The sequence below is a fragment of the Celeribacter sp. genome (assembly GCF_048261515.1).
In the GTDB taxonomy this organism is placed as follows: domain Bacteria; phylum Pseudomonadota; class Alphaproteobacteria; order Rhodobacterales; family Rhodobacteraceae; genus Celeribacter.
Genome location: NZ_JBLXFZ010000008.1, coordinates 55,149 through 112,819, shown reverse-complemented (window position 1 = coordinate 112,819; position 57,671 = coordinate 55,149). Strand labels below are relative to the sequence as shown.

At 60.0% G+C, this 57,671-nt stretch carries 50 protein-coding genes (1 of these 50 only partly in view); 30 read left to right on the top strand and 20 right to left on the bottom strand.

The features are described 5' to 3' along the window. The first annotated feature begins 9 nt into the window (after positions 1-9). The 3 genes from ACN0SC_RS14490 to ACN0SC_RS14480 are packed head-to-tail and all read left to right on the top strand — an operon-like array spanning position 10 to position 3,229. Positions 10-864 (top strand): ExeA family protein, encoded by an 855-nt coding sequence (locus ACN0SC_RS14490; RefSeq protein WP_417250401.1) that lies wholly within the window; start codon positions 10-12, stop codon positions 862-864. Next, positions 861-2,408 carry a GumC family protein gene (locus tag ACN0SC_RS14485; protein ID WP_417250400.1) on the top strand — a complete coding sequence of 516 codons (1,548 nt, stop codon included), beginning with the start codon at positions 861-863 and terminating at the stop codon, positions 2,406-2,408. Before ACN0SC_RS14490 ends, ACN0SC_RS14485 begins: the two co-directional genes overlap by 4 nt. A gap of 11 nt (positions 2,409-2,419) precedes the next feature. After that, positions 2,420-3,229 (top strand): tyrosine-protein kinase family protein, encoded by an 810-nt coding sequence (locus ACN0SC_RS14480; RefSeq protein ID WP_417250399.1) that lies wholly within the window; start codon positions 2,420-2,422, stop codon positions 3,227-3,229. Between the two features lie 9 nt (positions 3,230-3,238). Here the strand turns inward: ACN0SC_RS14480 and ACN0SC_RS14475 are convergent, their stop codons facing one another. Together ACN0SC_RS14475 and ACN0SC_RS14470 are read right to left on the bottom strand one after the other, a co-directional pair. Beyond that, complete coding sequence (locus ACN0SC_RS14475) at positions 3,239-4,207, bottom strand: glycosyltransferase family 2 protein (RefSeq protein ID WP_417250398.1); 969 nt, start codon at positions 4,205-4,207, stop codon at positions 3,239-3,241. Further along, positions 4,204-5,181: a glycosyltransferase family 2 protein gene (locus ACN0SC_RS14470; protein WP_417250397.1), complete on the bottom strand. Its 978-nt coding sequence runs from the start codon at positions 5,179-5,181 to the stop codon at positions 4,204-4,206. Before ACN0SC_RS14470 ends, ACN0SC_RS14475 begins: the two co-directional genes overlap by 4 nt. Before the next feature lie 264 nt (positions 5,182-5,445). Between ACN0SC_RS14470 and ACN0SC_RS14465 the strand changes: the two genes are divergently transcribed. Beyond that, positions 5,446-6,966 carry a hypothetical protein gene (locus ACN0SC_RS14465; RefSeq protein WP_417250396.1) on the top strand — a complete coding sequence of 507 codons (1,521 nt, stop codon included), beginning with the start codon at positions 5,446-5,448 and terminating at the stop codon, positions 6,964-6,966. 9 nt (positions 6,967-6,975) lie between these two features. Here ACN0SC_RS14465 and ACN0SC_RS14460 read toward each other — a convergent pair whose 3' ends face one another. Further along, positions 6,976-8,982, bottom strand: coding sequence for a hypothetical protein (locus tag ACN0SC_RS14460; protein ID WP_417250395.1), 2,007 nt, complete (start codon positions 8,980-8,982; stop codon positions 6,976-6,978). A gap of 226 nt (positions 8,983-9,208) precedes the next feature. On the opposite strand from ACN0SC_RS14460, the gene ACN0SC_RS14455 reads away from it, so the two are divergent. Further along, the gene (locus ACN0SC_RS14455) at positions 9,209-10,594 is read left to right on the top strand and encodes an oligosaccharide flippase family protein (protein WP_417250394.1); all 1,386 of its coding nucleotides are present in this window, start codon (positions 9,209-9,211) and stop codon (positions 10,592-10,594) included. Here the strand turns inward: ACN0SC_RS14455 and ACN0SC_RS14450 are convergent. Both ACN0SC_RS14450 and ACN0SC_RS14445 read right to left on the bottom strand, forming a co-directional pair. After that, positions 10,591-11,868 (bottom strand): glycosyltransferase, encoded by a 1,278-nt coding sequence (locus tag ACN0SC_RS14450; RefSeq protein ID WP_417250393.1) that lies wholly within the window; start codon positions 11,866-11,868, stop codon positions 10,591-10,593. The two genes, ACN0SC_RS14455 and ACN0SC_RS14450, sit on opposite strands and share 4 nt — an antisense overlap. Next, positions 11,865-12,722, bottom strand: a complete 858-nt coding sequence (locus ACN0SC_RS14445; RefSeq protein WP_417250392.1) for a glycosyltransferase — start codon at positions 12,720-12,722, stop codon at positions 11,865-11,867. Before ACN0SC_RS14445 ends, ACN0SC_RS14450 begins: the two co-directional genes overlap by 4 nt. A 344-nt stretch (positions 12,723-13,066) precedes the next feature. On the opposite strand from ACN0SC_RS14445, the gene ACN0SC_RS14440 reads away from it, so the two are divergent. Continuing rightward, positions 13,067-16,372, top strand: coding sequence for a hypothetical protein (locus tag ACN0SC_RS14440; protein WP_417250391.1), 3,306 nt, complete (start codon positions 13,067-13,069; stop codon positions 16,370-16,372). Positions 16,373-16,396: 24 nt separating this feature from the next. Here ACN0SC_RS14440 and ACN0SC_RS14435 read toward each other — a convergent pair whose 3' ends face one another. Beyond that, positions 16,397-17,305 carry a rhodanese-related sulfurtransferase gene (locus ACN0SC_RS14435; RefSeq protein WP_417250390.1) on the bottom strand — a complete coding sequence of 303 codons (909 nt, stop codon included), beginning with the start codon at positions 17,303-17,305 and terminating at the stop codon, positions 16,397-16,399. Positions 17,306-17,428: 123 nt separating this feature from the next. Here ACN0SC_RS14435 and pncA point away from each other — a divergent pair, with 123 nt between their 5' ends. The 3 genes from pncA to ACN0SC_RS14420 all read left to right on the top strand — a co-directional run bounded on the left by pncA (position 17,429) and on the right by ACN0SC_RS14420 (position 20,855). Beyond that, entirely contained in the window at positions 17,429-18,028 is a 600-nt protein-coding gene (pncA, locus tag ACN0SC_RS14430; RefSeq protein WP_417250389.1) for a bifunctional nicotinamidase/pyrazinamidase, read from the top strand. Between the two features lie 103 nt (positions 18,029-18,131). Next, complete coding sequence (gene pncB, locus ACN0SC_RS14425; protein ID WP_417250388.1) at positions 18,132-19,424, top strand: nicotinate phosphoribosyltransferase; 1,293 nt, start codon at positions 18,132-18,134, stop codon at positions 19,422-19,424. 36 nt (positions 19,425-19,460) lie between these two features. Then, positions 19,461-20,855, top strand: coding sequence for an ATP-binding protein (locus tag ACN0SC_RS14420; protein ID WP_417250387.1), 1,395 nt, complete (start codon positions 19,461-19,463; stop codon positions 20,853-20,855). Here the strand turns inward: ACN0SC_RS14420 and arfB are convergent. The 6 genes from arfB to ACN0SC_RS14390 all read right to left on the bottom strand — a co-directional run bounded on the left by arfB (position 20,852) and on the right by ACN0SC_RS14390 (position 26,080). Then, a complete protein-coding gene (arfB, locus tag ACN0SC_RS14415; protein ID WP_417250386.1) occupies positions 20,852-21,268 on the bottom strand; it encodes an alternative ribosome rescue aminoacyl-tRNA hydrolase ArfB in 417 nt (138 codons plus the stop codon). The two genes, ACN0SC_RS14420 and arfB, sit on opposite strands and share 4 nt — an antisense overlap. A 321-nt stretch (positions 21,269-21,589) precedes the next feature. Continuing rightward, on the bottom strand, positions 21,590-22,231 hold the full coding sequence (locus tag ACN0SC_RS14410; protein ID WP_417250385.1) for a queuosine precursor transporter: 642 nt from the start codon (positions 22,229-22,231) through the stop codon (positions 21,590-21,592). A 101-nt stretch (positions 22,232-22,332) separates the two neighbouring features. Then, positions 22,333-23,199, bottom strand: a complete 867-nt coding sequence (locus tag ACN0SC_RS14405) for an esterase-like activity of phytase family protein (protein WP_417250384.1) — start codon at positions 23,197-23,199, stop codon at positions 22,333-22,335. Next, positions 23,172-24,086: a penicillin-insensitive murein endopeptidase gene (gene mepA / locus ACN0SC_RS14400; RefSeq protein WP_417250383.1), complete on the bottom strand. Its 915-nt coding sequence runs from the start codon at positions 24,084-24,086 to the stop codon at positions 23,172-23,174. Before mepA ends, ACN0SC_RS14405 begins: the two co-directional genes overlap by 28 nt. Positions 24,087-24,088: 2 nt before the next feature. Then, on the bottom strand, positions 24,089-25,459 hold the full coding sequence (locus ACN0SC_RS14395) for an MFS transporter (protein WP_417250382.1): 1,371 nt from the start codon (positions 25,457-25,459) through the stop codon (positions 24,089-24,091). Between the two features lie 84 nt (positions 25,460-25,543). Next, a complete protein-coding gene (locus ACN0SC_RS14390) occupies positions 25,544-26,080 on the bottom strand; it encodes an acyl-CoA thioesterase (protein WP_417250381.1) in 537 nt (178 codons plus the stop codon). 157 nt (positions 26,081-26,237) lie between these two features. Between ACN0SC_RS14390 and ACN0SC_RS14385 the strand changes: the two genes are divergently transcribed. Both ACN0SC_RS14385 and recQ read left to right on the top strand, forming a co-directional pair. Then, positions 26,238-26,525, top strand: coding sequence for a YggT family protein (locus tag ACN0SC_RS14385; RefSeq protein WP_417250380.1), 288 nt, complete (start codon positions 26,238-26,240; stop codon positions 26,523-26,525). Between the two features lie 85 nt (positions 26,526-26,610). Then, positions 26,611-28,665, top strand: a complete 2,055-nt coding sequence (recQ, locus tag ACN0SC_RS14380) for a DNA helicase RecQ (RefSeq protein WP_417250379.1) — start codon at positions 26,611-26,613, stop codon at positions 28,663-28,665. Between the two features lies 1 nt (position 28,666). Here the strand turns inward: recQ and ACN0SC_RS14375 are convergent, their stop codons facing one another. The 4 genes from ACN0SC_RS14375 to ACN0SC_RS14360 all read right to left on the bottom strand — a co-directional run bounded on the left by ACN0SC_RS14375 (position 28,667) and on the right by ACN0SC_RS14360 (position 33,989). Continuing rightward, positions 28,667-30,934 carry an ATP-binding protein gene (locus ACN0SC_RS14375; protein ID WP_417250378.1) on the bottom strand — a complete coding sequence of 756 codons (2,268 nt, stop codon included), beginning with the start codon at positions 30,932-30,934 and terminating at the stop codon, positions 28,667-28,669. Between the two features lie 113 nt (positions 30,935-31,047). Continuing rightward, complete coding sequence (locus tag ACN0SC_RS14370; RefSeq protein ID WP_417250377.1) at positions 31,048-31,791, bottom strand: metallophosphoesterase family protein; 744 nt, start codon at positions 31,789-31,791, stop codon at positions 31,048-31,050. A 96-nt stretch (positions 31,792-31,887) separates the two neighbouring features. Continuing rightward, positions 31,888-32,664: a 3-keto-5-aminohexanoate cleavage protein gene (locus ACN0SC_RS14365; RefSeq protein ID WP_417250376.1), complete on the bottom strand. Its 777-nt coding sequence runs from the start codon at positions 32,662-32,664 to the stop codon at positions 31,888-31,890. Next, positions 32,661-33,989: an aspartate aminotransferase family protein gene (locus ACN0SC_RS14360; protein ID WP_417250375.1), complete on the bottom strand. Its 1,329-nt coding sequence runs from the start codon at positions 33,987-33,989 to the stop codon at positions 32,661-32,663. Before ACN0SC_RS14360 ends, ACN0SC_RS14365 begins: the two co-directional genes overlap by 4 nt. Positions 33,990-34,098: 109 nt before the next feature. On the opposite strand from ACN0SC_RS14360, the gene ACN0SC_RS14355 reads away from it, so the two are divergent. The 6 genes from ACN0SC_RS14355 (at position 34,099) to ACN0SC_RS14330 (ending at position 40,189) form a co-directional block, all read left to right on the top strand. After that, on the top strand, positions 34,099-34,971 hold the full coding sequence (locus ACN0SC_RS14355) for a MurR/RpiR family transcriptional regulator (protein ID WP_417250374.1): 873 nt from the start codon (positions 34,099-34,101) through the stop codon (positions 34,969-34,971). A 50-nt stretch (positions 34,972-35,021) separates the two neighbouring features. Further along, complete coding sequence (locus tag ACN0SC_RS14350; RefSeq protein ID WP_417250373.1) at positions 35,022-35,987, top strand: TAXI family TRAP transporter solute-binding subunit; 966 nt, start codon at positions 35,022-35,024, stop codon at positions 35,985-35,987. 112 nt (positions 35,988-36,099) lie between these two features. After that, complete coding sequence (locus ACN0SC_RS14345) at positions 36,100-38,709, top strand: TRAP transporter permease (RefSeq protein WP_417250372.1); 2,610 nt, start codon at positions 36,100-36,102, stop codon at positions 38,707-38,709. Next, a complete protein-coding gene (locus tag ACN0SC_RS14340; RefSeq protein WP_417250371.1) occupies positions 38,706-39,137 on the top strand; it encodes a universal stress protein in 432 nt (143 codons plus the stop codon). The genes ACN0SC_RS14345 and ACN0SC_RS14340 overlap by 4 nt, the downstream gene beginning before the upstream one ends. A 108-nt stretch (positions 39,138-39,245) precedes the next feature. Then, the gene (locus tag ACN0SC_RS14335) at positions 39,246-39,770 is read left to right on the top strand and encodes a hypothetical protein (protein WP_417250370.1); all 525 of its coding nucleotides are present in this window, start codon (positions 39,246-39,248) and stop codon (positions 39,768-39,770) included. Further along, positions 39,767-40,189 carry a gamma-glutamylcyclotransferase family protein gene (locus ACN0SC_RS14330; protein ID WP_417250369.1) on the top strand — a complete coding sequence of 141 codons (423 nt, stop codon included), beginning with the start codon at positions 39,767-39,769 and terminating at the stop codon, positions 40,187-40,189. The genes ACN0SC_RS14335 and ACN0SC_RS14330 overlap by 4 nt, the downstream gene beginning before the upstream one ends. An 82-nt stretch (positions 40,190-40,271) precedes the next feature. Here the strand turns inward: ACN0SC_RS14330 and serA are convergent, their stop codons facing one another. Continuing rightward, positions 40,272-41,864, bottom strand: coding sequence for a phosphoglycerate dehydrogenase (serA, locus tag ACN0SC_RS14325; protein WP_417250368.1), 1,593 nt, complete (start codon positions 41,862-41,864; stop codon positions 40,272-40,274). A 136-nt stretch (positions 41,865-42,000) separates the two neighbouring features. Continuing rightward, positions 42,001-43,143: a phosphoserine transaminase gene (locus tag ACN0SC_RS14320; RefSeq protein WP_417250367.1), complete on the bottom strand. Its 1,143-nt coding sequence runs from the start codon at positions 43,141-43,143 to the stop codon at positions 42,001-42,003. 214 nt (positions 43,144-43,357) lie between these two features. On the opposite strand from ACN0SC_RS14320, the gene serB reads away from it, so the two are divergent. From serB to ACN0SC_RS14290, 6 genes are all read left to right on the top strand, one after another. Beyond that, positions 43,358-44,233, top strand: a complete 876-nt coding sequence (gene serB / locus ACN0SC_RS14315) for a phosphoserine phosphatase SerB (RefSeq protein ID WP_417250366.1) — start codon at positions 43,358-43,360, stop codon at positions 44,231-44,233. Between the two features lie 17 nt (positions 44,234-44,250). Beyond that, the gene (locus ACN0SC_RS14310) at positions 44,251-45,030 is read left to right on the top strand and encodes a TSUP family transporter (RefSeq protein ID WP_417250365.1); all 780 of its coding nucleotides are present in this window, start codon (positions 44,251-44,253) and stop codon (positions 45,028-45,030) included. A 192-nt stretch (positions 45,031-45,222) separates the two neighbouring features. Beyond that, positions 45,223-45,747 (top strand): invasion associated locus B family protein, encoded by a 525-nt coding sequence (locus ACN0SC_RS14305; protein WP_417250364.1) that lies wholly within the window; start codon positions 45,223-45,225, stop codon positions 45,745-45,747. Between the two features lie 124 nt (positions 45,748-45,871). Next, positions 45,872-47,053, top strand: a complete 1,182-nt coding sequence (rlmN, locus tag ACN0SC_RS14300) for a 23S rRNA (adenine(2503)-C(2))-methyltransferase RlmN (RefSeq protein WP_417250363.1) — start codon at positions 45,872-45,874, stop codon at positions 47,051-47,053. A gap of 93 nt (positions 47,054-47,146) precedes the next feature. Then, the gene (locus tag ACN0SC_RS14295) at positions 47,147-47,497 is read left to right on the top strand and encodes a hypothetical protein (protein ID WP_417250362.1); all 351 of its coding nucleotides are present in this window, start codon (positions 47,147-47,149) and stop codon (positions 47,495-47,497) included. Positions 47,498-47,518: 21 nt separating this feature from the next. Then, on the top strand, positions 47,519-47,710 hold the full coding sequence (locus ACN0SC_RS14290; protein WP_417250361.1) for a hypothetical protein: 192 nt from the start codon (positions 47,519-47,521) through the stop codon (positions 47,708-47,710). A 48-nt stretch (positions 47,711-47,758) separates the two neighbouring features. Here ACN0SC_RS14290 and ACN0SC_RS14285 read toward each other — a convergent pair whose 3' ends face one another. Further along, on the bottom strand, positions 47,759-48,622 hold the full coding sequence (locus ACN0SC_RS14285) for a TIGR00730 family Rossman fold protein (RefSeq protein ID WP_417250360.1): 864 nt from the start codon (positions 48,620-48,622) through the stop codon (positions 47,759-47,761). Positions 48,623-48,731: 109 nt separating this feature from the next. On the opposite strand from ACN0SC_RS14285, the gene dapD reads away from it, so the two are divergent. The 7 genes from dapD to ACN0SC_RS14250 all read left to right on the top strand — a co-directional run bounded on the left by dapD (position 48,732) and on the right by ACN0SC_RS14250 (position 55,787). Then, on the top strand, positions 48,732-49,559 hold the full coding sequence (gene dapD / locus ACN0SC_RS14280) for a 2,3,4,5-tetrahydropyridine-2,6-dicarboxylate N-succinyltransferase (protein ID WP_417250359.1): 828 nt from the start codon (positions 48,732-48,734) through the stop codon (positions 49,557-49,559). Then, positions 49,552-49,911, top strand: coding sequence for a hypothetical protein (locus tag ACN0SC_RS14275; RefSeq protein WP_417250358.1), 360 nt, complete (start codon positions 49,552-49,554; stop codon positions 49,909-49,911). The genes dapD and ACN0SC_RS14275 overlap by 8 nt, the downstream gene beginning before the upstream one ends. A gap of 72 nt (positions 49,912-49,983) precedes the next feature. Next, the gene (dapE, locus tag ACN0SC_RS14270) at positions 49,984-51,126 is read left to right on the top strand and encodes a succinyl-diaminopimelate desuccinylase (protein ID WP_417250357.1); all 1,143 of its coding nucleotides are present in this window, start codon (positions 49,984-49,986) and stop codon (positions 51,124-51,126) included. After that, complete coding sequence (locus ACN0SC_RS14265) at positions 51,123-51,548, top strand: GNAT family N-acetyltransferase (RefSeq protein ID WP_417250356.1); 426 nt, start codon at positions 51,123-51,125, stop codon at positions 51,546-51,548. The genes dapE and ACN0SC_RS14265 overlap by 4 nt, the downstream gene beginning before the upstream one ends. 17 nt (positions 51,549-51,565) lie before the next feature. Beyond that, positions 51,566-52,135 carry a TIGR04282 family arsenosugar biosynthesis glycosyltransferase gene (locus ACN0SC_RS14260; RefSeq protein WP_417250355.1) on the top strand — a complete coding sequence of 190 codons (570 nt, stop codon included), beginning with the start codon at positions 51,566-51,568 and terminating at the stop codon, positions 52,133-52,135. A gap of 46 nt (positions 52,136-52,181) precedes the next feature. After that, positions 52,182-54,437 (top strand): ribonuclease R, encoded by a 2,256-nt coding sequence (gene rnr / locus ACN0SC_RS14255; RefSeq protein WP_417250354.1) that lies wholly within the window; start codon positions 52,182-52,184, stop codon positions 54,435-54,437. 93 nt (positions 54,438-54,530) lie between these two features. Next, positions 54,531-55,787: a lytic murein transglycosylase gene (locus ACN0SC_RS14250; protein ID WP_417250353.1), complete on the top strand. Its 1,257-nt coding sequence runs from the start codon at positions 54,531-54,533 to the stop codon at positions 55,785-55,787. Here ACN0SC_RS14250 and ACN0SC_RS14245 read toward each other — a convergent pair. Beyond that, positions 55,784-57,671: the 3' portion of an error-prone DNA polymerase gene (locus ACN0SC_RS14245; protein ID WP_417250352.1), read on the bottom strand. Its footprint extends 1,043 nt past the window's final position; only the last 1,888 of its 2,931 coding nucleotides appear in the window; its start codon lies beyond the right edge, outside the window; the stop codon is at positions 55,784-55,786. The two genes, ACN0SC_RS14250 and ACN0SC_RS14245, sit on opposite strands and share 4 nt — an antisense overlap.

Sequence of the window (57,671 nt, the reverse complement as noted above, 5' to 3'; positions counted from 1 at the left end):
GAAAACGAGATGTCGACAGAAGGACTATACGCAGGCTTTTTCGAGCTATCGGAACGCCCATTCACATTGTTGCCTGACCCGAGCTTGCTCTATTGGTCGGTGCAGCACAAACGTGCCTTTTCCGTGCTGGAATACGGCCTGTTGTCACGCGCGCCCATCACTTTGGTCAGCGGCGAGATCGGGTCGGGCAAGACCACTTTGATCCAAGCGCTCCTGAATAAAGGCAGCGATGATCTTGTGATCGGGCTGATCTCCAACGCGCAGGGCGGGCGCGGCGAGTTGTTGCAATGGGTGCTGAACGCTTTCGGCATCTCGCCCGAAGGCTATGGCGACAACTATGTCTCCCTTTTCCAGAGGTTTCAGGACTTTCTGATCGAGCAATATGCCGAGAACCGCCGTGTGGTGTTGATCATCGACGAGGCGCAAAACCTCTCGACCGAAGGTCTCGAAGAAATCCGTATGCTCACCAACATAAATTCCAACAAAGACGAGTTGCTTCAGCTTATCCTCGTCGGCCAGCCGGAATTGCGAAACATCGTGTCATCGACACCTCTGCGTCAACTGGCGCAGCGGATCGCAGCCAGCTATCACATCGGCCCGCTGAATTCGCACGACACCGCCGCCTATATCGCGCATCGCTTGACCGCCGTGGGTGGGACGGGTGAGGAAATCGCCCCCGAGGCTGCCGCGCTCATCCACGCCCGAACGGGCGGCGTGCCGCGCCTGGTTAACCAGCTTTGCGATCTCTCGATGGTTTACGCATGGAGCGCAGATGCACGCCTTGTTACCGAAGCCACCGTGGGCCACGTGATCGACGACGGGCTATTCCACTACGGCGCGCTCGTCGCGGAGGCCGCCGAATGAACGCCGACATCCGTTTCTATGCTGCGCTGATCTGGCGTCAGTTGCCGTGGTTCCTTCTCGTGTTCATGGCCTTCGCCATCACGGGCATTCTCGCCGCCCTCACCCTGCCCGCGATCTATCAATCCCGTGTGCGCCTGATCGTCGAAAGCTCGCAGATTCCTGGCCAGTTGGCACAATCAACCGTCGAACTCCCCAAGCAGGAACAGCTTCAGATTTTCGAGGCGCGCCTTTTGACCCGTGAAAACCTTCTGGCCACCGCGCAAAAGGTCGGCGTTTTCACCAATCAGGCGCGCATGAACCCCGATCAGATCGTGCAGGCCATGCGCCTCAACACGATGGTCGAAAGCTCGACGGGACGTGACGAAGCCACGATCATGACGCTGACTTTCGACAGCGAGAATCCCGAGATCGCGGCAACGGTCCTGAGCGAATATCTCACCTTCATTCTCGAAGAAGACGCCGAATACCGCGCCCAGCGCGCCGAGCAAACCGAAGACTTCTTTGCCGAGGATGTGGATCGCCTGAGCGAAGAACTCGAAATCATGAGCGCGCGCATTCTCGATTACAAACAAGAGAATTCCGACGCGCTGCCCGAGAGTTTGAAATACCGTCGCGACCTGATGTTCTCGCTGACCGACCGCATCGAACGCGACGAAGGCGAGATCAAAGCCCTGCTGGACCAAAAAGAGCGCCTCACACAAGTGTTCGAGGCCTCAGGTCAGTTTGATGATCCGAACCACCTGTCCAACCAGACACCAGAGGAACGCCGCCTATGGGAACTGAAAAGCCAGTTGGCCGATGCCAGCGGCGTCTATGCTCCCGACAGCCCGCGTATTACCTCCCTGCGTTCACGGATCGAATCCCTCGAAGCCAGTCTCTTGCAAGCCGCTGGCGAGCTTGAGGAGGGCGAGGAAGTCAGCACCGCAAAGCGGCTGCTTGATCTGCAAGTCGGAGAAATCGACGATAAGGTGGTGCTTTTGGAAGAACAGATCGCCAAGGCACAAGAGCGGGTCGCTGAATTGGAAGACAGTATCGCGCGCACCCCTGCAGTCGGTGTCGGACTCGACGCGCTTCAACGCGACTACGCCAATCTTCAGGATCAATACATCAAAGCCACTGACCGTCTTGCACAGGCCTCGACAGGTGAGCGGATCGAAACCCTGTCGCGCGGTCAGCGCGTCACGGTGATCGAACAACCATCCGTGCCGACCGAACCCGCACGCCCTAACCGCAAGCTCATTGCGGCCGCAGGTATCGGTGGAGGGATCGTAATGGGCGGGGCGCTTATCGCGCTGATCGAACTGCTCAGCACCGCGCCCAAACGGTCGAAGGATCTGGTCAATGCCATCGGACTGACCCCCATTGCAACGATCCCCTACATGCGCACGCAACGCGAACGGAACTGGCGCAGGATCAAGTTTGCCGCCCTCTCGTTCTCGGTTGGCATGGCAATCCCGACACTGGTTTGGATCATTCACACCTACTACATCCCCATCGACTACCTGATCCGCAAGGTGATCGAAAAAACCGGCATGGTCTTGTGAGGTAAACACCCATGGAAAATCTCCAAAAAGCCATTGAAAAGGCCCGCACATCACGCGCGCAAAAGTCCGGATCGACACGTATGGCCGTGCACACGTCCGTCGCAGGCGACAGCGCATGGGACACGCTCATCGCGGCCAATCCCGACCGCGCGCACCTGAAATCGAAGCGCGTTGCGACGCTCGACGGGAACAAGGCGGGCAGCCATTATGACATGCTGCGCACCCGCATTCGCGACATGGCCCAGAAAGACGGGCTACGCCGAATTGCGATCGTCTCGGCAGGCCCGCAGGTTGGCAAGACCACCACGCTGGTCAATCTCGCCTTCTCCTTCGGGCGACTGCCTTACGAGAAGACGATGGTCTTCGACTTCGACCTTCGTCGCCCTAGCCTTCAATCCATCATCGGCATGACACCCGCCGCCACGATGGGCGATGTTCTTAGGGGGCAAGTGCCGTTCGAGGAACATGCCCGCCGCGTCGGGAACAATCTTGCTTTCGCCGTCAACAGCGGCCCCGTGGAGCATCCATCAGAGCTTCTTCAATCGGGCAACATGACGGACTTTCTCAAAGACATCGAAGGGCGCTATCAACCCGACCTGATGTTCTTCGACACGCCGCCGCTTCTGGCCGCCGACGACACGCGCGGCTTCCTGTCAAATGTGGATGCAGCCCTTCTGGTGGTCGAGGCCGAACGCACGCCCGCAGATCAGATCGACGTAGTCGAACAGCAACTTTCCGAGCTGACCAATGTGCTCGGTGTTGTGCTCAACAAATGCAACTATCCTGACCCCGCCACGACCGCGAGTTACGGCTACTACTAGGGCGCAGGACTACTTGTATTCGATGATTTTGCGCCGCTTTCGGGTCGATTTCGTGATGTAGAACTCGATCACACCGAGGCACTCAGCGAATTTGGCGACAGTGAGCAGGGCCGCGTTCTCGAAAGCAGGCCGCGTGCCGCCGTCCCGCAATGCAATGCGCAGGATTTGCGCGGGATAGAGTGCGAACAACAGCGTGAAAACAGGCCCTAAAGAAGCCCAAAGTACCAATATGGCAAGGGGCAACACACCACCCCAGAAGAGCGCGCGGCGCATCTCGGAGACAAAGTGTCGTTCTGGTGGTCGCCCGTGCATATGCGCCCCTTCGGCATAGGCAAATCCCGCCCGCCGCGCACGCCGCCAGAACTGCGCAAACCGCGTCATTGCCGCGTCGTGCAGTGCCATATCGGCGTCGATCCGATGCACCGTCCAACCAGCCGCGCGCAACCGCACACAAAGCTCTGGCTCCTCCCCAGCGATCAACGTGGGATCAAAGCCGCCCTCCGCCTCGAAGGCCGCAAGACGCATCATGGCAATCCCGCCGCAGGCCTTGACCTCGCCCACGGGCGTGTCCCATTCGCGGTCGCAATGGGCGTTGTAGATCGAGGCCTCGGGAAACCGCTCACGCAGCCGCCCGCTGGCCACGGCCACCCCGTCATGCGTGTCGAGAAAGGCACGACCCGCGTCGATCCATCCCGCCTCCATGACGCAATCGCCATCAACGAATTGCACGAAGTCCACCTCCGCGCCCATCTCCCGCAGCGCCGAGACACCCGCATTGCGCGCCCGCGCTGCTGTGAAAGGCTGCGTCATGTCCAGATCGACCACATGCACACCGAGATCACGCGCCGACTCCGCGGAACCATCCGTCGAGCCGCTATCGACATAGATGACCGTGTCGAGTGCTGCGAGGCTGTCGAGACAGGCCAGAAGCCGCGCCCCCTCGTTGCGCCCGATCACGATGGCCGCGACCTTGCTCATCGGCCACTTGGCGCCTTCGGGTCGCCCAACGGATCAAGGAAATTCGTCCAGATATCGCGCGCTTCATTCTCATTCGCGCGCGGATAGGAGCCGCCAACCAGCACACGCGCCGCCGCAATCACGCGCCCCGCATGCCACGCCAGATTGGCCGCGAGCAGCCCCATGCGCCCGTGTGTCTTGTAAAACAGCCGCGTGCGGGAGGCGTAGTAATAGGCAGGCAAGCGTTTGCGGGCCGCATTCAGGCTCTCGACGGGCGAGGAGCCGCCGCAATAATGCACCACCCGCGCATCGGGCGCATAGGCGATGTCAAATCCCGCGCGTTTCGTCCGCACGCCGTAATCCGTATCCTCGAAGTAGAGGAAATAGCCGTCATCCATCGGCCCGATTGCCTCGATCACCTGTCGCGTCACAACAATCGCCGCAAAGCTCGCCCAGCCGATCTCCGCGCTCTGTGGCGGATTTGGCAACGGCAGATCAAAGCGCCGCAACGCGCGGGTCACAAACCCCGTGCGCGCAGCGCGGATCATTTCCGACATGGCACCTGGCATGCGGAAGAAGGTCGGTTGCGCGGTGCCATCCTCAGCCTCCAACCGCGTCCCGATAAGCCCCGCCCGCGGGTGCGCCTCCAGCGCCACCATCAGCGCGTCAATACACCCCTCGCGCAGGTAGGCATCCGAATTCAGGATGAAATAGGCGCGCGCGTTAAAGGCCTCAATGGTCTGGTTATGCCCGCCAGAAAAGCCGCTGTTGCGCTGCGATCTGATCAGGGTCACGCAATCGCCCGCACCCTCCCGCGCGATCCAGTCCGCGATCTCATCGTCGGAGCCGTCGCCCGAAGCGTTGTCCACCACGACCACACGCGCCGCGCGGCCCCTGACCTGAGGAACCACAGTGGCCAGACAGGCGCAGGTCAGCGCCGCCGTGCGGTAATTGATTATGGACACCACCATGTCCAACGGTTCGAGATGTTCCACCCCGTGCCCCACTCGCTTCGCGCCCCCGCGTTTTGTTGGCCCGCACCTTAGCTTGACCCATCAGGGCCGCCTGTCCCATGCGCGCGCTTTGGCGCAGCATAGCCCTGTGTCGCGCAGGACGCAAAACCTCTTCGACGCGGGCGCGGGCCGCGAAAACCGTTGGCCTTACCGCTCCGCTCGCGTAGCATTTGCGCAATCGAGACATGCGGAAGGCGAGACGGGAAAACCCGCCGCATCCGACGAGCAGGACAAGTCGACAGGCCGATGCCCAACGCTATTGCCTATCTGATGCTATTCATCTGGCCCGCCATCGCGTGGGGCCTGTTTCGTGCGACGACCATTCCCAAAGCGATTATCCTGACCATCGTTCTGGGCTACCTGTTTCTCCCCGTGCAGCCACAGATCGACCTGCCGCTTCTGCCCGCCTATGACAAGGATCTCGTGCCCGCGCTCTCGGCTGCGCTCTTTGCTTGGCTCTACTCGCGTAAGGCGGACAAACTCGCCGATATTGCCGCGCGTCGCGCCTCTTCGCCCTCTTCCACGGCCCTGCGCAAGCAAGCCCCCGATGCCGAGGAAGCCGAGCCATGGCGCAAAGCACGCCGCAAGTCGCGTCTGAACCTCGCCATTTCGCTTCTTATCCTGATGCTGTTCATCGGATTGTGGCTCACCTACAGGGGCAACCGCGAACCACTCGTCTATGCAAAAAACGTGCTTGTCGCGCTCACCCCTTACGATTTCGCCGCCATGTCGCTCTCGCTCATCGTGCAGCTCCTGCCGTTCTGGATCGCGCGACGTCACCTCGGCACCCGGGACGTGCAGATCAGCCTGCTGCGCATCCTTGTGTTCTGCAGCCTCGGATACTCGCTCCTTGCCCTGATCGAAGTGCGCCTCTCGCCACAGCTCAACACGTGGATCTACGGCTTCTTCCCGCATGAATTTGTCCAGCACATCCGTGGCGGCAGTTTCCGTCCGATTGTCTTTCTCAGTCACGGGTTGCGCGTGGGGATGTTCCTGTCACTGGGTGTCCTTTCGGCCGCGATCCTTGCGCGACTGGCCGAGGGAAAGGTGCGGTTGGCGTGGCTTGGCGCGATGCTCTATCTCTTCGCCGTGCTCTACCTGTCGCGCAATCTGGGCGCGGTGCTGATCACGACCGTCCTTCTTCCCGTGGTCCTCGTCTTCTCCATACGGATGCAGATCCTCGCCACCGCCATGGTGTCAACGCTGGTCCTGTTCTACCCGATTGCACGCGGGGCGAATATCGTTCCTGTCGACCGGATGGTTGAGGTCATGCAAAATCTGTCGCCGCAACGCGCCCAATCCTTCGAGACGCGGCTCAACAACGAGGCGATGCTGATCGAACGCGCAAACCTGAAGCCCTTGGCGGGTTGGGGGGGCTGGGGACGGGCCCGCATCTACAACGAAGAAGGGCGCGACATATCCATCGTGGACGGCACATGGATCAACGTGATCGGTCAATTTGGCTGGATGGGCTATCTGGGCCAGTTCGGCCTGCTCTGCCTGCCCGCCTATTTCGTCTTTGCCATGCGACGACGGTTGAAAACCGACTTGCTTCTGACGGGGCCGCTCATCCTCGTGGCCGCCAACCTCGTGGACCTGATCCCCAACTCCTCGGGCGTGCCGCCGCTTTGGATGATGGCAGGGGCGCTGTGGACGCAGATTGACGCGCGCCGCACGGCGTTCAATCCCGACGACCTGCCGCGTCGTCTTCGTGCGCGCGGGCAGGTTGTGGCAAAGCGCCGACCCCGCGTTCAGATGCGCCGCTAGGTCATCGATTCACGGGGTCGGCGCGGCTTCCCTGCGGCCGTCCGCAAAGACCAGCCATTCGACGCCCACCATACGAATGCGACTGTCTGGCCCGTCAAGGCGCAGCGCCTCCTCGCGCGTATCACTCAGCTTCGTCACACGCATCTCTTGAACCGTATAAGGCAGATAGATCGCATCCTCGCCCGCACCACCATAGACACCATCTTGGCCGGTTTCGGGTCTAAAATTGTCATTCCCAGCCCCGCCAATCAGGACATCGGCGCGCGCCGTCCCCGTAAGCTCGCCTCCCGCGTCTCCCGCATGGCGCGTCACACCATGGAGGTAGCAATCGCAGGCGGGCAGCACCCGCGCCGCAGAAGCCTCCGCATTAAAACGGTCTAGGGTCTGCACGCGCGGCGACGCATCGCCCGTATAGGCACGCAGCCCCCAATGACCGTGCCGCGAGGGGCGGCTCATCTCGCTGTAGTGCATGAAGGGGCCAGCCCCCAAATCCATCCACCGCTCCCACATCTCCGCGTAGACATTCGCCATCTCCGCACTGCGCAGATAGTCCCCGATTGCGGCGGTCAGGCGATCCACATCCTCACGCTCCAACCCCGTGCCAGCAGGCATCAGATGCTGACCACCCTCATAGGCCACCAGCTTCACTCCGCGCGCACGGGCAAGATCGGCGTGGGCTTGCCAGTTGGCATGCGCCCGCACCAGCCCGCCCTCCTGATCGGCATCGAACAGCCGTTCGGTCATCCATTCCGACAGCCCCCCACGATCCAGCGCCGCAAGCGCCGCGCGTCCGTTTTCGGGTCCGTGCATGATCTGACCGCCAACATAGCTGGCAATGGCGATTTCCTCGAAAACGGATGCGGGCGGGGCAAAGCGTGACGGCTCCGCACTTTGCCACGCTTCCCCGTCAATCAACTGGCGCAGCACATCAGGATTGGCGGTCTGGCCTGACAGAACATTGACCAACGCGGGCTTCGGCCCTGAACGCGCGGCAAACTCCTCTTCCCAAAGCAGCGCCATTTCGGTTGCGGCCTTCGCGGCATACCCGAGCGTTGCCTCCTCGCCCCATTCCGCCTGCGCGGCGCGTTTGGCCCATTGATGCACGGGGAAGATGCCGTTCCAAACCTCGTTTGAAAACTCGACACGCAGGGTCAGTGTGGGGTCGAGCCCGTCCCGCAACTCACGCGCAAAGGCGCGCGTTTGCGTCTCGTTCCAATAGTGGGGCACGGTGATCCACGGATCGGCGCCGACATGGTTAGACAGCGCAACAATCTCCTGCGCCGTTGCGGGGCGAAATTCCTCATACCCGCCGCGCGTTGGCTCAACATTCGTCCCGAGCCAGTTCATGAACCGCAGCACCCGTGCGTCCCTGATCGCCTTAACCCAGTCGGGATCAAACACCGCACCGACCTCATAGAGCGGCACGTCCTCGGCACGCATGAGCGTAATATCACGCAGCCAATCACCCTCACCTGCGGGGTCTGTCTCCGTGATCGTCAGGATGATCGGGCCACCCTCAGGATTGGTGAAGCGGATCTCGCCCCCCGCGCGCTTTGTGACCCGAACATCGCCCGAAACGGTCAGTGCCCCTGCCCCGCGATACCGCAGAACATAGTCACCCGCCCGCGATGCTTTCAGACCGTCCAGCGTGCCCTCGTCGCTATTCCACGCGAGAATGGACACGAGCGCCTCGACACCTTCAGGCACGAAACGTGGCCAGCCGCTCGCGTCAAAGACACCTGCCTCCCGCAAATCGCTATGCGACACCGCACCCCATGTGCCACCCGCATTCCCGACCCAAGGCCGCACGGTGCGCATCAGGTTGATGAAGGGCTGTGCGGCTTCCCAATCGCGCAGAGGGGCAAGGTTGTAGGCCAGCGCAGGCGCATCAAGACCAACGCCAGATGCTTCCGCATGCGCAGGAGCCGCCACGCCCGCAAAGCATATCAGGCCCGCGCCCATCACCCGCAACAAAGGCGCAACCAACCGCCGCCATACCGAACCGAACCCTGTCATTCCTGCTTTCGCTCCCGCATGGCGCACCCGTTTCCCGCGACCCTAACCAAGTCGCCACCAAACGCAACGCAGGTGGCGCACATGTTGAACCATTTGCAACAGGCGCACGGGAAAGCACACAACGATCCGCTCCCGTTGTTCCCACAGGCCCACACGCCATGTATCACGCGGGATGAATACAAGCGCGATAACAGGCGCGACCACCACCAAACGAGCATCCCGACCCGTGACCCTTCGCACAAACCCAATTTCCCACGCCATCACCTCGGCCCGCGCCGCGATGGGCGGCGATGGTGTGCGCTCACGGTCCCTGCGCGCCACGCTCCTCACGTTGGCCAGCGTCGGCGGGAGCAGCGCGTTGCGGTTGCTCTCCAATCTCGCGCTCACTCGCCTGCTCTTCCCCGATGCCTTCGGCCTGATGGCACTGGTGCAGGTCTTCATCTACGGGCTGCACATGTTTTCCGACATCGGGATCAATGCCTCGATCATCCAAAGCAACCGTGGCGAAGAGCGCAGCTTCCTCAACACCGCGTGGAGCATTCAGGTGTTGCGCGGCTTCCTGCTCTGGCTGGTCGCTCTGTCACTGGCCTACCCCGCCGTTGCGATCTACGATCAACCCGATCTGGCTGTGCTTTTACCCGTCACGGCGCTTTCGGTCCTGATCGCAGGCTTCAAACCGACCCGCGCGACACTCGCCAACCGCCGCCTTCAACTCGGCCGCGTTGTCGCCATCGAACTCGGCGCACAGGTCGTCTCCATCCTCATCATGCTGCTGCTGGCCTGGTGGCTGCGCTCGGTCATGGCTCTGGCCATCGGCAGCGTCGTCAGCGCGGCAGTTCTGACCCTGTTCCAATTCCGCTTCCTCGATGGGGAGCGCGACCGCTTTGAACTCACCCCTGATGCCGTGCACGAGATCATGACTTTCGGCGTGTTCATCTTCCTCTCCACCATCGCCACCTTCGCCATCAACATGGGCGGGCGGGCACTTCTCGGGGCGCATGTCTCCGCCGAACTCCTCGGTATCTTCTCCATCGGCCTGATCCTCGGCTCCATCCCCGAAACAGCCGCCCTCAGCATCGCCCAGCGCGTGCTTTTCCCACTCTACCGTATGCGCCCGCCGAGCGCCTCGCGCGAGAACCAGCGCAACCTCTTTCGCGCCCACCGCCTCGTCGCGGGGTTCGCCATCGGCATCTCGATCATCTTCGCCTATCTCGGCGTGTGGATCGTCGGGCTGCTCTATGACGACCGCTATCTCGCCGCTGGCCCCGTGGTCGTGCTGATCTCTTTCGCCCTCATCCCTGGATACGCCGTAATCGGGTCGAAAGACGCGCTTCTGGCCAAGGGTGACAGCCGCCGCCATTTCTACCTGCAAGCGGTCATGGCCGTCTGCATTCTCATCGTCACCTACGTCGGACTGACACAGGTCGGAATCGTCGGCATGATCCTCGCGCCCGCTGTGGCGCACCTGATTGTCTACCCCTACCGCGCCTATCTCACCGCGCGCTATGGCGCATGGGATCCCGTCGGGGAATTGGGGCTGATGGGGATAGGGCTTCTGCTGACGGGTCTCGCCGTCTGGCTCCACCGCGGCGAGATCGCATCCCTACTCTAATCGGCAGTTTCGGATCGCAATCCATCGGGCAACGCTCCGTTCAGCGACCCTTCGATAATCTCGCCAAGCCAAGCACCCTCGGTCTCCAGATTGAAGCTCTTTTCAACCGCGGCACGTCCCGCCGCGCCCATACGAGCACGCAAATCCGCATCCGACAAAAGGCGCTCCAGCCGCGCCGTGAGCGTATCAAGATCGCCCGCAGGAATGGTAAATCCCGACACGCCATCCTCGATCAACTCCCCCACGCCCGCAACCTGTGATGCGATCACGGGCAAACCCGTTGCCATCGCTTCCATCAGAACAACAGGCACCCCTTCGGCAAAGGACGGCAGGACCAGAACATCGGATTGCCCAAGGATCTCCGCCACGGCCTCGCTCGTCTGGTAGCCCTTGAACGTTACCCGCTCGGACAGGCCCGCACGCGCCACCTTTACCTCGCAGTCCACCCGCGCGGGACCATCGCCCACAATACAAAGCTCCACATCCGCGTGACGCGCCGCTACCCTTTCAAAGGCGTCGATCAACAGCGGCACACCTTTCACAGGGTCCAATCGCCCTACAAAAACAACGCGGACGGGCCGCGCCGTATCATCCGCGCGGCCATAGAGATCGGGCGTCACGCCGCAATGCACGATTTTGAGCTTTTCCCATGCTTTAGGGTCTGAAAAATACATTGCCTGCGAGCGGCAGAAATGGCTGATACAAGACACGAAAGCTGCGCGTTTGATCTTCTCGTCAATGCGCCAGTGCAACGGCTCGTAGAAGATCGCAGGCCCGTGCATGGTGAAAGAAAACGGGATGTCTGACATTTCCGAAGTCAGCATCGCCACCGAACAGCTCGAATTGGCGAAATGGTTGTGCAGGTGTCGCACGCCCCGCGCGCGCAGGTGCTCGGCCAGAACTCCCGCCTCAAGAAAGTAGAACAACTGCCACAGGAGCGCCTTCGCCCCCGCTGGCCGCGTTCGCCACGCTAGCGCCGCCGCCCGTCCCCATGCCCGAGGGTCGCGTTTGAGCGTCTCAAAATGGTCTCTAATCAGGCGGAATGGCGATTTTGCGGTCTCCAAAATGGCAAAGGTTCTCGCCACCTCTTCGAGTTGATCCGCCACGATATCGCGCGGACTTGCACGGCGCACAGTGCATGTCTCGACCTCCCACCCCGCCGCGCGCAGGGTCGCGATTTCGCGCTGGATAAAAGTGTGCGAGACCTTCGGATATTCGCCCGTCAGATAGGCAATCGGTCCTTTGGTTGCCGCCGTGTCTCCTGCCATCGTCATCGTCCCCTGCTCCATGCGCCATCTGGTTTGCGCCACACGCGCGTCGCGATATGGACCGCCGCGTAGACCGCAAAACCAAGCGGATCACGCAGGGCCAATCCCGCTACCTTTCGACCCGAAAGCGGCGCTTTGGCCTCGTTTTTCATCTGCTGCGGATAAAGCGTCCACATCTCGCGCACGCCTGCATCCTGTCGCCTTCGCACCCGCACCAGTGCCGCGAACCCCTCAACCATAGGCCAGTCGAACCCAGCCTCCGTCTCGATCCGTTCATCGGGAGCGAAAAGCGTGCGCACAAAGGTGTCGTCGGAAATAATATCTGGAAACGCGTCCCAGCGTGCGCGCGCCGCCGCATTCACGGCAAAGCATCCCGCGCCCACCGCGCCGCCTTTGACAAAGGGCAGGCGCCGCCAGATCCGCGCATAGGCCCGTGTCACCGCCGAGCGTGCTTCTGCGACACGCAGGTGCCCCGTGGCATAGGTCGCCACATCCCGCGAAAGCGCCGTGTAAAGTTGCGCCACCAACGCGCGGTCGCAGGTCACATCGGCATCGAGATATATTCGCGGCACCTCGGCCATGCCTTTGTTTACCAAAGACACCTCAGCGCGGTTGAGCGCGGCGGGTTTGCCTGCTTCAGCCGCATCAAGGACTTCAAGCCCATGCCCTGCCTCCACAAACCGCGCCTCATAGGCGCGCGCGCGCGCCACCGTGTCGTCGGTACAAGCATTGGCGGAGACAACCACGCACATGGACACACCACCCGTGTCCGAGGCGAGCAACGCCTCAAGGCACGGCCCGATATAGGCCGCCTCGTTACTGGCAGGAATTATCACCGCCACTTGCTCTGCGCGTGCCACCCCCGTGACCTCCCCTTCGGCGCCATTCACCCGTGGCGCTGCATCGAGGCGAGACTACGCGAGGCAATATTCCGCCTGCAAGCGCACAGGTACGCTGCGGCGCCCATCGCACCACCCCCATCGCGCGCCGTGGCCGATGGGTCGCACATCGGGATCAGTCTTGGCGCAGACAGGGTCATCATCACCAGCGGGCCAGCAGCCTCTGGTCGCTGTCCAACGCGAGTTCGATACCCTCTACCCGTGGCCCCGTGATGACGCCAAACGTAAAGAACCGGTTGAAATTTTCTGTGCCATTCCTCGAAAGCTTTTGCGCAATCGAAAACAAACGATCCGTTTTCGCCACAATGTCGCTCCGAGAAATTTCCACCGTCGCCCACACCCTCGACGTTGGTTCATTTACGAATCTGGGTAAATTCGGGGGTGGCGATATGGTGGGCCTGATCGCACAAACACATTGGGGAACGTCCGCACTCGGACGGGATCTCCGTTTTCACGACGCGGCTCTTGTCGAGACATCAAACGGCACGTTTCTGACACTCATGTCGCGCGAAGTGGGCACAATCTTCAGCTACGAGTTAAACACGGGCACCAGCGCACCGACCTCAATTGACGAGGGCTTCTTCTTCGGCTTCTCAGCCCAGCCCCTCGGGATTTCGGCCTACACGGTCGGGTCGGTGACGCATATCGCACTGGAGGGTTGGGAGGCCGCCGCAGGTCTCAATCACACCATGGACAACAGCGGCGACCTGACGCGTGGGACCGCTTCGGGCACAAACACCACGGGGCAGATTTTCACCGCCACCACGCTCGTCACAACGGGCGGCACCGCGCGGCTGATCGGGTCGGCGGCGGGGGAGGACACCCTGTCTAGCTACACCATCGCATCGGACGGAACCCTCACCGAAATCTCCGCAATCGACCTGTCGGGCGACACCATCACCACGATGGACAACCTCACGGTCGGCGGCACGGAGTTTGTCATCTTCGGCAGTCTTGAGAGCAACAAGGTCTCTGTGATGGAAGTGGGCACGAATGGCGCACTCTCCGTCGCCGACACGCTCCGCGCCGAACAGGGACTGGGGATCGCGGCCATCTCCGACATCGTCACCGTAACGCAGAACGGCACCAGCTACGCCGTGATCGCGGCCTCGGGCAGCAGCTCGATCTCGGTCCTCGAAATCAACGCAAGCGGCTCCATGACGGTTGCGGACCATGTGATCGACGGCCTCGACACGCGCTTTGCGGGGATCAACGCGCTGGAAACCATCACGATTAACGGCGTCACCTTCATCGTCGCGACAGGGATGGATGACGGGATTACGGTGCTCTCACTCCTGCCCGATGGCACCATCGCCCATCGCGCCTCGATTGCCGACACCACGGCGCTCGGCATCGACAATGTCTCCTCGCTCACACTGATGCAGGACGGCGACAACCTGCGCATCCTCGCCACCTCGGAAACCGAAGCGGGCGTCGAGGTGCTCACGCTTTCGACCAACACATCGGGCGGCACCTTCACCGCCTCCGCTTCGGGCGGCTCGACGCAGGGCAGCAATGGCGACGACACCATCTGGGGCGGCACGGGCGCCGACACGATCAACGCGCGCAATGGCGACGACTTCATCTTCGACGGCGCGGGTCAGGACACGATCACAACGGGCTCAGGCGCGGATGTGATCGTCCTGACACAAGACGGCGCACGCGACACGATACAGGACTTCAACCCGCTCACCGACCGCATCGACCTGTCGGACTTCTCCCTCCTGCGCAACACGGGCCAACTCGCCTATACGCAAACCGCAACAGGCGGCATCATCACCTATCTGGGCGAGGAACTGGTGATCCATTCATACACGGGCATGGGCACCTCCCGCGAGACCATGATGGCGCGCATCGACCTGCCCCTGTCCCATTACGACCCCGTTCTCAGCGCGGGGATTGTCGAAGCGGGGCGAAGCGGCGGCGTGCTCTACGGCACAGAGGAAAACGACATCTTCATCGGATCGAGCGCAAGCGACACCTTCGTGGGCCTCGGCGGCGCGGACCAGTTCAACGGCGAGGGCGGCGTGGATCACGTCGACTACTCTTGGGCCGACACGGGCGCCATCGTCTTCCTCGACGGGAGCAGCACCAACGACGGCAGCGCGGCAGGCGACAGCTACTCCGGTATCGAGGGCATCATCGGCTCCGAATACGACGACACGCTGACGGGCGACGGGGCGGACAACTCGCTACTTGGCGAGGGCGGTGACGACACGATCTTCGGCGAGGATGGCGACGACTACATCAAGGGCAACGGTGGCAACGACACGCTTTACGGCGGCGCGGGCGAGGACCAACTGCGCGGCGGCCCTGGCGACGATACGCTCTACGGCGGTGCGGGCGACGACTTCCTCGCGGGCAACGAGGGTGATGACGAGATTCACGGCGGTGACGGCGATGACATGATCAGGGGCAAGGACGGAAACGACACGCTCTATGGCGACGATGGAATGGACGATATCGACGGTGCGGACGGGGATGACGTGATCTTTGGCGGCGCGGACAACGACAAACTCTATGGCCGCACAGGCGAGGACACCATAGACGGAGGCGATGGCGACGACGAGATACGCGGCCACGAGGACAACGACACGATCTACGGCGGCGCGGGCGACGACTGGATCAGGGGCGGCATCGGGGACGATTGGGTGTCGGGCGACGCGGGCAACGACGAACTGATTGGCGAGGCAGGCAACGACACCCTGCTCGGTGGCGAAGGCGACGACCTGATCTACGGCGGCGATGATGACGACACTATCGAGGGCGGCCCTGGCAACGACACGCTCAAGGGCAATGACGGCAACGACACAGTGCGCGGCAACGAGGGCGATGACATCATCAAGGGCAACGCGGGCAGCGATCTGATCTACGGCGGCGAGGGCGAAGATCACATTCGCGGCGGGTCAAGCGACGACACGATCTATGGCGACGCGGACGCCGACTGGATTTCTGGCAACGGCGGGAACGACACGATCTATGGTGGCGATGGTGGCGACGAAATCCACGGCAAGCACGGCAACGACGAGATATTCGGAGAAGGCGGCAATGACTCCATCTTCGGCGGCGAGGACGACGACACGATCCACGGCGGCGATGGCGACGACATCATCTTCGGGCTTGAGGACAATGACACGCTCTATGGCGATGACGGCTTTGATCGCCTCTTCGGCAACGAAGGCGCGGACACCATTTATGGCGGCGACGGCAATGACAAGCTTTGGGGAGGCGAGGACAATGACATCCTCTCGGGTGATGCTGGCAACGACAGGCTACGCGGCGAGGATGGCAACGACACGCTCTACGGCGGGTCGGGTGCGGACGAACTCTACGGCGAGGCAGGTAATGACACGCTTTATGGCGGCACGGGCGCGGATACCTTCTATTTCGAGGAAGGCAACGATGTGATCGCGGATTTCGAGGCGGGCAGCGACCACATCGATCTCGCGCCCGAATTTTTGAACAACACCAACCTCACCGCGAGCCAGATCGTCAGCACCTACGGAAGCAGAAATGGAGCCGATTTCGTGCTGGATTTTGGCGGGGGCGATACGCTCACCGTGGCGGATATTACGGACGCAAGCATCATCACGGACGCGCTGATCTTCTAACCGCTCTTAGGCGCAATATAGACCCTAATCCTGCCGAAAATGGCTCTCGCCCCGCTCGGCGGCCAATGCGATCTGCTTCTGACGTTCGCGGAACCGCGCCTTGCGATCCTCGTCGTGTTCGTCAATGCACTGGTGACACGACACGCCTTGCTCAAACTCGGGACGCGTCTTGTCTTCAGGCAGGATCGGGCGGCGGCAGGCATGGCACAATTCGTGCGGCCCTTCCTTCAGCCCGTGACCGATGGACACCCGCCCGTCGAACACGAAGCACTCGCCGTTCCATTTGGATTTCTCTTCGGGCACCTCTTCGAGATATTTCAGGATACCGCCCTTGAGGTGATACACCTCGTCGATCCCCTGACCGATAAGATAGTTCGTCGATTTCTCGCAGCGGATACCACCCGTGCAGAACATGGCGATCCGCTTGTTATGGAAGCGATGCTTGTTCTCTTCCCACCACTTCGGGAACTCGCGGAAGGTTTTCGTCTCGGGGTCAATCGCACCCTCAAAGGTGCCAATCGAGACCTCGTAATCGTTGCGCGTGTCGATCACCGCCACGTCGGGCGCAGAGATCAACTCGTTCCACTCTTCGGGCGTGCAATAGTGTCCAACGGCAGCTTTAGGGTCTACATCGGGCTGGCCCATGGTGACGATCTCTTTCTTGAGACGCACCTTGATGCGGGCAAAGGGCTGCTCGCTGGCCGTGGACAGTTTGTAGTCGAACCCCGCACAACCTGGCATCGCGTTGATGTAATCCACCAACGCATCAATGTCGCCGCGCGTGGGTCCGGCAACCGTCCCGTTAATCCCCTCGCGGGCCAATAGCAGCGTCCCCGAAATCCCGTGCGAACGGCAGAATTCGAGCAACGGCTCACGCAATGCTGCGGGGTCGTCAAAGCGGGTGAAGTGATAGAGAGCGCAAACAGTATACATGGCCCTTCCGATACGCCCGCGCGCGCGTCCATGCAAGACCCCAGCGCGTCGCACCCGCCCTTACCCATTGACCTCCCGCGCCCGCCTGCTACCCCTTTCAGGCACAATCAAAGGAGAATGATCATGCGTCCAGCAACCGAAGCCCTCATCGTGATTGACGTGCAAAACGACTTCTGCCCTGGCGGCGCTCTGGCGGTCGCGGGCGGTGACGAGATCGTGGGCGGCATCAATGCGCTCATGGACGACTTCACCACCGTGATCCTGACGCAGGACTGGCACCCCGCGGGGCATTCCTCCTTCGCCTCGACGCATGGGGCCGAGCCGATGACCACCACCGAAATGCCCTACGGCACTCAGGTGCTCTGGCCCGACCACTGCATCCAAGGCACCCACGGCGCCGCCTTCCACAATGACCTGCGCACCGATGGCGACCTGATCATCCGCAAGGGCTTCAACCCCGCTATCGACAGCTATTCCGCCTTTTTCGAGAATGATCACAAAACCCCCACGGGGCTCGAAGGCTACCTACGCACGCGCGGGATCGACAAGCTGACGATGGTCGGACTGGCCACGGATTTCTGCGTTAACTTCTCCGCCGTGGACGCCGCCAAACTGGGCTTCACCACCTCCGTGCGCATGGACCTGTGCCGCGCCATCGACTTCGACGGCTCGCTTACTGCGGCCCGCGACGGGATGAAAGCGGCGGGCGTAACCCTGCTTTAGGGTCTCACCCGCCCCGCGCAAAGGGGCACCGCCCCAACCAAACCTTGCAAAACAGCGCGCGGCCCTCTTTAACCGAACCGACTTAAGAGAAGGGGGCCGCAAAATGGTCGACATCGCAACCCGCGTCTATAACCACAAGTGGAAGATCGACCCGATCGTCCGCTCCCTCATCGACACCGACTTCTACAAACTGCTGATGTGCCAGTCGGTGTTCCGCAACCGCCCCGACACCAACGTCACCTTCTCGCTCATCAACCGCACCAAATCCGTGCGCCTTGCCGAGATGATCGACGAGGGCGAATTGCGCGAACAACTCGACCACGTCCGCTCCCTCTCCCTCACCCGTGGCGAAAGCACATGGATGCGCGGGAACACCTTCTACGGCAAACGCCAGATGTTCCGCCCCGACTTCATGGAATGGTTCGAAAACCTCCAACTCCCCCCCTACCACTTGGAGAAACGCGACGGGCAATACGAGCTGACCTTCGAGGGCAAATGGCCCGAAGTCATGCTGTGGGAAATCCCCGCGCTTTCGATCCTCATGGAACTGCGCTCCCGCGCCGTGCTGGGCGACATGGGCAAGTTCGAACTCCAAGTCCTCTACGCCCGCGCCATGACCAAACTGTGGGAAAAGATCGAACGCCTCAAACCGCTCGACGGGGTCAAGATCGCCGACTTCGGCACCCGCCGCCGCCACTCCTACCTCTGGCAGGACTGGTGCGTGCAGGCGATGCTCGAAGGCTTGGGCAACAAATTCTCGGGCACCTCCAACTGCCTCATCGCGATGAAACGCGATCTCGAAGCGGTCGGCACCAATGCCCACGAATTGCCCATGGTCTATTCCGCACTGGCCAAGGACGACGCCGCACTGGCCCAAGCGCCCTATGACGTGCTGGCCGACTGGCACGAGGAACACGAAGGCAACCTGCGCATCATTCTGCCCGACACCTACGGCACGCGCGGCTTCCTCGACAACGCCCCCGACTGGCTCGCGGGCTGGACAGGCATCCGCATCGACAGCGGCGACCCCGCGACAGGGGCCGAAGTGGCCATCGACTGGTGGAAATCACGCGGCGAAGACCCGACCAAAAAGCTCGTCATCTTCTCCGATGGTCTGGACGAAGACAAAATCATCGCGCTGCACAAACAGTTCAAAGGCCGCGTGCGCACCTCCTTTGGTTGGGGAACGCTGCTGACCAATGACTTCCGAGGTCTGGTCAAAGACGACGCCCTCGCGCCCTTCTCACTGGTGTGTAAAGCGATTGAGGCAGACGGCAAACCCACGGTGAAACTCTCCGACAACCCCCGCAAAGCGATGGGGCCCGCCGAAGAGATTGCACGCTATAAGCGGGTGTTTGGTGTTGGGGAACAACGTGCTATGGATGTGGTGGTTTAGGTCTCTTTTTGAGAAAAGCGATTAAGAGGATAGACAATGATTGGTGTGGTTAAAGTATCATCGCAGGATCTAAGCACTGTTTTAGCACGTCAAGAAAGTCATTTTCTGGACTTTAAAGGCAAAGAAATTAAGCCGGCGCGACTATCCAAGACTGTGTCTGCATTTGCAAACGCAAGTGGGGGGGAAATAATTGTCGGAATCGAGGAAGTCTCAGACCCGCATAAACGTGCTCTAGTTTGGAACGGTTTCGAGAACCAAGAAGCCGCGAATGGCTTCTTACAGATGATTCATGGTCTTGACCCCGTTGGAAGCAATTTTTCAGTGGAATTCTGGGAGGCTGAAGGAGAGAATGGGCTCACCCTACACATACAAATTGAAAAAACTCAATCTGTTATCACCGGAACAGACGGTAACGCATATGTCCGCAAAGGCGCACAAAGCATCAAAGTAACTGGCGATGCTCTTGATCGCTTAAGGTTCGATAAAGGTCTAGTTTCATATGAAGACGAGTTAGTTAACTCCAATCACGATTTAGTTTCGAATTCCGACACAATTATTGAGTTCATGCTCGACATGGTTCCGACCGGCGAACCTTATGATTGGCTAATGAAACAATCTCTAATTTCGGATGATCGCCCGAATGTAGCTGCAATTTTGCTTTTTGCGGATTCGCCGCAAGCCATTCTCCCGAAAAGATCAGCGATCAAAATTCTTCGCTACCAAACAAAGGACGACGCAGAACGTGACTATTTGGTGGGCGACCCCGAAACCATTGAAGGCCCCCTCTACACTTTGATTTATGAGGCTGTCGCTCGCGTTAGGGAGATAATTGAAGGGATTGAAAAATTAGGACCGAAGGGCATGGAGAAAGTGGAGTATCCGGAAGAAGCGCTCCATGAGCTCGTTACAAATGCTGTTTTGCATCGTGACTACAGTATCGCGGCAGATGTTCAGATACGGATATTTGACAATCGTGTGGAAATTGAAAGTCCGGGAAAACTACCGGGACACGTTACTTCAGACAATATTGCGAAAACTCAATTTGCACGAAATCCGCGAATTGTTCGACTGATTAACAAGTTCAAGAACCCTCCGAACAAAGATGTTGGCGAGGGTATTAATACGGCTCTTGAGGTCATGGAAAAACTTAGACTCAAGAACCCTATTTTTGAAGAGAAAGAAGCCGGCTTCCTCGTAACACTAAAACACGAAAGCTTGGCGTCACCTGAGCAGATGGTTCTAGATTATCTAAAGTCCAATCCTCAAATCACCAATCAACAGGCTCGAGAATTAACAGGGATTAAGTCGGAAAACACAATGAAGAATGTTTTCTATCGTTTGCGTGAAGCTGGTGAAATTGAGCAAACGCCAAAAGTTAAAGGCAAGAAACACTCATGGCGGCGCATTGTCTCAGATTCAGAGAACCACTAATCAACCCGCCCCCTAAGCTTCTTCACATCGCTCCGCACCTTCTTCGCCTTGATCCGACGCTCGACCGATCCGCGGGTCGGTTTGGTCTTGATGCGGCGTTTGGGGCGCTCGGTTGCTTGTTTGACGAGCGCGACGAGGCGCTCTCGGATGATCTCACGGTTGCGGACCTGTGAGCGGGTTTCGTCGCATTGCAGGATGATCGCGCCGTCCTTGGTCCATCGGCGTCCCGCCAGTTTGCGCAGGCGGTTTTTGACGTGGGCGGGCAGGTTGGGGGAGCGCTCGGCCTCGAACCGCAGTTCCACCGCCGAGGAGACCTTGTTGACGTTCTGGCCCCCTGGTCCCGATGCGCGCATGAAGCTCTCGGTGAGTTCCCAATCCGCGATCTCGATCTCGTCTGTGATTTTGAGGCTCATGGGGGGTGGTTCCTCGGGAATTCCTGACAAAAATGGATGACATACGGATGTCCGACGCATATCCGACGCATGTCTGACGGTAGTGTTCGGGGCGCAAAAGGAAAAGGGCTGCCAGATCAGCAGCCCTTCGAGATCTTAGGAAATGGGCCAGTTAGGGAAGCCCAATCGGAGGTGTTTTGCCTTCGGGACTGCCCTCAGGTGTCGGCCCCCCCGACTGTCTTGACCTCAAATTCCACTATCACTCTAGACACTGGGCCACCTCCTTTCGATGAATTGCCGATAGGATGATGGTGCCACAGATTTTGTGTATGGCAAGTGAAATTATACTATACGTGCCATCAGACGCCCAACAATGAGGCGGAACGGCACGAGGGCGATCAATGCGATGGCAAGTTTGACACCCCAGTCCGCCACCGCCAGCGAGACCCAGAGCGGCACTTCGGCGCCAAAAGTCAGGAACGGCATCGCTTCCCACGCCCACGAGATCTGCGCATCAGCCGCAGGGCCGAAGAAGACAACGGATTGCGAAAAGGCCAGCGTAAAGAACAGCGCCGTATCCAGCACCGACCCCACCAACGTAGAAGCCAACGGCGCCCGCCACCATGCGCCATGTCGCAAGCGATTGAAAACAAAGACGTCTACCAGCTGCGCGACGAGGAAACCCGTGGCCGACGCGACCGCAACACGCACCGCCACGGCGGGATATGCATAGCCATCCCCCTGCAACATGATCTGCGTTCCGATCAGTGAACAAATGACACCTGTGACGAACCCCACGAAGATCACCTTCCGCGCAGGTCCAGCGCCATAGACGCGGTTCATCACGTCTGTGACGAGGAAGGCGAAGGGGTAGGTGAAAGCCCCCCATGTCAGCAGCCCGTCGAGGAGCAGGAACTGCACGAGGATATTGGAGGCCACAACGATGGCGGCCATGGCAATGATGCCGGGGAGAATGCGTGTCATGATGTCTTTCCGTTTTTTATCGAAGGTGACGGCAACTCGGCCCATACGGGCGGGATGCAGGCATTTACCGCCCATATCCCATTGTGACAAGCCCTAAACAGCTAGTCGGCGACGCGGTAGTCCACGAATTCGGTGATCTGGAAGGGCTTGAAATTGTCGTCGGAGATAAGCGTGATGCGTATCCCCGCCTCGTCACGCCACACGGCCATCCCTTCGAGATTGTCGTGGGTGCCAAGGCCCGTTTCGATCAATGTGACCTCACCCGACAGCCCCTCTTCACCCAGATCAAACCGCCGCACGCGGCTCGAAAACCCGATACCGCGGAACCAGCGCTCAAGGAGATAGAGCCGCCCGTCGGGCCCAACATCCAGAGCCACAGGCAGGTATTCACCGTCGCGCCGCAGAGCAAATGGCTGGCTCCATGTGTTGCCGTTGTAGCGGTAGACAGGAAAGGGTCGCAGCTTGTCGCCCGAGCGTTCGGGCAGCGTCAGGAGCCTCCCCTTCGAATCCACAGCCAACGCCTCAAGGCCCGAATTGGTCTGGAGCGAGGCGAAATCCACATGGCCGTCAATCGGCACGGCGCGCGCATTCGGCGTGGCGTAGGACCAGATACGGTGGTTGCCCTCGAAACTCACGTAGAGCGTGCCATCTTCGGCAACTGCCAGCCCCTCGGAATCCGTATCGTAGCGCGACAATTCGTCGGAATTCACCCCCTTGAGTGGGGCCAACCCCTCAAGCGTGACGGAAGAGACCACGCCATTTTCATCACGTTGCACCCGCCCCACACCAACAGAACCGCGATCCGACACGGTGATGAACTTCTGCCCCGACGCGTCGAATTCAAGTGCGGAGAACCCGCCGTGAAGGGCGTTTGCGTCCTCCCAGCGATAGCTTCCCAGTAGCGTCGCCTCCTGCGGATAGGCAGGAGCGGCGAAAAGGATTATTGCGAGGAGAGAACGGATGAACATTGCGCGGGAAGGCTCGCCATTGTGATTTCAGCTTTGGGTTTTGGTGGCGGCGCGTTTGGATCGCGCGGTTTTGGTGGCGGCGGATCAAGGATGTCCTGCACCCATTTCTCCGCATCGGCGCAACCGTCCCCCGCGGGCGGCGGAGCCTGATCAACGCAAGCGCGATCCCCCTTGGGACATTTCAGGCGCACGTGGAAATGGTAGTGATGCCCATACCACGGACGGATTTTGTTGAGCCATGCGCGGTCGCCTTTCTCGTCGTTGCACATCTGCACCTTCGCACCAGGGAAGACAAAGATGCGCGCGACACGCGGGTCGGATGCAGCAGCCTTGAGCACCTCATGGTGCTGCGGCGTCCAGCTGTCGTTGACATAGGCCCCCTTCGCACGGCGGGTCGAAATCGACGACAGGTTTTCACGCTCGGCAACCGTGAGGTCAAGGCGCTTGGGCGGCAGCATCCAGAAATCGACATCGAGGCCCATCTGGTGGCTGGCGTGGCCCGTCAGCATCGGACCGCCACGCGGCTGGCTCATGTCCCCGACATAGATCCCCGCCCAGCCAGGCTGCGCGGCAGCCTTGCGCGAGAGGTCTTTCACGAAATCAATGAGGGTCGTGTGTCCCCAGTTGCGGTTGCGCGACAGGCGCATCGCCTGCCACGTCGGACCGGTTTCGGGCAGTTGCACCGCACCGCCAACGCAGCCCTTGGAATAAGAACCAAAGGCCTCAGACGAACCTGTCGAGGAAGTCTTCATCGCGCCAAAGAGCTGTTTTGCGGGGCGGTAATCGGACGACGACACCGTCACTTTATGCGAGGGTCGGTCCACGTGGTCATCGCTACAAGCCACAAGGCCAAGGCAGATTGATAGGGACAGGAGAACTCGACGCATGGCTAAACCTCTTCGCCTTCGGGATGGACCCACGCTAGCAGGATAAGACCGATAAGGAAAAGGCCGATCAGCGGCGTAATGCCGAGGCGCTGCGATCCTGTGATATCGGAGGCCACGCCAATGAGCGCGGGCGCGAGGAAAGAGGTGGCCTTCCCCGACAACGCGTAGAGGCCGAAGGCTTCGGTCATACGTTCGGGATTCGCTTGGCGCACCATCATCGTACGGCTCGCCGACTGGATCGCACCGCCACAGGCTCCGATCACACCACCCGCCACATAGAACGCAATGTCGGGCAAGGCACTGTCTTGGGCCACGGCGATGAACAAAACGCTCTCGCGCGTGATAGTGAGGATGAAACCCGCAACGCCCATGAGCAACACAATGCAAACCGCAATCACGGATTTCGGCCCGAACCGTGCATCCGCGATGCCACCGAAATAGGCAAAGATCGTCCCTGTCACGATACCCAGAATCCCGAATACGCCGATGTCCACGACCGACCATTCGAGCGCACCGAGCGCGTAGATGCCCCCGAAGGTATACATGCCATTGAGTGCATCTCGGTAGAACATCGACGACCCGAGATAGGCAAAGAGGGACCGCCGCGCGGGCAGGCTGCGCAGGGTCGCACCGAGGTCACGCAGCCCTTGGCCAAAGCCCGCACCGTGCCCCCCGTGACCATTGCGCGGCTCGCGCACCCAAAGGAAGAACGGCACCATCGAAAGCACGAACCACAACGCCACGAAAGGTCCGACAAACCGCGTCCCCTCTCGTGCCGCCGCATCGAGGCCGAAGAGCGGCGCAATTCCGATCAACGTCACGCCTGTTTCGTTCTCGGCAAAGGCGACGAGCATGATGATCAGGGAAATGAACCCACCGACATAGCCCCATGCCCAACCGTTGCCCGAAATCCGCCCGATCTCCTCGCGCGTCCCCAGATCGGGCAGCATCGCATTGGTAAAGATCGTGGTGAATTCCAGCCCGATCATCCCGATGCCGAAAACGAGAAGCACGGTCACAACGGGGAAATCCGCAGGCGCGGCACTCCACAACCCGAAGGCGCCGACCACATAGAGCGCGGAGAAGACCCTGATCCACGGCATTCGCCGCCCCGTGCTATCAGCCACCGCACCAAGGATCGGCGCAAGGAGCGCAATCGTAAGACCAGCGAGCGCCAACCCGTAGCCCCAGATCGACTGGGCCTGCGCCTTGGCAACATCCGAGGACATACCATCGGCGGTCAGCATCGCGATGACCTGCTCGGCGAAATAGGGTCCGAAAATGAATGTGATAACGAGCGTATGATAGGGCTGCGTGGCCCAGTCATACATCATCCAGCCCCAGATACGTTTTCCATGTGACGGCGCCGCCATGTCCCTGCCCCTTAGCCCTCGTGCGGTTTTTCTCGATTGAACAGGCAAACGCGGCACAAGGCAATGACAATGGGCGTCGTCGGATCAGATCGGTTCAGGCGGCCACGGGCGCTTGCTGTCGGCCTCGGCCCATGCGGCCACCCATTCGGGCAGATCGCGAGGCTCCGCATCAGGATCGATCAGATCGAGCAACTGGGAGGGCGGCACCATTTTGCCCTTTTTCGTCACAGCGCCACGGATCAGCACCTGATTGGCGCAGATGCCATCACGCTTCCACATCTCCTGCACCACGTAGAAAAATCGCTCGTCGAAGCCCACGGGTTTCGTCCGCATCTCGATGCGTTCAAAGGAGGTGATCCGCTTGCGATAGCGCACCGATGCTCCCGCCACGACGAGACCGAATCCGCCCTCGCGAAGCGCGCGGGAAAACCCGTTTCGCTCGGCCATCGAAATGCGGCCCAGATCGAAAAGCGTCAATGTGCGCCCGTTGTTGAGTTCCATCCACAGGTCGATATCCCACGGCCAGCAGATGTGGTGCGAGACATGCGTTTCATAGAGACCAAGAGGCGCAGCGCGGCGCCCTTTGACGATTTCGGAGAAGGAGCGGATCAATGGATACATGGCCGCACCTTTGCCCTGCTGCACTGCGGCGTCAACCAGGACGTTGCGAAACAATGGGCATCAGGGGGAACATTAACGGTCATGCGCCGTCGCACCTTGCGCAGTAGACCGCAAATCCCTAGATATTCCCGACACCTGACGAGAAAAGGCCACCATAATGCTCTCCATCCTGCAAATCCTCCTCATGATCCTCGGCGTCGTGAAATTCATCATGATCGTGCACATCATCATGAGCTGGCTGATCAACTTTCAGGTGCTGAACATGCGCCAGCCGCTGGTCTACCAGATCTGGGAAGGATTGAGCCGCCTTCTGGAGCCGATCTACCGTCCGATCCGCAGCGTCCTGCCCGCGATGAGCGGGATTGATCTCGCACCTCTCATTGCCTTCATCGGCATCTACGCCATCGAGATCGTGATCCAAAACAACATCCACCACTTCCTGTGATCGCGGCCCCGCTTCAGGGCGAATAGCCCTTGAGGCAGCCGCCGCCGCATGCGACTCTGCTGGCAAATCAGCGAGCAGAAAAAACATGGCATTCGACACCTCACAGGCGCAGTCTCTCCTAGCCTCCGTATTCGGCTTTGACGCCTTCCGTCCCGGACAGGAGGAAATCGTCGCCGCTGTGGGTGCAGGCGCAAATGTGCTGGCAATCATGCCCACGGGCGGCGGGAAGTCCCTGTGCTTCCAACTGCCCGCGCTGTGCCAAGACGGGGTAACTATCGTCATCTCCCCGCTCATTGCGCTCATGCGCGATCAAGTCACTGCCTTGCGCGCGGCGGGGGTCGAGGCGGGCGCACTGACTTCAGGCAACACCGAAGACGAGAACGACGCGACCTATACCGCGCTCACAAACGGTTCGTTGAAACTGCTCTACATCGCGCCCGAACGGCTGGCCTCCTCAGGCACGCTCAACATGCTGCGCCGCGCGAAGGTCTCCTTCATCGCCGTGGACGAGGCGCATTGCGTCAGCCAGTGGGGCCATGACTTCCGCCCCGATTACCTTCGGATTGGTGAGTTGCGCCGCGCCCTCGACGTGCCTCTGGCCGCCTTCACCGCCACCGCCGATGCCGAAACCCGCGACGAGATCATCACGCGGCTTTTCGACGGCGACACGCCACAGGTGTTTCTCCACGGCTTCGACCGCCCCAACATCCACCTCGCCTTCGCGGTCAAGGACAGTCCCCGCCGCCAGATCCTCGACTTCGCCGCCGCTCGCAAGGGACAGTCGGGCATCGTCTACTGCGGCACGCGGGCAAAGACGGAATCACTGGCTCGCGCGCTCAACGAGGCAGGCCACCACGCGCTGCATTACCACGGCGGGATGGAGGGATCGGATCGCCGCGATGTCGAACGCCGTTTCCAACAGGAAGACGCGCTGATTGTCGTGGCCACGGTTGCCTTCGGCATGGGCATCGACAAGCCCGATATCCGCTGGGTTGCCCACGCCGATCTGCCGAAATCCGTCGAAGCCTACTATCAGGAAATCGGCCGCGCGGGCCGCGATGGTGCCCCCGCCGAAACCCTCACGCTCTACGGTCCCGACGACATCCGCTTCCGCCGCACGCAGATCGACGAGGGCCTAGCCCCGCCCGAACGACGTGCCGCTGACCACACGAGGCTCAACGCGCTCCTTGGTCTGGCCGAGGCGCAGGTCTGCCGCCGCCAAACGCTTCTGGGCTACTTCGGCGAGGAAGGCGCGCCCAAATGTGGCAATTGCGACCTTTGTGACAAACCGCCCGAGCTTTTCGATGCGACCGAAGCCGTGCGCATGGCGCTGTCCGCTGTTCTGCGTTGCGACGAGGGCTTTGGCGCGGGACATTTGATCGACGTGCTCATGGGCAAGACATCGGACAAGGTGCGCCAATGGGGGCATGACAGTTTGAGCGTCTTCGGCATCGGGCGCGCCTATGACAAACGCCAGTGGAACGCGATTTTCCGTCAGATGATGGGGGCCGATCTCATCCGCCCGAACCCCGACCGCCACGGCGCGCTGTTCATGACCGAACCCGCCGTCCCGATCCTCAAGGGACAGGCAAAGATCACCCTACGCCGCGACACGATCACCCGTGCCAAGTCTGGCCCTGTTGTGCGCGCGCTGGTGAGCGAGGCGGACGCACCGCTGCTCTCCGCGCTCAAAGCGAAACGCCGCGCTCTGGCAGAAGAAGCCCGCGTGCCCGCCTATGTCGTTTTCGCGGATCGCACGCTCATCGAGATGGCCGAAACCCGTCCACAGACACTGGATGAGATGGCTCGCATCGGCGGTGTCGGCGCGAAAAAACTGGAGCGTTACGGCGAGCTGTTTCTCTCGGTGATCCTCGGCGTTTCGCCCCCCGCCACCCATCCCTCGCGCCGCAAGCTTGCGGCAGGTGGCAAGGGCGATGTGTTCGACCGCCTACTTGATGCGCAGCAACGTCTGGAGCGCGGCGAATGCGGAACGCTGAAGCCGATTTCTCTGACAAATGCGCAACTGGCCCGTATCGCCAGTCTGCGTCCGCGCGACCTCTCCGCACTCACCCGACTTGTGGGCGAACGCCCCGCCGAGCGTTTCGGCACGGCCTTTCTGGACATTCTGACCGAGAGCTAAATCACGCTTTCAACGCGGTGCCGCTATCTCCTTGCACCTCGGCGGGCTGGTCATCCATCGGCGCAACGGGGCGGCATTCGGGCACGTGCTCCATCAGGATACGGTCGATGATCGCGGCCTTTCGCAGCGGTTTGGTCATGTAGTGATCCAGCCCGTGGGAGAGGATTTCCTCCTCGTCACCAGCCATCGCATGTGCCGTCATCGCCACGATGGGCACATGGCGGCCCGTGGTCTCCTCGATCTTGCGGATTTCGCGCGTCGCCTCTTTCCCGTCCACCTCGGGCATGGAGATATCCATAAACACAAGATCGGGGCTGAAACTCTTGTAGAGGTCAATCGCCTCGCGCCCGTTGCTGGCGAATTTCAACTCCACATCAAGCGCCTTAATCATCTTGCTAAATACCAACTGGTTGGTCTTGTTATCCTCCGCCGCAAGTATGCGCATCCGCCGAGGCGCGGACGGAGCAGCAGCGGTCACGGCGTCGTTCATCGGATCAGCGGCCGCATTCGGCTGCCACGCGCCGCCCCAGTCACTCGGCGCATCATCGCGCGGCAATTCGAAGGGTTCCAATTTCGCCATCGCCGCGCATAGGTCGGAACGCAGCAGCGGACGTTGCAGAACAACCATCTCCCTCTCGTCAGCAAGCTTAAGGCGATGCATCCCGCTAATCATCAGGACGATAGGCGCGCGGATGCCCGCCTTCCGCAGTTTTTCCACCATTTCCGTATACGCACCGTCAGGCATATCTGCGCTCAACAACACGACCTCGGCGGCGGACGCGGCCGTTATCGCCTCCTGCACCGACTTGAAGCTCTTGGTCAGCACACCGAGCGCCGCCAGCTGTTTGCTCAGGATATCGCGGTGCGCGGCCACGTGGTCGATCACCATCGCGTTCTGCACCCAATTGGGCAGCGAGCTGGACGGCGCATCGCCCGCAATCTCCATTTCGAGATGGAAGCCGAACACCGACCCCTCGCCCTCGACACTATCGACCCAAACCTCGCCCCCCATCAGGCTCACCAACTCGCGCGTGATCGCAAGGCCAAGCCCCGTACCCTCGAAGGAACGATTGCGCTCGTCCTCGACCTGATTGAACTCTCCGAAAATATGGTCGCGCAGGTCGTCGGGAATGCCGATGCCTGTGTCCTCGACGGAAACATGGACGCGCTCGCGACTGCCTTCCTTGGCTGGCAATCCGACCACGCGCACGATGACATGGCCCTCCTTGGTGAACTTGACCGCATTTCCCACGAGATTGGTCAGCACCTGACGCACCCGCCCCGGATCGCCGATAAAGCGCGTAGACAAGAACATATCGTAGTCAATGACGAGGCTTAGACCCTTTTGCGCCGCCGTGGGCTGGAGCAGGACCAGCACATCCTGAATGCAACGCTCAAGGTCGAATTCCTCGGGATGGAGCGAGAGTTTGGAGGCTTCGATTTTCGAATAGTCCAGCACGTCGTTGATCATGTTCAACAGCGAATGGCCGCTCGACTTGATCGTCTCGACATAGAGCGCCTGCTCCTCGGTCAGATCCGTATCCGCAAGCAGATCGGCCATACCAACCATACCGTTCATCGGCGTGCGGATTTCGTGGCTCATATTGGCGAGAAATGCGGACTTGGCGCGGTTGGCGCTTTCGGCCCTGACCCGCGCCTTCTTCAACCGCTCCTCATAACGGATGGTGGAAGTGATATTGAGGCCGAGCGACACCATATCGCCATCGCGGGACCGATGGTCGACCAGTTTAACGAACTGGTTGTTCCAAAGCCGCACCGTTTGGGGTTCGCGTGTCTGCGCGCGCCAGCGGGCCACCGCCGCCTCGATAAATTCCTCGCGCGCCATGTCACCGATGTCAACGATCCCCTCCTCGGTCGCCAGACGGACAATCTCCTCGTAGGTGATGCCTGGCCGGACTGCCTCCAATCCGTCGAACACCCGAACATAGGCCGAGTTTGCTGCGACCAACTCATCCTGCGCGTTGAACACCGCAAAGCCGTCCTGAATGGTCTCCAGAGAATCCCACAGGCGCCGCTCGGCGATTACCATCGCCGTGTTCGCCCGCTCCAGATCCTTCTTCGCGCGCGTGTAATCATGCTTGAGGTGTTCAGCCTCCTCGCGCGTCTCGATGATCTGGCCCGACAGGTTCAGCGCGTGGTTCGACAGCTTTCGATTGGCGTCATAGAGTTCAGCCTGTTTGAGCTCCAACATCCTCTCGGCGGCCAATCGTGCGCGGCGCTCTGCGGCGAGCGTCTCTGACAAGTCCATGTGCGACCTCGTAAATCCCTGCCCGCACGCAATTGCGGACTGATGTTACTGTGTCGCCCGTCGATGAATCCTTGGTTAATGGATTGCCGAAAATGCGCAGGACATTCGGACCGTCACGCAGGTCGCATATGCTCTAACGGCGCGCGCCCCGTTTCAGTCACGATCTCCTCCGCGCCATTCTCGATCACAAGAACCGAAAGCGGTCGGCCGTAGCCCGCGCCACTGTCGATATCAATGCGGTTGCCGAAATGCGTCGGTGCGTCGAGCGCCGTGTGTCCATGCACCACCATCCACGGCAATGGCGCGTGATGGTCAAGCCACCCCTCACGAATCCAGATCAGGTCATCCTCGGCCTGATCCTCCAACGCCACCCCGGGCCTGACCCCCGCATGGACGAAGAGATACCCTTCCCACTCGTAGGTCAGAGGCAGGTGGTCAAGAAAGTCGATATGCGCCTCGGGCACAGCGGCCTTGGCACGCATATGCGCTACTTCGAAATCGCCGTCCTCCGCTTCTACCCCGTAAGACGCCAGCGTCGCCGTTCCGCCAAGCGCAGGGTGGAGCCAGCTTTTGCCCGATTTGATTTGCTCGTCATGCGGGATCCCGTTGCGCACAAAACGACAGAACATGCGGTCGTGATTGCCGCGGATCACAACCCACGGCTCCCCGCGCGCCACGCCATCCATCAAGAACTCGATCACCCCGCGACTGTCAGGGCCGCGATCCGTGTAGTCCCCAAGGTGGACAATCTGCGCCGCCTCGTCGCCATGCTCCGCCTTATCGCGCGCAATCCGCGCATGTGCGGCCTTGAGCATTTCCAACTGACCGTGCACATCACCGATGGCGTAAATTCGCATAGCTCTTCCTTTCGCGGACGTTTCGGGCTGGGTAGCCCGCTCGTGTCACACATCTATGACGATGCGCGCGAAGATGGAAGGGAGCCGCCCCGCGACCTATCGCAGCCCCGCCCGTATCAGATGCGCCACGAGAGCACGAACACGTGCCGTGTTGTCGGGCGCAATCCGCCCCTCGGCATCAACGGTGGAGTTCTCGAACCCGATCCTACACTTGCCTCCTGCGCGCACCGCTTCGGTCAGGCAATCCGTCTCCCCCTGACCGAAAGCACAGCAGGCCCAGTCGGGCGAGAAGGGCGATTCCTGCAACCAGTCCAGAAACGGGCGCAGGTCGTCGGGCTTGGAATTGCGGTCTTCGGAGTATCGCCCTAGCACGAAGAGGAGTTGCAGATCAGGCGAGGTCAGAGCCTCTTTTGTCAGGATTCGGGTCAATGACTCGGCGTCATCTCGACTGTAAAGGATATGCTGGATCGTGATCCCGCGCTCGGCACATTCGGCGTAGAAGCGTTTGGCAAACCCGATGTCGTCTGACGTGATTTCGCGCGGCGCGGCGGAAATGTAGCGAGCATCTGTGTCGAAGGCGACCGCCGCTTGTTCCTGAGGAGTGAACCGCCCGACAGCCTCGGTGGTGATCTGCGCTGTCATCTGAGGAACCTGACGTTCTAGCTCGGCAAGCACTTCACGATATCGACCCGAATCCAGCACATGACGGCCTTCTTCGTCACGCACGTGGATATGGATGGCTCCCGCCCCTTCGGCGGCGCAGGCCAGTGCGCAGGCGACGATTTCTTCCGTGGTGACGGGCACATTCGGATGGTCGGATTTCTGGAGCCGCGCGCCATTAGGCGCGACCATGATATCGGCCAGCGCATTCATCCCAACACACTCCGAATGGCGCTATCAAGTTTGTCGATCAATTCTTCCAACTCCGTATCACTTATTATGAAAGGCGGCGCGAGGAGAACATGATCGCCCCTTCGCCCGTCAATCGTCCCGCCCATCGGGTAGCAAATCAACCCCGCCTCGAATGCGGCCGCCTTGATCTTTTTGTGGATGGTCTCGCTGGGATCAAACGGTTCTTTCGTGTCGCGGTCGCGCACGATCTCAAGACCCTGAAACATACCGCGTCCGCGAATATCTCCGATGTGTGGATGGTCCGATAATGCCTGCTTTAGAGCCTTTTCGAGCTTCTCACCCATTTCCGCCGCCCGCGCGGTCAGCCCCCCATCGGTCAATTTCGTGACGACCGCATCCGCCGCCGCGCAGGAGGTCGCGTGTCCGATATAGGTATGACCGTGCTGGAAGAACCCCGACCCCTTCGCAAAGGCATCGTGGATTTTCCCCGTGCAGAGCGTTGCTCCAATGGGCACATATCCCGCGCCCAATCCCTTGGCGATAGTCACAATGTCCGGCACCACCCCGTCCTGTTCACAGGCAAAGAGCGTCCCCGTTCTGCCCATACCGCACATCACCTCGTCGAGGATCAGCAAGACACCGTGCCTGTCGCAAATTTCGCGGACCCGTTTGAAGTATCCAGGCACCGCGCCAACTGCACCCATGGTGGCACCCACAACAGGTTCAGCGATGAAACCGATCACCGTTTCAGGGCCGAGTTCTGCCAGTTTTGTCTCTAATTCATCCGCAACCCGCCGCCCGTAGTCCTCAAGGCTCTCACCGTCCGCGCGGTCGCGATAGGGCGCACAAGGAGCGATGTGATGGCTTTCGGGCAGGAGGGGCGCGAAGGGCTCTTTGCGCCACGCATTCCCGCCCGCGGCCAGCGCGCCGAGCGTGTTGCCGTGGTAGCTTTGGCGCCGCGCGATGAAGCGGGTGCGCTGAGGCTCGCCGATCTCGATCACATACTGCCGCGCCATTTTCAGCGCCGTTTCCACCGCTTCCGACCCGCCAGAGACGAAGTAGACTTTTTCGATCCCTTCGGGCGCATGGTCGATCAGCCGCGCAGCGAGCCGTTCGGCGGGGTCGTTGGTGAAGAACCCCGTATGCGCGAAAGCCAATGTGCTTACCTGCTCCTTGATCGCCGCGATCACATCGGCGTCCGAATGGCCAAGGCACGACACCGCCGCGCCCCCCGAGCCGTCGAGGTAGCGTTTGCCTGCGGCGTCAATGATATAGCATCCCTCGCCCCGCACGGCGCGCGGTGGGGTGGTGATGGACGAGCGGTGAAATACGTGTGAGGTGGTCATGGCGACACTCCATTAGAGTTACGCCCCATTGTGAAACGTATGTTTCTTCCTTTGACAATCTTTGAAACACTTGAAACACTCACAAGCGTGTTTTTGCGCGGGAGTGACCATGAATTCAGCCGTTTCCGACCGTCTGGCCGCCGCCTATCCCGATCTGAGCCCCCAACTCAGGCAGGCAGGGAATCACCTTGTGGCCCATCCCATCGACGTTCTCACCCGCTCCCTGCGACAGGTTGCGGGCGATGCGCGGGTCTCTCCCGCCACCCTGTCACGTCTGGCGCGAATCCTCGGCTTTTCCGACTATGCCGCGCTACGGGACGCGATGCGCGAGGATCTGCGTCGCTCGGTGACGCCGCATTTCACCGCCCGCGCCGAGACCCTGCGTAGTGGCCACACGGGGCGCAGTTCCGACTTCCTTGCCCGCCACGCCGAAGCCAGCCGCGCCAATATCACCGCTCTGGTCAGCGCGCTCGACGGCGACCGTTTGGACCGCGTGGCCGAGCGCCTGTCGCGCGCCCGAAAAACCGTGCTTATCGGTGGATTAGGGTCGAGTGGTGCGATGGATTACATGGGATATATGGTGAGCTTTCTAGGCGACACATGGCGTGTCGCAGGACGCGCGGGCATGTCCTACGCCTCCGAACTGGCCGAGCTCACCGAGGAGGACGCGGTTCTGGTCCTCACCAAAGTGCCAAGCGCGCGAAACTCCGTGCATGCCGCCCGCATCGCCGCCGACCGTGGCGCCTTCACCGCCGTGGTCACAGACAGTCACACTTGCCCCGCGCTTGCCTTCGCCAGTGATTCGTTTCTTCTGCCTTGCGAGGGACCAGGCTTCTTCACCTCCTATGTGCCCAGCATCTTTTTTCTCGAAGCGCTCATGGCAGCATTGGTGCGTATAGCTGGCCCAGAAGCACTTGATCGCATAGCTGAGGTCGAGAGGATCAACCGCGCGCTCAACGATGTGGTTGACCCATCGGGATAAACGTTCTTTTATCATCCGTTAAAAACCATGTTACTTGGGAGAGATACAACATGACCAAACAAACCCCCTTCGCTCTGGCCGCTATTGCCGCAGGTGCCCTCGTGGCATCCAGCGCTGCTGCCGAGGAATTCATCACCATCGGCACCGGCGGCGTCACTGGCGTCTACTACCCGACAGGCGGCGCAATCTGCCGTCTGGTCAACAAGGGCCGCAAAGACCACGGCATCCGTTGCTCGGTCGAATCCACTGGCGGTTCCGTTTACAACGTGAACACCATCAAGGAAGGCGAGCTGGAATTCGGCGTCGCTCAATCCGACATCCAGTACAACGCCTATAACGGCGTCGTGCAGTTCGAAGGCGACGCATTCGAAGGCCTCCGCGCGGTATTCTCCGTGCACCCCGAGCCCTTCACCGTTGTGGCCCGCGCTGATGCCGACATCACCTCGTTCGAGGATCTCAAAGGCAAACGCGTGAACATCGGCAACCCTGGCTCTGGCCAGCGTGCGACGATGGAAGTCCTTCTCGAAGCGATGGACTGGTCCACCGACGACTTCGCACTGGCGTCCGAGCTTAAAGCTTCCGAGCAGTCCGCAGCCCTCTGCGACAACCAGATCGACGCGATGGTTTACACCGTTGGTCACCCCTCTGGTTCCATTCAGGAAGCAACCACCGCTTGCGATTCCGTACTCGTCAACGTGACGGGCGACGTGGTCGACGGTCTGATCGAAGAATATCCCTTCTATCGTAAGGCAACGATCCCTGGCGGCATGTATCGCGGCAACGACGCAGACACCACGACCTTCGGTGTTGGCGCGACCTTCGTGACCTCCGACGCTGTGTCCGAGGAAGCCGTCTACGCCGTTGTTTCCTCTGTCTTTGAAAACTTCGAGGACTTCACTGGCCTGCACCCTGCTTTCGCCAACCTCAAGCCTGAGGAAATGGCAACCGCGGGTCTTTCCGCTCCGCTGCACCCCGGTGCTGCGAAGTACTACAAAGAGCAAGGCTGGATCGAGTAATCGACTCTGACACTCTTGCGGGGGGCGGCACATACCGCCCCCCGATTTCGTTTAATGAAAATCAATAATAATCGGAACATCGCAGGCACCAGAGAGTGTCACAGGGGGCGTCATGTCTGAGAAACAGAAATCAGCACTTAACGAAGACGAACTACAGGAACTGGTGGCCGCATCAGATAGCGGCGCGCGTGTCGTTCCTGGACCGATCGGAACATTTATCGCCGCCGTAGCGCTGATCTGGTCGATATTCCAAGTGCTTTTGGCCTCACCTGTTTCGCCCTACATCCTGCCTGGCGATGTGATCAACAACGCCCGCCAGATCCACCTCGCCTTCGCGATTTTCCTTTCCGCGATGGCCTATCCCCTGTTCAAATCCGCCCCCACCAACAAGGTGCCGTGGTATGACTGGGTACTCGCCATTGGCGGCGCGATTCTGGCCATGTATGGCTATGTCTTCTACGAGAAGATCGTGAACAACGGCGGCCTGGCCGACCAAACGGACGCATGGTTCGCGGTTGCGGGCCTCGCCTTCCTCTTCATCGCGGCCTATCGGACACTCGGTCCTGTCATGGTCGTGCTGGCACTGATCTTCCTGTGCTACGTCTTCTTCGGCGCATCCGAGAACGTCCCGGATTCGATCCGTTGGGCGGGCGCCTCACTTCGCAAGGCCATGAGCCACATGTGGATCACGTCGGAAGGCGTCTTCGGCATCGCGCTCGGCGTTTCCACCAAATTCGTGTTTCTCTTCGTCCTCTTCGGCGCACTGCTCGATAAGGCGGGCGCGGGGAACTACTTCATCAAAATGGCGTTCGGCGCGCTCGGCCACCTGCGTGGCGGTCCCGCGAAAGCAGCCGTTGTCGGCTCCGCCGCAACGGGCCTGATCTCCGGCTCGTCGATTGCCAACGTTGTCACCACGGGGACATTCACCATTCCGCTGATGAAGCGGGTTGGCTTCTCCCCTGAAAAGGCGGGCTCCGTCGAAGTGGCCTCCTCCGTGAACGGCCAGATCATGCCCCCCGTTATGGGCGCGGCAGCCTTCCTGATGGTTGAATATGTGGGGATTTCCTACTTCGAGGTTATCACCCACGCCTTCCTGCCCGCGCTGATTTCCTACATCGCGTTGGTCTACATCGTTCACCTCGAAGCGGTGAAGAACAACATGCCCACGATCGGCAACAAGGTCGTGTCTCTGGGCCGCACCGTTGGCGGCATGTTCCTCTTCTTCGCGGGTTTTGCACTTCTGTGTTACGCGACACAATTCCCTGTCCGCGCGATTGTCTCCCTCGTGCCCGAAGGTGCGGGTTGGGTGCTCGCAGTTCTGCTTGGCGCTGTTTACCTTGCCCTGATCAAACTGGCCGCGACCGTTCCCGAACTGGAAGCCGACGATCCCAATGCAGCGCTGGTCGAACTGCCTGATGTGACCCAGATCTACAAAGCGGGTCTCTACTACCTCATGCCGATCATCGTGCTGGTCTACTTCCTGATGATCGAACGCAAGTCGCCTGGCCTTTCGGCTTTCTGGGCAACCTTCCTGTTGTTCTTCATCCTGCTCACGCAAAAGACGCTCAAGGCGTATTTCCGTGGTGAAGACAACGCCATCGCACAGCTCAAAGACGGGCTTTTCGATCTCGTCGAAGGCATGATCAGTGGCGCGCGCAACATGATCGGCATCGGTCTTGCTACCGCCACGGCGGGTATCATCGTGGGCACTGTCTCGCTGACGGGTATTGGTCAGGTGATGGCCGATTTCGTCGAGTTCCTCTCGGGCGGCAACTTGATCCTCATGCTGATCTTCGTGGCGATCCTGTCGCTGATCCTCGGCATGGGCTTGCCCACCACAGCGAACTACATCGTGGTCTCCTCGCTCATGGTCGCCGTTGTGGTCGAGCTTGGCGCGCAGTCTGGCCTCGTTGTTCCGCTGATCGCCGTTCACCTCTTCGTCTTCTACTTCGGGATCATGGCGGATGTGACGCCACCTGTGGGCCTCGCCAGTTTCGCCGCCGCCGCCGTGTCGGGCGGGGATGCGATCCGCACGGGCTTCACCGCATTCTTCTACAGCTTGCGCACCGTGGCGCTGCCCTTCGTGTTCATCTTCAACACGGACCTGCTGCTCATTGACGTGACGCCGCTTCAGGGCGTGATCGTCTTCATCGTGGCGACCATCGGTATCCTTGTCTTTACCGCCGCGACCATGGGCTACTTCCTCACGAAGTCGCGGATTTGGGAGACCGTCGGGCTGCTGCTCGTGGCCTTCGCACTCTTCCGCCCCGGCTTCTTCATGAACCAGGTTCAGCCGCCCTACCACGACATCGAACCGATCGCGTTCGAGGCGGCGCTGGCCGAAGCCCCCGAGGGTTCGACCCTGCGCACGGTGGTCTCCGGACCTGACTTCGATACGCTGGAGATCAAGGAACTCACCCTCGCACTCAATGTGCCCGAGGGCGATGCCGCCGCGCGCCTCGATGCGCTCGGCCTGATGCTGGCTCCCGAGGGCGATGTTATGCGCCTCGACGAGCCGATGTTCGGCGCACCCGTGTCCGAAAAACTGTCGACCTTCGACTTCTACGGCGATGATCCCGTTCAGATCACCGCAATTCAGGCGCCGGCAAACCAGCTCCCCAAAGAGCTGATCTTCATCCCTGCACTTCTGTTGCTGGCATTCATCGCATTCTTGCAAAACGGCCGCGCTAAAGCGGTTACTTCGAAAGGAGTTGCGGCATGACCAAGACAATCCTCTGTGCCATCGACGTCAATCGACCCGAAGACGAAACACGTGTGCTGTCCACCGCGTTCAATCTCGCGCAGGCGGAAGGGGCACAACTCGACGTGATCTCTGTCATTCCCGATTTCGGAATGAGCGTCGTCGGCGGGTTCTTCAAAGAGGGCCACTCCAAGGATGCCAAGAAGCACGCCAAGGAGTTGCTCAACGATCTGGTGACGAAAGTCGTCGGTGAGGAAGCCAATGCCAAGACCCGCCACATCGTCGGTGTCGGCTCGGCCTATCACGAGATTCTGCTTACCGCTGAAAAGGCGGACGCCGACCTGATCGTTCTGGGCGCGCACCGCCCCGATCTCAAGGACTACCTGCTCGGCCCGAACGCCGCACGTGTTGTCCGCCACGCCAAATGCTCGGTCTACGTGGTCCGCTAAAACAGACCCTGATCCAGCCGAACAACACGCCCGCGCGAGCTCTGCTTGCGCGGGCGTTTGTGTAGTGCGAATGTCGGCGCATAAAGTGCCAACGGAGACCACAGAAAGATGAAATCGCTTCGAGAAGTGCAAGTATATGTTCTGTATTCCATCGGGGCCGTAATCGTTCTGGGAATCGCCCTCGTCAACGGTGCCAATTTCGGAATGGCCCTCGGAGCAGCAGCCGGCTCCGTAACCGCCCTTTTAGCCCTGCAAACGTATCATCGTGATGCCAAACTGCGCCGCGCGGAATGGCTCTACCGCCTCTACCAACAGTTCTACGAAAACGACCGTTTCGACCCGATCCGCCGCCTTCTGGACTACAAACCAGAGGACGAGATCAAACAACTCGCGCGGGATATCGAAGCGGAGGACGGCACCGTTGTCCATGAAGCTTTCGTGGACTACCTCAACTTCTTTGAATTCATCGCCGTGCAACTCAAATACGGCAATCTCAAGCGCGACGAAGTGTTCGACATGTTCGAGTATTACATCAACGGCCTGAACGAACACGAATTCGTCCTCAAGTATCTCACGGACTACGGGTATGAGAATCTGACCGACCTCGTGGCGGAAGCGAAGAAGAGGGCATGATGACCGATCTCCACGCCGCGGATGGCGACCTTCTGTTCGTCTATGGCACGCTGATGCACGCCACCAGCGGCAACAAAATGGCCGATCTGCTACGCGCAAATTCCGAGCATCTGGGCGCGGCGCAGATGCAGGGCAAACTCTACCGCGTCAATCACAGCTATCCTGGTGTGACCGATAGCGATGATCCTGATGACGTGGTGCATGGCGATCTGTTTCGTCTGGACGAGAACGCAGACAAGGTCATCGCCGCCCTCGATCTTTACGAGGACATCGGCGGCACCTTTTCCGAGCCATATGAATACCGCCGCGAAAGGCGTCAGATCCAAAGCGACGATGGCACAGTGACCGCGTGGGTCTACATCTACAACTGGCCAATTGAGGAGGCCACACGCATCACGAATGGCCGCTTCATCGCCTAAACATCTGCGCAGACGCGCAACGGAAAAGGCCGCCCCGAGGGGCGGCCTTAATCGTTTCTAACCTTGCCTTATCTGGGCGCGATTATGCTTTGAAGTGCAGCGGGTTCACACGTTGGAATAGACCCGATGCCTTGAGCGCTTCGACCGTCTCAGGCTTCAGCGGCGTATCGAGGAAGGTGATCGCAATCGCGTCACCACCCGCATCCGCGCGGCCAAGGGTGAAGTTCGCGATGTTCTCTTCATGCTCGGCAAGCAGCGTGCCGAGTTTACCGATGATGCCCGGAACGTCCTTGTTCGTGGTGTAGAGCATGTGCTCGCCCACTTCGGCGTCGATGGTGATGCCTTTGATCTGGATGAAGCGCGGCTTGCCATCGGAGAAGACCGTGCCCGCGATGGTGCGGTATTTCTCGACGGTCTGGATGTCGAGTTTGATGTAGCCGTCAAACGCGCCGCTTGCATCCTGCGTGGTTTTCGAAAGCTGGATACCGCGCTCTTTCGCGATCACCGGAGCGGAGACCATGTTCACGTCGGGGTTCACGGCCTGCATGATGCCCGCGACAACGGCGGCTTCCAGTGCCTTGAGGTTCATCTCGGAGGCAACACCGTCGTAGGTGATGTTGATCGTCTCAATCGCTTCCTCGGTGACTTGGCCGATGAACGAACCGAGATGCTCGGCCAGCTTGACCCACGGGCCCATGACCTTGGCTTCTTCGGCAGTCATCGAAGGCATGTTGAGCGCGTTCTCAACGGCACCGTCGATGAGGTAGTTAGACATTTGCTCGGCCACTTGCAGCGCCACGTTTTCTTGCGCTTCCGTGGTGGAGGCGCCGAGGTGCGGGGTGCAGACCACGTTGGGCAGGTTGAACAACGGGTTTTCTTTGGCGGGTTCTTCGGCGAACACGTCAAAGGCCGCGCCAGCGACATGGCCGGATTTCAGCAGTTCGGCCAGAGCGACTTCGTCCACAAGACCACCACGGGCACAGTTGATGATCCGCACGCCTTTTTTGGTTTTCTCAAGGTTCTCTTTCGAGAGGATGTTGCGGGTCGAATCGGTCAGCGGAACGTGCAGCGTGATGAAGTCGGCGCGTTTGAGAAGTTCGTCGAGTTCGACTTTCTCAACACCCATTTCAGCGGCGCGCTCTTCGGAGAGGAAGGGATCGTAAGCGATCACTTTCATTTTCAGGCCAATCGCGCGGTTACAAACGATGCCGCCGATGTTGCCTGCGCCGATGACGCCGAGGGTCTTCGCAGTCAGCTCGGTGCCCATAAATTTCGACTTTTCCCATTTGCCCGCGTGGGTAGACACGGAGGCTTCGGGGATCTGGCGTGCCACGGAGAACATCATCGCAATCGCGTGTTCTGCGGTGGTGATCATGTTGCCGAAGGGCGTGTTCATCACGATCACACCTTTTTTCGACGCGGCTTCCTTGTCGACGTTGTCGGTGCCGATACCGGCGCGACCGACCACTTTGAGGTTGTCGGCTTTTTCCAGAAGCGAGGGTGTCACTTTGGTGGCAGAGCGGATGGCGAGGCCGTCATATTTGCCGATGACTTCGGCAAGCTTCTCTTTGTCTTTGCCAAGCTCGGGCATGAAGTCGACTTCGATGCCACGGTCGCGAAAGATCTGGACGGCGGTTTCCGAGAGTTTGTCGGAGACGAGAACTTTGGGGGCCATTTGGCGCACTCCTTGGTCAATAAATTCTTTTGGGGGGACGTGCGGGCGTGTCCGCCCGCAGCACTATCCGAAAATGGTCGTCTGCCGACACGTGCCATACACATGTCCGACAGATGTCCGACGCAAAGCAGACGCCTTATTGCGCGGCGATTTCTGCTTCAAAGGCCCATTCGAGCCACGGCATCAGAGCCTCGATATCGGAGGTCTCAACCGTGCCACCGCACCAGATACGAAGGCCCGCAGGCGCGTCGCGGTAAGCGCCGATATCCAGCGCAACCCCTTCATTTTCAAGGCGTTTTGCAACGGCCTTGGCGAAGGCGGCGCCGTCTTTGATGCGCTCGTCGGTGAACTTGAGGCACACAGAGGTGTTGGACGCCGTTGCAGGATCATTGGCGAGGTTGGCAATCCAGGGCTTCGCGTCACAGAACTCCTTGATAACATTGGAGTTTGCATCCGCGCGAGCGATCAAACCCTTGAGCCCGCCGACCGATTTCGCCCAGTCCAGAGCGACCAGATAATCCTCAACCGCCAGCATGGAAGGCGTGTTGATCGTGGCACCAGTGAAGATACCGTCGATCAGCTTGCCACCTTTGGTCAGGCGGAAGATTTTCGGAAGCGGCCAGGAAGGTGTATAGTTTTCAAGGCGTTCCACGGCGCGCGGGCTCAGGATCAACATCCCGTGCGCGGCTTCGCCACCCAGAACTTTCTGCCATGAGAAGGTGGTCACATCGAGCTTGTCCCAAGGCAGGTCCATCGCAAAGGCCGCCGAAGTCGCGTCACAGATGGTAAGCCCTTGACGGTCCGAGGGAATTTTGTCGCCGTTGGGGAGACGCACACCAGAGGTCGTGCCGTTCCATGTGAAGACAACATCGGTGTCGAAATCAACGTCAGCGAAGTCCACGATGTCGCCGTAGTCGGCGGTTTTCACTTCGGCGTCGATCTTGAGTTGCTTGACCACATCAGTCACCCAACCCGCGCCGAAGCTTTCCCATGCACACATGGTTGCCTTACGCGCACCGAGCAGAGACCAAAGCGCCATTTCAACGGCACCAGTATCAGAGGCGGGGACGATCCCGATCTTGTAATCGGCAGGAATGCCAAGAACTTCGCGCGTCGTCTCGATAGCGGCCTTCAGCTTTTCTTTGCCGATAGCCGCGCGGTGCGAACGACCAAGCGGAGCATCTTTGAGGAGATCAAGGGAAAACGTCGGAATCTTGGCACAGGGGCCAGACGAAAAACGCGGGTTAGCCGGCCGCGTTGCCGGAGCTTGAATAGCCATTGCTGGTATCCTTCCAGATATGTGCCTCTCGTTGGGGAGAGGTGTCCCGCCGCCGCGTTTATAGGGAGAATCTCCGTCTGGCAATTCCCAATCTCGTGACAGGCACATTTTGTCGCGCCGTTGGTGCAGGAGGCCCGAATACGCCACGGCCCCTAGTCACGCAGGCGGGCACGCGTTATGAGGCGGCAAGATCCATCCACGGAGGTTTTGCCCGATGTTCGTCGTCACCCTTCTGACCCACCCCGCTAACCCGTCCCTTGGCCGCGAGCCTGTAGAGGCGCTACGCAATGCGTGGGGCGGCGGGGATGCACAATGGCTGGCCACGGGAGAAGCAGCTGAATTCATTGTGGAAACGGCGCCGAGCAATGCTTCCGATGTCTGGTCCTCGCTGCAAGGTGAGGACATCGACATGGTGATCCAACCCCTCGAAGGGCGGCGTAAAAAGATGCTTCTGGCGGATATGGACAGCACGATGATCCAACAGGAATGCATCGACGAACTGGCTGCCGAAGCAGGCGTGGGCGACCGTGTGGCGGAGATCACAGCCAAGGCGATGAACGGCGAGCTGGACTTTGAGGGCGCGATTGACGAGCGCGTTGGCTTGCTGGCCGATCTGCCCGAAAGCATCATCGACCACGTGCTGAACACGCGTATCACCTTCATGCCCGGCGGCAAGGCGCTTCTGGCTACGATGAAGGCAAATGGTGGCTACGCGGCGTTGGTGTCGGGTGGCTTTACGGCGTTTACCGCAAAGGTCGCCGCAGAGTTGGGTTTTGACGAGAACCGCGCGAATACCCTTGAAGTGGCAGACGGCAAGCTGACGGGCCGCGTGGTGCGTCCGATCCTTGGGCAGGAGGCCAAACTCACCGCGCTCAACGAGATCACTGCAACGCTCGGAATCGACCATTCAGAAGTAATTGCCGTAGGTGACGGGATGAATGATCTGTTGATGCTGTCGAGCGCGGGAACGGGTGTAGCGCTGCACGGCAAACCTGCGCTTCAGGCGAAGTGCGATGTGAAGATCAACCACGGCGACCTTACTGCCTTGCTCTATATTCAGGGTTATTCAAAGGATGAGTTCGCGGTCTGATCCGTGGACCGTGCCTGATGGAAAACCTCACCGACCTCGCCTTTGTCGTGTCCTCCGAGACACTCGCTCTTCTCATCGTCGCGGCATTCGTTGCGGGGTTCGTGGATAGTATTGCGGGCGGCGGCGGGCTGATTACGGTGCCTGCGCTGCTGCTCGCGGGCGTGCCGCCGGTCACCGCGCTGGCGACGAACAAGGTGCAAGGGCTGTTCGGCGCGGCGATGGCGGCGATCAACTACGCGCGAGCGGGTCACGTTGATCTGGCGCGGCAATGGGCTTCGGCGCTCCTGTCCTTTGCGGGTGCCGTATGTGGCGCACTGCTGGCCGCCTCCCTGCCTACGGATGTGATCCGCATCGGGCTGCCCTTTCTTCTCATCGCCATCGCGCTTTTCTTCGCTTTCAAGAAGGGCCTTGGTGATCTCGACCGCGCACAGCGGATGACGCCTTTTCTCTTTGGCCTGACTGTCGTGCCCGCGATCGGGTTTTACGACGGAATGCTCGGACCTGGCACGGGCGCGTTTTTCATGATCGCCTTCGTTGGGCTTGCGGGGTTTGGCGTGCTCAAGGCGACCGCACACACGAAACTATTGAACTTCGCGTCCAATGTCGGCGGCTTGGCAGGGTTCCTGTTGGTTACATCACCTCTGTGGGCGCTTGGGCTGGCCATGGGGGCGGCACAGATCGCGGGCGCCTATATCGGCTCGAAGCTCGCCACGAAGATAGGCGCAGGACTGATCAAACCTGTGCTTGTCGTGACCTCAACGGCGCTCGCTGTGAAGCTTCTCTCCGAGTGGCTCTAAGCTGCTTAATCTATAGGCAAAGGCCGCGTTTTCACGTTTCAGCGAATTTCTGCCAACACGGCTTTCCCAAAACCGTGGAATTACGTATGGTGACCGCAGTATAAGAAACAGGCCCGTTACGCGACCAACCCCTCGCACCAAGACAGGGACGCGCGTATTGATCGGGCGAGGTAGTCAGAGGCAGTCGAACCCATGTTCCACTACACCAAACAGCTTATTGCCAGCGCAGCGATCGCCGTGTGCGCCACAGCCGCATTTGCGCAGGAGAGCTCCAATCAGGTCGCAGAAAACACAGATTGGTATGGCTTTCAGGATTCTGGCCAATGCTGGGCCGTGTCCAAACCGAAAGAAACCGTCAACACCGATGCATCGGGGCGGATCAAATCCGTGCGTCGTGGGGAGATCCTGCTCTTTGTCTCTTATGCGCCAGGCGATGGCGTGAATGGTCAGGTGTCCTTCGCGGGCGGTTATCCCTTTGCTTCGGGTTCCGAAGTCACGATGGAGATCGGCGGCACGTCTTTCGCGCTCTTCACCGAAGGTGAAACGGCATGGGCCACGACCCCAGAAGACGACAGCAAGATCGTTGCGGCGATGAAGCGCGGGGCTTCGGCCATTCTGACGGGGCGCTCCTCACGGGGCACCATTACCAAAGACACCTTCTCTCTTCTGGGGTTCACAGCGACCGTTGAGGACGCGGCCAAGCGGTGCAGTAACTGATCATTCCTTTCAGGAATTTAACGACACGAACCCTGCGCCGCGGCGCGGGGTTTTTCATGCGGCTTCCCTAAAGCGTGAGAATCCTGTAGAAGCGGCGCTCATTCACACCATCCACGAGTATCCCATGGCACCGAGCGCACCCATCACGCAGGACGTTTTGACCATTCCGCGCAAAGACGGCGAGAGCGGCGACAAGATCAATCTTGTCGGCCTGACCCGCGACGCGATGCGTCAGATTCTGATTGAGGCGGGCACGCCTGAGAAACAAGCGAAAATGCGCGTGGGACAGATCTGGCAATGGATCTACCAGTGGGGCGTGCGCGATTTTGACTCCATGACGAACCTGTCGAAAGCCCTGCGCGCGGAATTGACGGAGCGCTGCGATATCCGTGTGCCCGAGGTCGTGTCCAAACAGGTCTCCGAGGATGGCACCCGCAAGTATCTCGTCCGTATCAACGGCGGGCACGAAGTCGAAGTCGTCTATATCCCTGAAGAGGATCGCGGCACGCTCTGTGTCTCGTCGCAGGTGGGCTGCACGCTGACCTGCTCCTTCTGCCATACAGGCACACAGAAGCTGGTGCGTAATCTCACGGCCGGCGAGATCGTCGGTCAGGTAATGATGGCACGTGACGACCTCGGCGAATGGGCCGAGCGCGGTGCGACCAACGAGGGCAAGGCGCGGCTTTTGTCCAACATCGTTCTGATGGGTATGGGTGAACCGCTCTACAATTTCGAGAACGTGCGCGACGCGATGAAGATCGTAATGGACCCCGAGGGCATCCAGCTTGGCCGCCGCCGCATCACGCTTTCGACTTCTGGGGTCGTCCCCGAAATCCACCGCACCGCGAAAGAAATCGGCTGCCTTCTGGCCGTATCCTTCCACGCGACCGACGACGAGACGCGCAACAAACTCGTGCCGATCAACAAACGCTGGAACATCGAGGCGCTTCTTGATGCGCTGCGCGAATATCCCAAGGCGTCGAACTCCGAGCGGATCACCTTTGAATATGTCATGCTGAAAGGCGTCAACGACAGCGACGAAGATGCGCATCGTCTCGTAGCATTGCTCAAGGGCATTCCCGCGAAAGTGAACCTCATTCCGTTCAACGAATGGCCAGGATCGCCCTATGAGCGGTCATCGAACAACCGCATCCATGCCTTTGCGAAAATCCTGATGGCAGCAGGCTATGCCTCCCCGATCCGAACCCCGCGCGGCGAGGACATCATGGCGGCCTGCGGCCAACTCAAATCCGCCACCGAACGGGCACGCAAATCACGAGCGCAGATCGAAGCTGAAGCCAAATGACCTAAAGGCTGTTGGCGGTCGGCTCACAGTTACTCGCGAGTCGCGCCAGCAGCGTTAAAGGCTTCTTCACCAACGCCGAGTCATGGTGTTGGCATGAAACACGATATCGCCAGATTCGCCGCCATCAACGACATCCCTCGCAGGCCCCATACTTCTCTTGCGTCTGCGCCACGGCCTGTCGGGGCATATGTCACAACTATCGTCAGGCAGACAAAGCAGAAACGCTCCCTGCGCGCACATCGTCCGCGGGCCGCGCATACGCTTCGTGCGTGGCTCGCGCATGAGGTCGCCGCCTGTCGCAACGACGCGGAATTGCAGCACCTGATCATCGAACGCGGTTATGCCATCCACATCGGGTGCAACGCACCGCTGATCTGCACCTCCGACGGCGAGCCGATCTGTTTCGTCGATGCGCTCAAGCCAGCTGTAGCCACACCCTCCTGACCCCAATTCCGCGAGAGTCCCATGGAAAACATCACTCTTTGCCTGCCCAGAACCACTATCGAACTTCTGCATATAATCGCGCGCCTGAAGGGCGAAACCATTGGATCGGTGCTGCAGGACATGGCGATGGAACGCTATATGAAGGACATGATAGGCCTGCGCCGCAACGCCATCGTGATCGAGGGTGACGCCCAAGAGGTAAAGGTGCAGTGACCCAATGAGCAGGGGTGCAACAGACTACGCCCCTGTCGACCCCTACGCTTAGCGCCCGGGAATATCCCTGCGCCGCTCGTCGGTGCTACCCCACGTATCGATCACTTCGATTGCCTCCTCAGCAGTCTCCACAAACCTGAAGAGGTCGAGATCATCGCGGGAAATCGTGCCCGCATCGGCCAGCGCCTCCCAGTTGATGATCCTGTTCCAGAAATCGCCGCCGAAAAGCACCACGGGAATGCGGTTCATCCGCCCCGTCTGGATCAGCGTCAGCGTCTCGAACATTTCATCCAGCGTCCCGAAGCCGCCAGGGAAGACAGCCAGAGCCTTCGCGCGCATCAGGAAATGCATCTTGCGGATCGCGAAGTAATGGAAGTTGAAACACAGATCAGGCGTGACGTATTCGTTAGGAGCCTGCTCATGGGGCAGCACAATATTGAGACCGATGGAAACGCCACCCGCATCCGCCGCGCCACGGTTGCCTGCCTCCATCACACCAGGACCACCGCCCGTAACAATCACGTCTTCGCGGTGTCCATTGCACTTTGCCCGCTCCGTCATCAATCGCGCGAAGGTCCGCGCCTCATCGTAGTAGCGAGACAATTCGGCAAGGGTCTCGGTCTTGGCAGTTTCTTTCTTGGATGGCTCAGGGATACGCGCACCACCGAACATCACGATGGTGCTTTCCACCCCGTATTCGCTCATCATCATTTCGGGTTTGAGCAATTCAAGCTGCAATCGGACAGGCCGCAGCTCGTCACGACACATGAAATCCACATCGGTGAATGCCAGTTCATAGGCCGGCGCACGGGTTTGCGGCGTGTCGGGTGTCTGGCGCACCGCCTCCATGTCCATGTGACTGTCACGCAGCGGATGGCGGCGGTGGATCGGGGAAGTTTGATTGTCGGACATTTTGCCTCTTCTTTGTCTGGTGTGCGGCGCTCTTGTCTCGTGCGTTGCGCCTTTGCTCGGCACCGACTATAGCCTCTTGGGAAAGATATTCCATGATCGGGAGGACCTTATGTCCAACGCACAACTCGAAACCGCCATCGAAGCCGCTTGGGAAGCCCGCGACTCGATCACCCCTGCCACAACAGGCGAGACTCGCGATGCTATCGAAAACACGCTCGCCGCGCTCGACAGTGGCACACTGCGCGTTGCCGAGCGCCGTGAGAACGGTGACTGGCACGTAAACCAGTGGGCAAAAAAGGCCGTACTTCTGGGCTTCCGCATCAAGGACATGGAAGAGCAGTCCGGCGGCCCGCAGGGCGCAGGCTGGTGGGACAAGGTCGACAGCAAGTTCAAAGGCTGGGGCGATGACCAGTGGAAAGAGGCAGGCTTCCGCGCCGTGCCCAACTGCGTCGTTCGCAAATCCGCCTACATCGCACCTGGCGTGGTTCTGATGCCATCGTTTGTGAACCTCGGCGCCTACGTCGATGAGGGCACGATGGTTGATACATGGGCCACTGTCGGCTCCTGCGCACAGATCGGCAAGGGCGTTCACCTGTCGGGTGGCGTCGGCATTGGCGGCGTTCTGGAACCGATGCAGGCGGGTCCGACCATCATTGAGGACAACTGCTTCATCGGGGCGCGCTCCGAGGTAGTAGAAGGCTGTATCGTCCGCGAAGGCTCCGTGCTCGGCATGGGTGTCTTCATCGGCAAGTCCACCAAAATCGTGGACCGCGAAACGGGCGAAGTAATGTATGGCGAAGTGCCGCCCTACTCCGTGGTCGTCGCGGGCTCCATGCCATCCAAGAACGGTATCAACCTCTATTGCGCCGTGATCGTGAAGCGCGTCGACGCCCAGACCCGTTCGAAAACTGGCATCAACGAGCTGCTTCGTGACTGATAAGCCGAAGAAAAAGTCCTCGCGGCAAAAGGTCTACACCCTCCTCGTCCAGATCGGGCGCAAGGAGGGTGACGGGCTTCCAAAGGGCGCGACGGGCGGGGCCTTGATGGTCTATGCCTCTGGCGTCGACGAGGCGGAGGCTGTGCGCGAGACAGTCGCCGTACTTAAGACGGCAGATGTCGCCCCCCTCGACGTGACAGGTTATGGCACCCGTGACGAGCGGATCGCCCAAGGCCACGATATCTCCGACGAGGAAGACGCACTAATGCAGCGGGCCCTTGAGGAGAACGCAGTTATCGTCGCGCAAATGACACCGTTTTTCGACGGTGAGGAAAGCGGCGAACAGCCGTAACTCACGGCAAGTGTTCTGTTTGTCTTTCGCGCATGGGGACGCTAACCCTTTTGCAAGCGAAGGAGCCCGTGCATGACCATTGATCCCATCCAATTAACCGCCGATCTGATCCGGTGCGAAAGCGTAACCCCGAATGAGGGCGGCGCGCTTGTCTTGCTCGACGGGCTGCTCACGGAGGCGGGGTTCGCCTGCACCCGTGTGGATCGGGGCGAAACCTCAAACCTATTTGCCCGTTGGGGCGACAAGGATGCACCCACCTTGGGCTTTAACGGTCACACCGACGTTGTGCCCGTAGGCGACATCGACGCATGGACCAAAGACCCATTCGGTGGCGAGATTTCTGACGGGATTCTTTGGGGGCGTGGTGCGACAGATATGAAATCGGGAGTGGCTGCATTCGCCGCCGCCGCGATTGATTATGTGACCCGAAACCAGCCCGAAAACGGATCCATCGCACTTGCAATCACGGGTGACGAGGAGGGTGACGCAACGGATGGAACAGTCGCGCTCCTTGACTGGATGGCGGCCAATGGCGAGCGCATGACCGACTGTCTTGTGGGGGAACCAACCTGCCCCGAGACAATGGGCGAGATGATGAAGATCGGGCGGCGCGGCTCGCTGACGGCCTATTTCACCGCGCGGGGCGTTCAGGGGCATTCGGCCTACCCGCACCGCGCCAAGAACCCGATCCCCGCCCTAGCTGCCCTCGTCGATCAACTCGCGCGCCATTCGCTCGATCAAGGCACATCGCATTTCGACCCTTCCACGCTCGCGGTGACGACCTTTGATACAGGAAATCCCGCAACGAATGTGATTCCCGCCGAATGCCGCGCAACCGTCAATATCCGCTTCAACGACGCGCATACGGGTGCAGAGCTCATCGCATGGCTTGACGCGAAGGCGGCGAAAGTGGCGGAGGATTTTGACATCGAAATCGACACCCGCGCGACGATTTCAGGTGAGAGTTTTCTCACCGAACCTGGCGCATTCGTGGACCTCGTCGCGCAGGCAGTCGAGGCGGAAACGGGCGTTACCCCCGCGCTCTCTACATCGGGCGGAACGTCGGACGCGCGGTTTATTCAGGCCCACTGCCCTGTGGTCGAATTCGGCCTCGTCGGAAAGACAATGCACAAGGTGGACGAGCACGTTCCCGTAGAGCAGATCACCCAACTCAAGCGGGTCTATTTCCGCATAATCGAGACGTATTTCGCATGACCGTGACTATTCAGGAAGCAACAGATTTCGACGCCTGCCGCGCACTCCGGATCGAAGTATTCGTGAAGGAACAGGGGATCGCAATGGAAGACGAGATTGACGATCTTGATAACCAGTGCACGCATTTTCTGGCTTGTGATGAGGGCGGCACCCCTGTGGGGACGGCACGTGTTTACGAGGTTGGAGACGTGGGGAAAATCGGGCGTGTTTGTGTGCTTGCGTCGCATCGGGGCACGGGGCTTGGCGCAAAGCTGATCACCCATTGCATTGATGTTCTCGGCACTCGACCGCGCCTGCGGACCGCACGCCTAGGCTCGCAGGACCACGCCGTAGGGTTCTACGAGAGACTCGGGTTCAAGGTTGTGGGTGACGTTTACCTCGACGCAGGCATCCCACATTACGACATGGAACGCGCGCTTTGAGGCCCCGCCTCGTCGTAATGGTCAAGGAACCGCACGCGGGTCGTGTCAAAACCCGACTGGCGCGAGACGTGGGTGTGGTGCGCGCAACGTGGTGGTACCGCCATAATGTGATGCGGGTGCTGCAACGCCTCGAGTCCCCGAGATGGAGTTTGGTGCTGGCCGTTAGTCCCGACGTGGAGGGCTTGACCAGTCGTATCTGGCCCTCGCACATTCCCCGTATTCCTCAAGGGCGCGGCGATCTCGGCGAGCGGATGCGAAGCATTTTCGATACGCTTGCACCCGCACCAACCTGCATTATCGGCTCAGACATTCCCGACGTGAATCATAGCCATATTCGAGCCTGTTTTGCTACTTTAGGATCGAATGATGCCGTGGTTGGCCCTGCGCCAGATGGCGGCTACTGGCTCATCGGTCTTCACAACGCACGCGCTACAAACAGGACGTTTATGCGAGATGTGCGCTGGTCGACCTCACATGCGCTGAGCGACACAATTGCCAGCCTTCCTGATGCGTCATGGGCTTACGGTCCTGCACTTCGCGATGTCGACACGCGCAGGGATTTGGACGCGATCCACGGGACAACATGATGCATTCCTTGTGGTCGGCCCTCCCGCCGCGTGCTACGCTTTTCGCATGAGCAGAATTCCCACCAAAGACGACATCCTCAAATGGATTTCCGAGAATCCGACCCTGACCTCGAAACGTGACATCGCGAAAGCGTTTGGCATCAAGGGGGCTGCGCGGATCGATCTCAAGCGGGTGCTCAAGGAGCTAGAGGCCGAAGGGCACCTCTCGAAGCAGCGGAAGACTTACCGTGACCCTGACAGTCTGCCGCCAGTATCCGTTCTGTCGGTTCTGGCTCCAAATAAGGACGGCGATCTCTTCGCCCGTCCGCTGGAATGGCAGGGTGAGGGTCAGGAGCCGCGTATTCTGCTCGTGCTACGCGATACCGACCCCGCCGTTGGCGAAGGTGACCGTATCCTTGCGCGTCTACAGGAAGTCAAAGAGGACGATCACCGCTATCAGGCCCGATTGATCCGAAAAATAGGCTCCAATCCACGAAAGATACTCGGCATCTACCGCCAAGATGCGGAAGGTGGTCGGATTGTCCCAATCGATAAGGGCGCAGATAAGGAATGGATCGTGCGCGCCGACGGGGTCCACGGCGCGAAGGATGGCGAGTTGGTCGAGGCGGAACAAGCTGGCCCTAAAGGGCGGATGGGCCTGCCCTTCGCCCGTATTGTCGAGCGGCTTGGCGATCCGTCTGGCCCCAGAGCGGTGTCTCTGATTGCGATCCATCAGCACGGGATTCCCGACGAATTTCCCGATGATGTCATCGCCGAAGCCGACAAGGCGAAGCCAACGGACCTTAAGGGACGTGAGGATTTGCGGGACATTCCGTTGGTCACGATCGATCCCGCCGATGCGCGTGACCACGATGATGCTGTTTGGGCTGAAAGAGACCCTAATCCGGCCAATGAGGGCGGTTTTATTCTCTGGGTCGCCATTGCCGATGTTGCTTATTACGTGCGTCCGGGTAGTGCTCTGGATCATGAAGCGCGTAAACGGGGCAATTCCAGCTACTTCCCTGATCGCGTCGTGCCGATGCTCCCCGACCGCCTGTCGGGCGACCTGTGCTCGCTTCATGAAGGGGTTCCGCGCGCCTGTCTGGCCGTCAAGATGGTGATCGATTCCGAGGGACAAAAACTGTCCCACAGCTTCCATCGTGGCCTGATGCAGTCCGCCGCATCGCTCAATTACAAAGAGGTGCAAGAGGCTCGCGACGGGGCGCCGAACGAGAAGTGTGCGCCTCTGATGGATACGGTCATCGATCCCCTCTACGAGGCCTACGCCGCGCTCACAGTGGCTCGAAAGCAGCGTCAACCACTCGAATTGGACCTCCCCGAGCGCAAGATCATTCTTGGCGAGGACGGGCGGGTGAGTTCTGTGGCTTTCACGGATCGTCTCGACGCGCACAAGCTGATCGAGGAATTCATGGTTCTCGCCAATGTTTCCGCTGCAGAAGAGCTATTTGCGCGCAATCGGCCGTTGCTCTTTCGCGTGCATGAGGAGCCATCGGTGGAGAAACTCGACGCGCTACGCGAGGTTGCGGCCGCGTCGGGCTTCAATCTGGCGAAAGGGCAGGTGTTGCACACCTCCCACCTCAATCAGCTACTGGCGCAGGCTGAGGGCACGGACCACGACGAGTTGATCAACATCTCGACGCTGCGCTCCATGACGCAGGCCTATTACTTCCCCGAGAACTTCGGCCACTTCGGTCTCGCATTGCGATCTTATGCGCATTTCACCTCGCCCATCCGCCGCTATGCCGACCTGATCGTCCATCGCGCGCTGATCTCGGCGCACGGGTGGGGGTCAGACGGATTGACCGCGGCCGAAATTGACGACCTTGAAGCCACGGCCAAGCACATTTCCGAAACCGAGCGCCGCTCCATGACTGCCGAACGGGACACGACCGACCGATACCTTGCCTCCTACCTGAGCGAACGTGTCGGCACCGAGATGACAGGGCACGTGTCAGGCATCCAAAAGTTCGGTGCTTTCGTCAAACTTGATGAAACGGGCGCTGACGGACTGGTTCCCGTGCGGTCTCTGGGCGCCGAGTTTTTTGTCTACGACCCTGAGAAACAGACCCTGATGGGGTCCAATTCGGGAACGACTCTCGGGATTGGTCAGAAGGTTCTGGTGCGGATTTCCGAAGCCATCCCGACCACTGGCGGGTTGGAGTTGGAGTTGCTGGAAATCGACGGTGAGCGCTTGGCAATCGGACCGCGCCGCCACCGCAAGGGGTCGTCGGGTCGCAAGTCCGCCAAGTCCAAGATTAAGCGTGCCAAAACCCGCAAGAAAGTAACCCGCAATCGTCGCTAGCGAGAAATCGCCCACCGTTCCATCGTTGCGTTCCCTCGGGCTCAATGTCACGTTACGCTTTCGGCGCGCATTCAAGGGCAGGAGGGCAATTCCATGTTGCGATTTTTCGGTGGTCTGATCGGTTGTTTGGGGCTTGGCCTTTCGATGGCGGCTGCGCAGACTGTACGCGCGCCTGTTTCACCCATGGTTCCGTCGGAGGTTGCCCACTTGGATACCGCTTCCAGTTCAACGAATGCCGCGTTTTCACGTTGGGTAGATGCTTTCAAAGCGCGAGCCACACGTGAAGGCATTTCCCAAACCGTGCTCGACCGTGCTTTTCGCGGCGTCTCGGTGAATACCGATGTGATCGCCAAGGACCGCAACCAGTCCGAGTTCACCAAGCAAATCTGGGACTATCTCGACAGCGCCGCCTCGCCAACACGTGTGAGCAATGGTCAGGCGGCCCTTCGCAAGCATAAACGCATTTTCGACGGCATCGAACGTGTTTACGGCGTCGATAGGCATATTGTGGCGGCCGTTTGGGGGTTGGAGAGTGCCTACGGCGCGACCCGTGGGGACATTCCCGTGATTGAGGCATTGGCAACCCTTGCCTTCGATGGACGGCGCGGGCGGTTTTTCGAAGGGCAACTCATGGCCGCTCTTCAGATTTTGCAATCTGGCGACACGACAGCACGAAAGATGAAGGGAAGTTGGGCTGGTGCAATGGGGCACACGCAGTTCATTCCGACGTCTTTCCTCGCCTTTGCCGTCGATGGTGATGGGGACGGGAAGCGCGATATATGGTCCGATGATCCGACCGATGCACTCGCCTCCACCGCCGCATATCTCGCGCGGCATGGATGGAATAAAGGCCAACCGTGGGGCGTAGAAGTGCGTCTGCCTTCGAGCTTCGACTTTTCTCAGGCACGTCGCGACAACATGAAACCTCCTGCGGACTGGGCACGCTTGGGCGTCGTCGGCATTGATGGAAAACCCGTTGCGAACTACGGACGTGCATCGATCCTCCTGCCTGCTGGCGCTCAGGGTGCGGCATTTATGATCTTCGACAACTTCGCTGTAATCGAGCGCTATAACAAGGCGGATGCCTATGTGATCGGTGTCGGCCATCTGGCGGATCGCCTGCGTGGCGGGCCAGAGATTCAAGCGTCGTGGCCACGCGGATATGAGCCGATTTCCTTCTCGGAGAAGAAGAAGATGCAACGCATCCTCAAGCGCAAAGGCTTTCTGGATGACAAGGTGGACGGGATTATTGGACCGAACACGATCAACGCGATCCGCGATTTTCAACGGTCCATCGGTGTGACTCCTGACGGGTATCCGTCAAAGACCCTGCTTGAGCAGCTGAGCTAGGGCGGATCATGCAATGCACCGAGACCCGTTGAAGGGATCGGTTTCGCCCCTAAACCAGGGGAAAGCCTCTCGCGCAGGAGGGCTACGGGGTGACGTCTAAGGGTTAGGCGCATCGCCACGAAATCATCCACGATGTTCTCACCTTCGGTCATTTTCGGCAAATGAACGGTCGGTTCGTCCACGATCTCCCCATCAAGATCGCGCGCAAAGAGTGGCAGGGGCTTGTCGCCGCCAAGCGCCTTGATATCCCAAAGCGCGGAGCGGCGGTCCAGACCGAGGGGCGCAAAGGCATCGGCCTCGGCCAGAACGCGCAGCACAGAGGGCCCCAACCCCGCACGTCGCCAAATATCATGGGGTGAGCGATAACCGTTGCCACGGGCCATCGTCAGCCATTCGGCGTCCTCTTCCTTCATCGCCTTGATTTGCCGAAATCCAAGGCGCAACGCCAATCCGCCCTCTCCGTCAGGCTCCATCGTGTTGTCCCAGAAGCTGGCATTAACACAGACGGGCCGCACCACGACACCATGTTCGCGCGCATCGCGGATGATCTGCGCGGGGGCGTAGAACCCCATCGGCTGGGAATTGAGCAGCGCGCAGGCAAAGATCCCCGGGTGATGGAATTTGAGCCACGCAGAGGCATAGACCAGAAGAGCGAAAGAAGCGGCGTGACTTTCGGGAAAACCGTAGGAGCCGAAGCCCTCAATCTGCGAAAAGCATCGCTCGGCGAAGTCGAGATCATAACCGTTTCTCAACATCCCCGTAAGGAAGCGGCTTTTGAACTCGCTGACATTGCCATGCTTCTTAAATGTCGCCAGAGAGCGGCGCAGCCGGTCGGCTTCTTCGGGTGAAAATCCCGCGCCGATGATGGCGATTTGCATCGCTTGCTCCTGAAATAATGGAACACCGAGCGTCTTGCCCAAAACCTCACCGAGCGCGTCGGAAGGCAGCGTGACCGTTTCTTCCCCGTTCCGACGGCGAATGAAGGGATGCACCATGTCACCCTGTATCGGGCCAGGGCGGATAATCGCGACCTGAATGACGAGATCGTAGAAGCTGCGCGGGCGCATACGGGGGAGAAAGTTCATCTGCGCGCGGCTTTCGACCTGAAACACGCCGAGACTGTCAGCATCGCTGAGCATATCGTAGACCCTCGGATCCTCGGGCGGCAGGGTTGCGAGATCAAATTTGATCTTATGGTGCTCGGAAATCAGATCGAACGCCTTGCGCACGCAACTGAGCATTCCGAGCGCGAGAATGTCCACTTTGAGGATGCCAAGCGCGTCGATGTCATCCTTGTCCCAACAGATCACCGTGCGATCTTCCATTGTCGCGTTCTCAATCGGGACCAGTTCATCGAGCCGCCCTTCGGTGATGATGAACCCGCCGACGTGCTGCGACAGGTGGCGGGGGAAACCTTGGATCCCCTCAATCATCTCCATCGTCTTGATTAGTCTCGAGTCCAGCGGATCAAGGCCAATTTCGCGCAAGCGATCAACGCGTGAACGACTGACGCTTTCAAAACCCCAAAGCTGTGACGACAGTGCAGACAACGTATCCTCGGTCAGCCCCATAGCGCGGCCTACCTCGCGCACGGCGCGTTTCCCGCGATAGTGGATCACGGTCGCACAGAGACCCGCGCGGTGGCGACCGTAGCGCTCGTAGATGTGCTGAATTACCTCCTCGCGTCGCTCATGTTCGAAATCCACGTCGATATCAGGCGGCTCGTCGCGCGCCTCGGAAACGAACCGTTCAAAGACCATCGTGCCGATCTCAGGGCTCACGGATGTGACACCAAGACAGAAACACGTGACCGAATTGGCCGCTGACCCCCGCCCTTGGCACAGGATACCGCGCGAACGGGCGAAGGCGACGATATCGTTCACG

Coding starts and splice junctions, on each gene's coding strand:
- ACN0SC_RS14320 (WP_417250367.1), bottom strand. CDS start 43,143: ATGGCTATTCAAGCTCCGGCAACGCGGCCGGCTAACCCGCGTTTTTCG.
- ACN0SC_RS14290 (WP_417250361.1), top strand. CDS start 47,519: ATGGAAAACATCACTCTTTGCCTGCCCAGAACCACTATCGAACTTCTG.
- ACN0SC_RS14285 (WP_417250360.1), bottom strand. CDS start 48,622: ATGTCCGACAATCAAACTTCCCCGATCCACCGCCGCCATCCGCTGCGT.
- ACN0SC_RS14410 (WP_417250385.1), bottom strand. CDS start 22,231: ATGACACGCATTCTCCCCGGCATCATTGCCATGGCCGCCATCGTTGTG.
- ACN0SC_RS14345 (WP_417250372.1), top strand. CDS start 36,100: ATGTCTGAGAAACAGAAATCAGCACTTAACGAAGACGAACTACAGGAA.
- serA (WP_417250368.1), bottom strand. CDS start 41,864: ATGGCCCCCAAAGTTCTCGTCTCCGACAAACTCTCGGAAACCGCCGTC.
- ACN0SC_RS14355 (WP_417250374.1), top strand. CDS start 34,099: ATGAATTCAGCCGTTTCCGACCGTCTGGCCGCCGCCTATCCCGATCTG.
- serB (WP_417250366.1), top strand. CDS start 43,358: ATGTTCGTCGTCACCCTTCTGACCCACCCCGCTAACCCGTCCCTTGGC.
- rnr (WP_417250354.1), top strand. CDS start 52,182: ATGAGCAGAATTCCCACCAAAGACGACATCCTCAAATGGATTTCCGAG.
- ACN0SC_RS14375 (WP_417250378.1), bottom strand. CDS start 30,934: ATGGACTTGTCAGAGACGCTCGCCGCAGAGCGCCGCGCACGATTGGCC.
- ACN0SC_RS14265 (WP_417250356.1), top strand. CDS start 51,123: ATGACCGTGACTATTCAGGAAGCAACAGATTTCGACGCCTGCCGCGCA.
- ACN0SC_RS14405 (WP_417250384.1), bottom strand. CDS start 23,199: ATGTTCATCCGTTCTCTCCTCGCAATAATCCTTTTCGCCGCTCCTGCC.
- ACN0SC_RS14485 (WP_417250400.1), top strand. CDS start 861: ATGAACGCCGACATCCGTTTCTATGCTGCGCTGATCTGGCGTCAGTTG.
- ACN0SC_RS14310 (WP_417250365.1), top strand. CDS start 44,251: ATGGAAAACCTCACCGACCTCGCCTTTGTCGTGTCCTCCGAGACACTC.
- ACN0SC_RS14340 (WP_417250371.1), top strand. CDS start 38,706: ATGACCAAGACAATCCTCTGTGCCATCGACGTCAATCGACCCGAAGAC.
- ACN0SC_RS14475 (WP_417250398.1), bottom strand. CDS start 4,207: ATGAGCAAGGTCGCGGCCATCGTGATCGGGCGCAACGAGGGGGCGCGG.
- ACN0SC_RS14420 (WP_417250387.1), top strand. CDS start 19,461: ATGATTGGTGTGGTTAAAGTATCATCGCAGGATCTAAGCACTGTTTTA.
- ACN0SC_RS14465 (WP_417250396.1), top strand. CDS start 5,446: ATGCCCAACGCTATTGCCTATCTGATGCTATTCATCTGGCCCGCCATC.
- dapD (WP_417250359.1), top strand. CDS start 48,732: ATGTCCAACGCACAACTCGAAACCGCCATCGAAGCCGCTTGGGAAGCC.
- ACN0SC_RS14250 (WP_417250353.1), top strand. CDS start 54,531: ATGTTGCGATTTTTCGGTGGTCTGATCGGTTGTTTGGGGCTTGGCCTT.
- ACN0SC_RS14385 (WP_417250380.1), top strand. CDS start 26,238: ATGCTCTCCATCCTGCAAATCCTCCTCATGATCCTCGGCGTCGTGAAA.
- ACN0SC_RS14365 (WP_417250376.1), bottom strand. CDS start 32,664: ATGAATGCGCTGGCCGATATCATGGTCGCGCCTAATGGCGCGCGGCTC.
- dapE (WP_417250357.1), top strand. CDS start 49,984: ATGACCATTGATCCCATCCAATTAACCGCCGATCTGATCCGGTGCGAA.
- pncB (WP_417250388.1), top strand. CDS start 18,132: ATGGTCGACATCGCAACCCGCGTCTATAACCACAAGTGGAAGATCGAC.
- ACN0SC_RS14360 (WP_417250375.1), bottom strand. CDS start 33,989: ATGACCACCTCACACGTATTTCACCGCTCGTCCATCACCACCCCACCG.
- ACN0SC_RS14370 (WP_417250377.1), bottom strand. CDS start 31,791: ATGCGAATTTACGCCATCGGTGATGTGCACGGTCAGTTGGAAATGCTC.
- pncA (WP_417250389.1), top strand. CDS start 17,429: ATGCGTCCAGCAACCGAAGCCCTCATCGTGATTGACGTGCAAAACGAC.
- ACN0SC_RS14390 (WP_417250381.1), bottom strand. CDS start 26,080: ATGTATCCATTGATCCGCTCCTTCTCCGAAATCGTCAAAGGGCGCCGC.
- rlmN (WP_417250363.1), top strand. CDS start 45,872: ATGGCACCGAGCGCACCCATCACGCAGGACGTTTTGACCATTCCGCGC.
- ACN0SC_RS14260 (WP_417250355.1), top strand. CDS start 51,566: ATGGTCAAGGAACCGCACGCGGGTCGTGTCAAAACCCGACTGGCGCGA.
- ACN0SC_RS14450 (WP_417250393.1), bottom strand. CDS start 11,868: ATGACGATGGCAGGAGACACGGCGGCAACCAAAGGACCGATTGCCTAT.
- ACN0SC_RS14480 (WP_417250399.1), top strand. CDS start 2,420: ATGGAAAATCTCCAAAAAGCCATTGAAAAGGCCCGCACATCACGCGCG.
- ACN0SC_RS14330 (WP_417250369.1), top strand. CDS start 39,767: ATGATGACCGATCTCCACGCCGCGGATGGCGACCTTCTGTTCGTCTAT.
- ACN0SC_RS14295 (WP_417250362.1), top strand. CDS start 47,147: ATGAAACACGATATCGCCAGATTCGCCGCCATCAACGACATCCCTCGC.
- ACN0SC_RS14350 (WP_417250373.1), top strand. CDS start 35,022: ATGACCAAACAAACCCCCTTCGCTCTGGCCGCTATTGCCGCAGGTGCC.
- ACN0SC_RS14335 (WP_417250370.1), top strand. CDS start 39,246: ATGAAATCGCTTCGAGAAGTGCAAGTATATGTTCTGTATTCCATCGGG.
- ACN0SC_RS14395 (WP_417250382.1), bottom strand. CDS start 25,459: ATGGCGGCGCCGTCACATGGAAAACGTATCTGGGGCTGGATGATGTAT.
- ACN0SC_RS14460 (WP_417250395.1), bottom strand. CDS start 8,982: ATGACAGGGTTCGGTTCGGTATGGCGGCGGTTGGTTGCGCCTTTGTTG.
- ACN0SC_RS14435 (WP_417250390.1), bottom strand. CDS start 17,305: ATGTATACTGTTTGCGCTCTCTATCACTTCACCCGCTTTGACGACCCC.
- ACN0SC_RS14490 (WP_417250401.1), top strand. CDS start 10: ATGTCGACAGAAGGACTATACGCAGGCTTTTTCGAGCTATCGGAACGC.
- ACN0SC_RS14440 (WP_417250391.1), top strand. CDS start 13,067: ATGTCGCTCCGAGAAATTTCCACCGTCGCCCACACCCTCGACGTTGGT.
- arfB (WP_417250386.1), bottom strand. CDS start 21,268: ATGAGCCTCAAAATCACAGACGAGATCGAGATCGCGGATTGGGAACTC.
- ACN0SC_RS14305 (WP_417250364.1), top strand. CDS start 45,223: ATGTTCCACTACACCAAACAGCTTATTGCCAGCGCAGCGATCGCCGTG.
- mepA (WP_417250383.1), bottom strand. CDS start 24,086: ATGCGTCGAGTTCTCCTGTCCCTATCAATCTGCCTTGGCCTTGTGGCT.
- recQ (WP_417250379.1), top strand. CDS start 26,611: ATGGCATTCGACACCTCACAGGCGCAGTCTCTCCTAGCCTCCGTATTC.